50 protein-coding genes (1 of these 50 running past the window's edge) are annotated in these 57671 nt (G+C 67.2%); 20 read left to right on the forward strand and 30 right to left on the reverse strand.

Annotation, left to right across the window (positions count from 1 at the left end):
• The 5 genes from ABFP37_RS12755 to ABFP37_RS12775 form a co-directional block, all read right to left on the reverse strand.
• Window positions 1–200, reverse strand: partial view of a TetR/AcrR family transcriptional regulator gene (locus ABFP37_RS12755; RefSeq protein ID WP_078027557.1) — the 5' portion only. Its footprint begins 418 nt before the window's first position; only the first 200 of its 618 coding nucleotides appear in the window; the start codon lies at window positions 198–200; its stop codon lies beyond the left edge, outside the window.
• A 131-nt stretch (window positions 201–331) separates the two neighbouring features.
• The gene (gene paaK / locus ABFP37_RS12760) at window positions 332–1699 is read right to left on the reverse strand and encodes a phenylacetate--CoA ligase PaaK (protein ID WP_078027556.1); all 1368 of its coding nucleotides are present in this window, start codon (window positions 1697–1699) and stop codon (window positions 332–334) included.
• 9 nt (window positions 1700–1708) lie between these two features.
• On the reverse strand, window positions 1709–2197 hold the full coding sequence (locus ABFP37_RS12765; protein WP_347033787.1) for a hotdog fold thioesterase: 489 nt from the start codon (window positions 2195–2197) through the stop codon (window positions 1709–1711).
• 60 nt (window positions 2198–2257) lie between these two features.
• Window positions 2258–3244 (reverse strand): CPBP family intramembrane glutamic endopeptidase, encoded by a 987-nt coding sequence (locus ABFP37_RS12770; protein WP_347033788.1) that lies wholly within the window; start codon window positions 3242–3244, stop codon window positions 2258–2260.
• Window positions 3222–3932, reverse strand: a complete 711-nt coding sequence (locus tag ABFP37_RS12775) for a hypothetical protein (protein ID WP_347033789.1) — start codon at window positions 3930–3932, stop codon at window positions 3222–3224. Before ABFP37_RS12775 ends, ABFP37_RS12770 begins: the two co-directional genes overlap by 23 nt.
• Before the next feature lie 249 nt (window positions 3933–4181).
• Here ABFP37_RS12775 and pta point away from each other — a divergent pair, with 249 nt between their 5' ends.
• The 3 genes from pta to ABFP37_RS12790 all read left to right on the forward strand — a co-directional run bounded on the left by pta (window position 4182) and on the right by ABFP37_RS12790 (window position 8185).
• On the forward strand, window positions 4182–6347 hold the full coding sequence (gene pta, locus ABFP37_RS12780) for a phosphate acetyltransferase (RefSeq protein WP_347033790.1): 2166 nt from the start codon (window positions 4182–4184) through the stop codon (window positions 6345–6347).
• Window positions 6348–6355: 8 nt separating this feature from the next.
• Window positions 6356–7510, forward strand: coding sequence for an acetate kinase (locus ABFP37_RS12785; protein WP_347033791.1), 1155 nt, complete (start codon window positions 6356–6358; stop codon window positions 7508–7510).
• Window positions 7511–7624: 114 nt separating this feature from the next.
• Window positions 7625–8185 carry a GNAT family protein gene (locus tag ABFP37_RS12790; protein ID WP_078027550.1) on the forward strand — a complete coding sequence of 187 codons (561 nt, stop codon included), beginning with the start codon at window positions 7625–7627 and terminating at the stop codon, window positions 8183–8185.
• 15 nt (window positions 8186–8200) lie between these two features.
• Here ABFP37_RS12790 and ABFP37_RS12795 read toward each other — a convergent pair whose 3' ends face one another.
• The 3 genes from ABFP37_RS12795 to ABFP37_RS12805 are packed head-to-tail and all read right to left on the reverse strand — an operon-like array spanning window position 8201 to window position 11216.
• Complete coding sequence (locus ABFP37_RS12795; RefSeq protein WP_347033792.1) at window positions 8201–9736, reverse strand: EAL domain-containing protein; 1536 nt, start codon at window positions 9734–9736, stop codon at window positions 8201–8203.
• Window positions 9726–10160: a hypothetical protein gene (locus ABFP37_RS12800; RefSeq protein WP_139362725.1), complete on the reverse strand. Its 435-nt coding sequence runs from the start codon at window positions 10158–10160 to the stop codon at window positions 9726–9728. The genes ABFP37_RS12795 and ABFP37_RS12800 overlap by 11 nt, the downstream gene beginning before the upstream one ends.
• Complete coding sequence (locus ABFP37_RS12805; RefSeq protein WP_347033793.1) at window positions 10161–11216, reverse strand: hypothetical protein; 1056 nt, start codon at window positions 11214–11216, stop codon at window positions 10161–10163.
• A 200-nt stretch (window positions 11217–11416) separates the two neighbouring features.
• Here ABFP37_RS12805 and ABFP37_RS12810 point away from each other — a divergent pair, with 200 nt between their 5' ends.
• Window positions 11417–11569 (forward strand): hypothetical protein, encoded by a 153-nt coding sequence (locus ABFP37_RS12810; protein WP_185982182.1) that lies wholly within the window; start codon window positions 11417–11419, stop codon window positions 11567–11569.
• A gap of 120 nt (window positions 11570–11689) precedes the next feature.
• Here ABFP37_RS12810 and ABFP37_RS12815 read toward each other — a convergent pair whose 3' ends face one another.
• Window positions 11690–13327, reverse strand: a complete 1638-nt coding sequence (locus tag ABFP37_RS12815; protein WP_347033794.1) for an ATP-binding protein — start codon at window positions 13325–13327, stop codon at window positions 11690–11692.
• Window positions 13328–13427: 100 nt separating this feature from the next.
• On the opposite strand from ABFP37_RS12815, the gene ABFP37_RS12820 reads away from it, so the two are divergent.
• The gene (locus ABFP37_RS12820) at window positions 13428–13841 is read left to right on the forward strand and encodes a hypothetical protein (protein WP_347033795.1); all 414 of its coding nucleotides are present in this window, start codon (window positions 13428–13430) and stop codon (window positions 13839–13841) included.
• A gap of 26 nt (window positions 13842–13867) precedes the next feature.
• Here the strand turns inward: ABFP37_RS12820 and ABFP37_RS12825 are convergent, their stop codons facing one another.
• From ABFP37_RS12825 to ABFP37_RS12860, 8 genes are all read right to left on the reverse strand, one after another.
• On the reverse strand, window positions 13868–14674 hold the full coding sequence (locus ABFP37_RS12825) for a class I SAM-dependent methyltransferase (RefSeq protein ID WP_347033796.1): 807 nt from the start codon (window positions 14672–14674) through the stop codon (window positions 13868–13870).
• Between the two features lie 218 nt (window positions 14675–14892).
• A complete protein-coding gene (locus tag ABFP37_RS12830; protein ID WP_347033797.1) occupies window positions 14893–17460 on the reverse strand; it encodes a hypothetical protein in 2568 nt (855 codons plus the stop codon).
• A 6-nt stretch (window positions 17461–17466) separates the two neighbouring features.
• A complete protein-coding gene (locus ABFP37_RS12835; RefSeq protein ID WP_347033798.1) occupies window positions 17467–18186 on the reverse strand; it encodes a hypothetical protein in 720 nt (239 codons plus the stop codon).
• Window positions 18187–18370: 184 nt separating this feature from the next.
• Window positions 18371–20596 (reverse strand): S9 family peptidase, encoded by a 2226-nt coding sequence (locus ABFP37_RS12840; RefSeq protein ID WP_347033799.1) that lies wholly within the window; start codon window positions 20594–20596, stop codon window positions 18371–18373.
• 609 nt (window positions 20597–21205) lie between these two features.
• The gene (locus tag ABFP37_RS12845) at window positions 21206–21406 is read right to left on the reverse strand and encodes a hypothetical protein (RefSeq protein WP_347033800.1); all 201 of its coding nucleotides are present in this window, start codon (window positions 21404–21406) and stop codon (window positions 21206–21208) included.
• 324 nt (window positions 21407–21730) lie between these two features.
• Window positions 21731–23431, reverse strand: a complete 1701-nt coding sequence (gene ctaD, locus ABFP37_RS12850) for a cytochrome c oxidase subunit I (RefSeq protein ID WP_347033801.1) — start codon at window positions 23429–23431, stop codon at window positions 21731–21733.
• 184 nt (window positions 23432–23615) lie between these two features.
• The gene (locus ABFP37_RS12855; protein WP_347033802.1) at window positions 23616–24080 is read right to left on the reverse strand and encodes a DUF4383 domain-containing protein; all 465 of its coding nucleotides are present in this window, start codon (window positions 24078–24080) and stop codon (window positions 23616–23618) included.
• Between the two features lie 28 nt (window positions 24081–24108).
• A complete protein-coding gene (locus tag ABFP37_RS12860; RefSeq protein WP_347033803.1) occupies window positions 24109–24531 on the reverse strand; it encodes a hypothetical protein in 423 nt (140 codons plus the stop codon).
• A gap of 554 nt (window positions 24532–25085) precedes the next feature.
• Between ABFP37_RS12860 and ABFP37_RS12865 the strand changes: the two genes are divergently transcribed.
• Window positions 25086–26501, forward strand: a complete 1416-nt coding sequence (locus tag ABFP37_RS12865; protein ID WP_347033804.1) for an extracellular solute-binding protein — start codon at window positions 25086–25088, stop codon at window positions 26499–26501.
• Window positions 26502–26570: 69 nt separating this feature from the next.
• On the opposite strand, the gene ABFP37_RS12870 is transcribed toward ABFP37_RS12865, so the two are convergent.
• The 3 genes from ABFP37_RS12870 to ABFP37_RS12880 all read right to left on the reverse strand — a co-directional run bounded on the left by ABFP37_RS12870 (window position 26571) and on the right by ABFP37_RS12880 (window position 30306).
• Entirely contained in the window at window positions 26571–27554 is a 984-nt protein-coding gene (locus tag ABFP37_RS12870) for an ADP/ATP-dependent (S)-NAD(P)H-hydrate dehydratase (RefSeq protein WP_347033805.1), read from the reverse strand.
• The gene (locus ABFP37_RS12875; protein ID WP_347033806.1) at window positions 27538–28359 is read right to left on the reverse strand and encodes a histidine phosphatase family protein; all 822 of its coding nucleotides are present in this window, start codon (window positions 28357–28359) and stop codon (window positions 27538–27540) included. The genes ABFP37_RS12870 and ABFP37_RS12875 overlap by 17 nt, the downstream gene beginning before the upstream one ends.
• A gap of 1146 nt (window positions 28360–29505) precedes the next feature.
• A complete protein-coding gene (locus ABFP37_RS12880; RefSeq protein ID WP_347033807.1) occupies window positions 29506–30306 on the reverse strand; it encodes a glycoside hydrolase family 16 protein in 801 nt (266 codons plus the stop codon).
• A gap of 650 nt (window positions 30307–30956) precedes the next feature.
• On the opposite strand from ABFP37_RS12880, the gene ABFP37_RS12885 reads away from it, so the two are divergent.
• Window positions 30957–32246 carry a multicopper oxidase domain-containing protein gene (locus tag ABFP37_RS12885; protein ID WP_347033808.1) on the forward strand — a complete coding sequence of 430 codons (1290 nt, stop codon included), beginning with the start codon at window positions 30957–30959 and terminating at the stop codon, window positions 32244–32246.
• Window positions 32247–32525: 279 nt separating this feature from the next.
• On the opposite strand, the gene ABFP37_RS12890 is transcribed toward ABFP37_RS12885, so the two are convergent.
• From ABFP37_RS12890 to ABFP37_RS12905, 4 genes are all read right to left on the reverse strand, one after another.
• Window positions 32526–34031 (reverse strand): FAD-dependent monooxygenase, encoded by a 1506-nt coding sequence (locus ABFP37_RS12890; RefSeq protein WP_347033809.1) that lies wholly within the window; start codon window positions 34029–34031, stop codon window positions 32526–32528.
• 168 nt (window positions 34032–34199) lie between these two features.
• Window positions 34200–35207: a thioredoxin-disulfide reductase gene (gene trxB, locus ABFP37_RS12895; protein ID WP_347033810.1), complete on the reverse strand. Its 1008-nt coding sequence runs from the start codon at window positions 35205–35207 to the stop codon at window positions 34200–34202.
• 137 nt (window positions 35208–35344) lie between these two features.
• Window positions 35345–35695, reverse strand: a complete 351-nt coding sequence (locus tag ABFP37_RS12900) for a metalloregulator ArsR/SmtB family transcription factor (protein WP_347033811.1) — start codon at window positions 35693–35695, stop codon at window positions 35345–35347.
• Window positions 35696–35775: 80 nt separating this feature from the next.
• On the reverse strand, window positions 35776–36516 hold the full coding sequence (locus ABFP37_RS12905; RefSeq protein WP_347033812.1) for an MIP/aquaporin family protein: 741 nt from the start codon (window positions 36514–36516) through the stop codon (window positions 35776–35778).
• Window positions 36517–36562: 46 nt separating this feature from the next.
• Between ABFP37_RS12905 and ABFP37_RS12910 the strand changes: the two genes are divergently transcribed.
• The 4 genes from ABFP37_RS12910 (at window position 36563) to ABFP37_RS12925 (ending at window position 39745) form a co-directional block, all read left to right on the forward strand.
• Complete coding sequence (locus ABFP37_RS12910) at window positions 36563–37237, forward strand: helix-turn-helix domain-containing protein (RefSeq protein WP_347033813.1); 675 nt, start codon at window positions 36563–36565, stop codon at window positions 37235–37237.
• Between the two features lie 151 nt (window positions 37238–37388).
• A complete protein-coding gene (locus ABFP37_RS12915) occupies window positions 37389–37811 on the forward strand; it encodes an arsenate reductase ArsC (protein WP_347033814.1) in 423 nt (140 codons plus the stop codon).
• A gap of 20 nt (window positions 37812–37831) precedes the next feature.
• Window positions 37832–39220, forward strand: coding sequence for an FAD-dependent oxidoreductase (locus ABFP37_RS12920; protein ID WP_347033815.1), 1389 nt, complete (start codon window positions 37832–37834; stop codon window positions 39218–39220).
• A 90-nt stretch (window positions 39221–39310) separates the two neighbouring features.
• Entirely contained in the window at window positions 39311–39745 is a 435-nt protein-coding gene (locus ABFP37_RS12925) for a low molecular weight phosphatase family protein (protein WP_078028733.1), read from the forward strand.
• Between the two features lie 223 nt (window positions 39746–39968).
• Here ABFP37_RS12925 and ABFP37_RS12930 read toward each other — a convergent pair whose 3' ends face one another.
• From ABFP37_RS12930 to ABFP37_RS12940, 3 genes are all read right to left on the reverse strand, one after another.
• Window positions 39969–40601 (reverse strand): DUF305 domain-containing protein, encoded by a 633-nt coding sequence (locus ABFP37_RS12930; RefSeq protein ID WP_347033816.1) that lies wholly within the window; start codon window positions 40599–40601, stop codon window positions 39969–39971.
• Between the two features lie 137 nt (window positions 40602–40738).
• Window positions 40739–41227 carry a hypothetical protein gene (locus tag ABFP37_RS12935; RefSeq protein WP_347033817.1) on the reverse strand — a complete coding sequence of 163 codons (489 nt, stop codon included), beginning with the start codon at window positions 41225–41227 and terminating at the stop codon, window positions 40739–40741.
• Between the two features lie 93 nt (window positions 41228–41320).
• Window positions 41321–43429, reverse strand: a complete 2109-nt coding sequence (locus tag ABFP37_RS12940; RefSeq protein ID WP_347033818.1) for a copper-translocating P-type ATPase — start codon at window positions 43427–43429, stop codon at window positions 41321–41323.
• 269 nt (window positions 43430–43698) lie between these two features.
• Here ABFP37_RS12940 and ABFP37_RS12945 point away from each other — a divergent pair, with 269 nt between their 5' ends.
• Window positions 43699–44706 carry an alpha/beta hydrolase gene (locus ABFP37_RS12945; protein WP_347033819.1) on the forward strand — a complete coding sequence of 336 codons (1008 nt, stop codon included), beginning with the start codon at window positions 43699–43701 and terminating at the stop codon, window positions 44704–44706.
• 80 nt (window positions 44707–44786) lie between these two features.
• On the opposite strand, the gene ABFP37_RS12950 is transcribed toward ABFP37_RS12945, so the two are convergent.
• Window positions 44787–45872, reverse strand: coding sequence for an LCP family protein (locus ABFP37_RS12950; protein ID WP_347033820.1), 1086 nt, complete (start codon window positions 45870–45872; stop codon window positions 44787–44789).
• A 208-nt stretch (window positions 45873–46080) separates the two neighbouring features.
• Here ABFP37_RS12950 and ABFP37_RS12955 point away from each other — a divergent pair, with 208 nt between their 5' ends.
• Window positions 46081–46632 (forward strand): DinB family protein, encoded by a 552-nt coding sequence (locus ABFP37_RS12955; RefSeq protein WP_347033821.1) that lies wholly within the window; start codon window positions 46081–46083, stop codon window positions 46630–46632.
• A gap of 339 nt (window positions 46633–46971) precedes the next feature.
• Here the strand turns inward: ABFP37_RS12955 and ABFP37_RS12960 are convergent, their stop codons facing one another.
• Window positions 46972–47610, reverse strand: coding sequence for a hypothetical protein (locus tag ABFP37_RS12960; RefSeq protein ID WP_347033822.1), 639 nt, complete (start codon window positions 47608–47610; stop codon window positions 46972–46974).
• A 230-nt stretch (window positions 47611–47840) separates the two neighbouring features.
• Here ABFP37_RS12960 and ABFP37_RS12965 point away from each other — a divergent pair, with 230 nt between their 5' ends.
• Window positions 47841–49040 (forward strand): alkaline phosphatase family protein, encoded by a 1200-nt coding sequence (locus ABFP37_RS12965; protein ID WP_347033823.1) that lies wholly within the window; start codon window positions 47841–47843, stop codon window positions 49038–49040.
• A 29-nt stretch (window positions 49041–49069) separates the two neighbouring features.
• On the opposite strand, the gene ABFP37_RS12970 is transcribed toward ABFP37_RS12965, so the two are convergent.
• Window positions 49070–51676, reverse strand: a complete 2607-nt coding sequence (locus ABFP37_RS12970) for a DUF2156 domain-containing protein (protein ID WP_347033824.1) — start codon at window positions 51674–51676, stop codon at window positions 49070–49072.
• Between the two features lie 283 nt (window positions 51677–51959).
• On the opposite strand from ABFP37_RS12970, the gene ABFP37_RS12975 reads away from it, so the two are divergent.
• The 6 genes from ABFP37_RS12975 to ABFP37_RS13000 all read left to right on the forward strand — a co-directional run bounded on the left by ABFP37_RS12975 (window position 51960) and on the right by ABFP37_RS13000 (window position 57281).
• Window positions 51960–52574: a hypothetical protein gene (locus tag ABFP37_RS12975; RefSeq protein WP_347033825.1), complete on the forward strand. Its 615-nt coding sequence runs from the start codon at window positions 51960–51962 to the stop codon at window positions 52572–52574.
• Window positions 52575–52690: 116 nt separating this feature from the next.
• Window positions 52691–53446: a YcnI family protein gene (locus ABFP37_RS12980; RefSeq protein WP_078028725.1), complete on the forward strand. Its 756-nt coding sequence runs from the start codon at window positions 52691–52693 to the stop codon at window positions 53444–53446.
• Window positions 53447–53699: 253 nt separating this feature from the next.
• Window positions 53700–53951, forward strand: a complete 252-nt coding sequence (locus tag ABFP37_RS12985) for a hypothetical protein (RefSeq protein ID WP_347033826.1) — start codon at window positions 53700–53702, stop codon at window positions 53949–53951.
• An 88-nt stretch (window positions 53952–54039) separates the two neighbouring features.
• Entirely contained in the window at window positions 54040–54465 is a 426-nt protein-coding gene (locus tag ABFP37_RS12990) for an SRPBCC family protein (RefSeq protein ID WP_347033827.1), read from the forward strand.
• Window positions 54466–54597: 132 nt separating this feature from the next.
• Window positions 54598–55221: a dihydrofolate reductase family protein gene (locus ABFP37_RS12995; protein ID WP_078028723.1), complete on the forward strand. Its 624-nt coding sequence runs from the start codon at window positions 54598–54600 to the stop codon at window positions 55219–55221.
• Window positions 55222–55562: 341 nt separating this feature from the next.
• Complete coding sequence (locus ABFP37_RS13000; RefSeq protein ID WP_347033828.1) at window positions 55563–57281, forward strand: hypothetical protein; 1719 nt, start codon at window positions 55563–55565, stop codon at window positions 57279–57281.
• Window positions 57282–57671: the final 390 nt, after the last annotated feature.

The raw sequence follows: 57671 nt of genomic DNA on the forward strand, positions 1-57671 counted from the left end.
AGGAGGTCGCCCTTGGACGGCACGTGGTGGTATATCGCGGACTTCGAGATGCCCAGGTTCTCGGCGAGGATGCCCATGGATGTGGCATCGTAGCCGTGGCGGTTAAAGACGTCGACGGCGATCAGCAGCACGGATTGCTGGTCGTATCCGGGGCGGCCGCGCTTCGTTGGTGCTGCTGTATTGGCTGCTGTGCTGGGCATACCGGCTATTTTCTCATGAACGTTCGGTCAACGCGCGCAGGCACGTTCTGCCAGCCTGCGCGGGGACGTCCGGCGCGGACACGTCCGTGGCCGGCCGGGGCCAGCCACGGACGGCCGCGCGCGGCACGGACTTAGGCCTTCGGCCGCAGGTCGTAAATGCGGCGCAGCTTGCCGTTGGAACGCTCAAGCGAGCCCGGATCCACCACGTCCACCGTGCACGAAGAACCCACGTGGATCTTGATCTGCTCGCGCAGGGCGCGCGCCGCCGTCGAACTTGCCTCGGCGGTGACGTTGTCGCGGCGCTCGATCTTCACCGTCAGCTGGTCCATCCGCTGGCCTTCGGGGCGCGTGAGTTCGAGCTGGAAGTGTGGGCTGAGCTCGGGGATGCGCAGGGCGATTTCCTCGATCTGCGACGGGAACAGGTTCACGCCGCGGAGGATGATCATGTCGTCGCTGCGGCCGGTGATGCGGCCCATCCGGCGGTGGGCCGGACGCGCCGTGCCGGGGAGCAGGCGGGTGAGGTCCTTGGTGCGATACCGGATGATCGGCAGGGCTTCCTTGGTGAGCGAGGTGAACACGAGTTCGCCGTGCTCGCCGTCGCCCAGGACGTTCTCCTTGCCGGGAGCTGGGTTGAACGGATCGATGATTTCCGGCCGGAAGTGGTCCTCCCAGATGTGGCTGCCGTCCTGCGTCTCCACGCATTCGCCGGCCACGCCCGGGCCCATCACCTCGGACAGGCCGTAGATGTCGCAGGCCTTGATGTTCATGGTGACTTCAAGCTCGTGCCGCATTTCCTGGGTCCACGGTTCGGCGCCGAGCACGGCGTACTTCAGCGACGTGGACGTGGGGTCGATGCCCATGTGCGCCATGGCGTCGGCGATGGTGAGCAGGTAGGTGGGTGTGGCCAGGATGACGTCCGGCTCGAAGTCCTGGATGAGCTGGATCTGGCGTTCGGTCTGCCCGCCGGACATCGGAATGACAGTGCAGCCCAGGGCTTCGGCGCCGGCATGCGCGCCGAGTCCGCCGGTGAAGAGGCCGTAGCCGTAGGCGTTGTGGACCTTCATGCCGGGCCGGACACCCGAGGCGCGGAGGCAGCGGGCCACGAGTTTGGCCCAGTCCGCCAGGTCCTTCGTGGTGTAGCCGACGACGGTGGGCCGGCCCGTGGTGCCCGAGCTGGCGTGCACGCGGGCTATTTCGCTCTGCGGCACGGCGAACATTCCGAACGGGTACTCCTGGCGGAGATCGTCCTTGGTGGTGAAGGGGAAGTTGCCGAGGTCGGACAGTTCGCGGAGGTCCGTGGGGTGGATGCCGGCGTCGTCGAACTTGCGCTTGTACAGCGGCACGCGGTCGTAGGCGTAGGCCACGGTGTGCTGCAAGCGGCTGAGCTGGAGCGCTTCGATCTCGTCCCGGGACATGGTCTCTTCGGGGTCCAGCACGGCGTCGGTGGCGTGCGCGGCCGTGGCGGAAGCGGCGTTGGGTTCAGTGGCGTGGAGGGTCATGATGGGTTCCTACTTCTTGGGGATGGTGCGGCTGCGCCCGCGGAACTCGGCTATGAGCTCGCCCGGCAGTTGGGTGCCGGGGTCGGCGGCGAAGATTTGGATGTCGTACAGGCCGCTGCGGCCAGCGCTCGAGCGGCGGTCGGCGACGGCGGTAATCACCTGGCCCTGGAAGGCCGGCTTGAGGAAATTGATGTCGACGCCGGAGGCAACAGTGATGCTGTCCGTGCCGGTGCCGGTGCCGGTGCCGGTGCCGGTGCCGCTGCCGTTGCTGCCGGTGCCGGTGCCGGTGGTGCCTGGGCCCGGGGTGGCCGGGTTGCAGGCGAGGGCGAAGGCGGAGTCAGCGAAGGCGAAGATCATTCCGCCGTGGGCCATGCCGAAGCCGTTGAGCATCTCCTGCCGCAGGGTCATGCGGATGGTCGCGTGGCCGTCGCCGAGGGCAAGGACCTCGATCCCCATCCACTCCGAGGCATAGTCGTTCTCGAGGATGGGATGGGTCATACCGGGAATTGTCGTTTCAGCCACGCGTCATTGCCTCCAGCTTTATTTACCGAATGTTCATTAGGTAATCCCATCGGGGGCCTTCGTGTCAAGGGTGCGTGCCAGTCTGAAGGGTCCCGCGTAGGCAATGGCCACGAGCGCGGCCAGTACGTGGAGCAGGGCCAGGGTCCACCACAGCGTGAGGTAATGCGGGCCGGCCAGCGCCGGGAAAAGAAGGGCTCCGGAGGTGTTGAACGAGGCATGGAACAGCATGCAAAGTGGCACGCTTCCGGCCCCGGGCCAGGGATGCTCCCCGGTGACGGGATCCAGGGCGCTTCGCGTGGAACTCGTGCTGTTGTAGATCCAGGCCAGCAGCACGGATTGGGCGATCACCATGAGCAGGAACGGAACCGGCGGCCGCTGTCCGGTGGGGTCCGACACGAGCTCCGGCAGGTGCCACAGCGCCCACACGACGCCGAGGAGAAGGGAGGCGGCGAGCGCGGTGTGGTTCTGCTGGAGCAGGGGCAGGGCGTAGCCGCGCCAGCCGAGCTCCTCGAACAGGCCCACGATCACCAGGGTCGAGGCGAACGTGCCGATCAGCATGAACCAGCCTGGGTTCGGGCCCAGTCCCGGTGCGGGGGCGCCGCCGGCAACCGTGAGGGCGGCCGAAGCCAGGACCATCAGGCACGGCAACGCGAGTGTCACCACATACCAGCGGACAGGGACGCGCCAGCGGGAGAGCTGCCGCACCAGCCGGAGCAGGCCCTCCTTGCCGCCGGACAGGGATGCCACCACGAGCGCCGCCAGCGCGGGCCCGAAGGGGACCATGGGCGAGCTGTCCGGATTGAGCAGTGTCAGCGGCCACACCCACCACGAAATGGCAAAGGCCAGCCCGAAGAACAGCGAGAGCTTCTGCCGGGCCGTCCACGCGCGCGGGTTGCGCCACCTCCGCCAGAGCGACCAGTCAGGCGGGGCCCGCCGGGCGCGGCGCGCGGCGCGGCTGGGCCGCTGAGGTGGCTGGCGCGGCGGCACGCGGCCGTGGCCGTCAGCCGGCAGGTGGTGAGCCATGGCCGGTCTCCTCCGCAGGGCTCGTCCCGGCCGCCTCCGCGGGGTGCTGATGTGTTCGTTCGCGCAGGTCGGGGAGGGGTTGCTGGCCGGCGCGGCGGGGACTCCGGAGGATGCGCGCCGCCGCGACGCCGCCGAGCAGCACGATCACCGCGGCAATCTGCTGCCGGCCGCCGTCGAACACGTCCAGCTTTGCCTCCGCGGAGGCGTTGAAGGACCCGTGCAACAGCCCCACGATCAGCAGGCTGTGGCCCGTCCCCAGGTACGCCAGGCCCATGAGGGCGCCCGTGACCACGGTGTTCAGCAGATAACTGCCCAGCAGCGGAGCCCAGCCCTCGGCAGGCGGGTGGAAGGTTACGGTGGCCGCGGCAATAACCATGTTGAGTGCGGGAACGGCCAGCAGCGCCGCCACATACCAGCCCGGTGCCACTCGCCAGCGGAACGCCCGGCGAAAGAGCTCACGCACGGCGGGCCGTCCGCTCGCGGAGCCGGTGACAAGGACGGCCGTTCCCAGCAGGATCAGCAATTCGGCAAGGATCCCGGGCAGAATGTTCCCGATCAGCAGGATGGAACCTATCTGGGCGGCCCAGGAGAGCGTGATGGCAATGGCCACGAAGGCGGCCACGGGATGCCGTTTGATGAGGGACGCGGACGTGGCAGGCGAAGTTGCAGGGGACTCGGGAGAGTTCATCAGCAGTGCCGTCGGTCGGAATCGCCGGTTAGGGATGGGTCTCGAGGCGCTGGCCCGCCACGTGCCCGTGGAGCGCTGAGCCGCTGACGTGGGAATCAACACCATTGTCTGCTCCCGAAAGTCGGCGAACAAGTGAAAGTATGGAGAAGCGCGGCTCCGGTGCTTGGGCGGAACCGCCGAGGGGTATGTCTCTAAGGGACACATCGCCGCTGCACGCTCCGCGCAGGACTTCCAACCAGAGGACTGATCATGGCCAAAGGTATATATGTCAGTGCGACCACGCCGGGTTCGGGCAAGTCGCTCATAGCGCTGGGCCTCGCGGACACGCTCCACCGGCACGCGGACCGCATCGGCTTCTTCAAACCCGTAGTCCACGGGGACGACGCCGGGGCGGACCCCATGGTGGCGCTGATGAAATCCCGCTTCGACCTCGAGGACCAGCGCTGTCGCGGCGGCCTGACCTTCACGGAGGTCCGCGGCCTGCTCGCAGAGGGCAAGCGCGAGGACATCGACGCCCGCTGCGTGGAGATCTTCGCCGAGATGGGCCGGCACTGCGATGTGATCATCGTGGAAGGGACGGACCTTACGGGTCAGGAGGCCGCCGTCGAATTCGACCTCAACGCCCGCCTCGCCAACAACCTGGCCGCCCCCGTGGTGGCGGTGGTGGGCGCGAAGGGGCGCAGCGTCGCGGAGACGGCCGCCGCCGTCGACGTCGCACGGAAGGAGCTGGCGGCGGAGAAGTGCACGCTGCTGGCCATCATGGTGAACCGCGCCGATCCGCAGGACGCGGACGCGATCGCTGCAGCCGTGAAGCCCGGTGCCTCCGGCCGTCCGGTGTACATCTTCCCGGAGCTCGACGACATTGCCCGGCCCACCACGGGCGAGGTGGCCGCCGCCCTGGGCATCCGCCAGATTGCCGGCCGCGCGGACATGGAGCGCGACGTCCGGGACGTCAAAGTGGCAGCCATGAATGTGGGCAACTTCCTGAACGTGCTCGACGACGGCGCGCTGGTGATCGTGCCGGGGGACCGGGCGGACGTGATGGTGGCGTGCCTGGCGTCGTCGTTCTCCCCGGAGTTCCCCGTGCCGTCAGCGCTGATCCTCACCGGCGGCCTGGCCCCGGATGCCAACATCTACCCGCTGCTGGCATCCGCCCCGTTCCCGGTCTTCGACACGACCGACGACACCTACACCACGGCCCGCCGGGTTGCCGAGGTCCGCAGCGAGATTTGGAGCGGGCACCGCCGCAAGGTGGCCTCCGCGCTTGGCTTGTGGTCGCGGCGGGTGGACGAGGCTGAGATCCTGGAACGCCTGCACCTGCCCCGGGCCGAGCGCATGACCCCGCTGCGGTTCCTGCACGACCTCATCGAGCGGGCCCGGTCCCAGCGCCGCCACATCGTGCTTCCGGAGGGCACGGACGTCCGGATCCTTCGCGCCGCCGAGATCCTGTACCGCCGCGACGTCTGCGACCTCACGCTGCTGGGCCGCGAAACCGACGTCAGGGAGCTCGCCGCCAGCCGGGGCATCGACCTGTCCGGCATCAACATCGTGGATCCTGCCACCTCGGATCTGCGCCAAGGTTTCGCGGAGAAGTACGCGGAGCTGCGGGCGCACAAGGGAGTGGACCTGGCCCGGGCCCTGGAAGTCATGCTGGACGGCAGCTACTTCGGCACCATGATGGTCCAGCTTGGTGTGGTGGACGGCATGGTGTCCGGCGCCGCGCACACCACGGCCCACACCATCCGCCCGGCGCTGGAGTTCGTGAAGACCCGCGAGGGCGTGAAGATCGTATCGTCGGTGTTCTTCATGCTCATGCCGGACCGTGTGCTGGTCTACGGCGACTGCGCCGTGAACCCCGACCCCAACGAGGAACAGCTGGCGGACATCGCGCTCGCCTCGGCGGAAACCGCGGCCCAGTTCGGCGTGGAGTCCCGGGTGGCCATGCTGTCCTACTCCAGCGGCGGTTCCGGCTCGGGCGAGGCCGTGGAGAAGGTGCGGTTGGCCACGCAGCTGGTGAAGAACCGCCGGCCGGGGCTGCCCGTAGAGGGTCCCATCCAGTACGACGCCGCCGTGGACGCCTCCATCGCCGCGTCCAAGATGCCCGGCTCGTCCGTGGCCGGCCAGGCTACCGTGTTCATCTTCCCGGACCTGAACACCGGCAACAACACGTACAAGGCGGTGCAGCAGACCTCCGGGGCGGTGGCCGTCGGACCCATCCTGCAGGGGCTCCGCAAGCCGGTCAACGACCTGTCCCGCGGCTGCACGGTGGAGGACATCGTGAACACGGTGGCCATCACCGCCGTGCAGGCCCAGTCCGCGCAGCCGCCCTCCCCGGAACAGCAGACCGCCCCGCAGCAGGCCGCCGCGCCGGAACCCGCAGCAACAACCGTCCCGTCCGCAGAAGCCAAGGCTTAGGAGGCCCCATGCTCGTGCTCGTCATCAACTCCGGCTCGTCCTCGCTCAAGTACCAGGTGCGTGACGTCGCGGCCGGCAGCATCCTCACCGACGGGCTGATCGAGAGGATCGGCATGTCCAACGGCGGCCAGGGCGACGGCGAGGTGGTGGGCCCGGCGGACCATGCCGAAGCCCTCGAGCAGGTGGATGCCGCGATCCACGAGGTGCTGGGTGACCGGGAGCTGGATGCCGTGGGGCACCGCGTGGTCCACGGCGGCGAGCGGTTCGGCGAGCCCGTGCTGATCAACAACGAGATCACCCGCGCCATCGAGCGGCTCAATCCGCTGGCTCCGCTCCACAACCCCGCCAACGTGCTGGGCATCCGGGCCATCGCCAAGAAATGGCCGGACATGCCGCAGGTCGCCGTGTTCGACACCGCCTTCCACCGCACGCTGCCCGAGCACGCTTGGCGCTATGCCGTGCCGGATGAGCTCTACACCAACCACGGGATTCGCCGCTACGGCTTCCACGGCACCTCGCACGAATACGTCACGCACCGGGCCGCGGCGCTGCTGGATCTTCCTGCGGACGAGTTCGACGGCGTGATCGCCCATCTGGGGAACGGCGCCTCGGTCACGGCGATCCGGGGCGGCAAGTCCGTGGACACCTCCATGGGCTTTACGCCGCTGGAGGGCCTGGTCATGGGCACCCGCTCCGGCGATCTTGATCCGTCCATCCTCGTGTTCCTGGCCCGCGTCGGGTGGAACGCGGAGGACCTGGACACCATGCTGAACCGCGAATCCGGGCTCAAGGGCCTGGCCGGCAACAACGACATGCGCTCGGTGGTGGAGGCTTCCGAAGCCGGCGACGCCCGGGCGGCCACCGCGCTCGCCGTCGCGTCCTACCGGCTGGCCAAGTACATCGGCGGCTACCATGTGGCGGTGGGCGGAGCGAAGGCCCTGGTGTTCACGGCGGGGATCGGCGAGAACTCCCACCAGTTCCGTGCGCTGGTGGGGGAGCGGCTGCGTGCCCTGGGCATCGAGCTCGACGCCGGCCTGAATGCTGAGCGGTCCAAGGAACCCCGGGTGATTTCCTCCGCGTCGTCCGCCATCCCGGTGCTCGTGGTCCCCACGGACGAGGAACGTGCCATCGCAGAGGCGACGGCCGCCGTCGTCGGAGGTTAGCCTGTCCCAAACGCGTTCGGAACGGCACCGAATCGCCAAAAACGGCCGCCTGAAGGGCACGCCGGGCGGCCGTTTTTGGTGATCGGCGGACGGCCGGCGGCGTACCCTCGAACCATGCCCGACATCGCCCTGCCCATCCACACCGAGCGCCTGCGGCTGCGCCGGTTCGAGGCCTCGGACCTGGACGCGTTCCATGCCTACCAGTCGCTTCCGGAAACGGCGCGCTTCCTGCTGAGGGAGGCCAAGACCTACACGCAGTCCATGGAAACCGTGGGCAGGTACGCCAATTTCGCCTTCGAGAAGGAGGGCGACTGGATCTGCCTGGCCGTTGAAGCCACGGACAATCCCGGGCTGCTCGGCGAGGTGGTGCTCAAGTGGCTGCCGGGCGACGGGCAGGCCGAGATCGGCTGGATCATGGCGCCCGAGGCGCGCGGCAAGGGGTACGCCACCGAGGCTGCGCGGGCGTTGCTGGACCTCGGCTTCGGTCAACTGGGCTTCCACCGGATCGATGCCAAGCTGGATTCGCTCAACACCGGATCGGCCAGGATCTGCGAGCGGGTGGGCATGCGGCTGGAGGCCACGCTCGTGGAGAACTGGCGCTACAAGGGGGCGTGGTCCACGGAGCTGATCTACGCTTTGCTCGCCGAGGAGTGGCGGGCTGGCTTGGTTACCTGACGGGGCCGGCGCGGATCAGCCGGGCCAGACGTCCTGCCGGATCAGGCGCGCCGTGAATTCGGCTTCGGGCAGGGGCCGGCTGAAGTAATAGCCCTGCCCGCTGACACAGCCTGTGCTTCGGAGGTGTTCGGCCTGTTCCGCGGTCTCCACGCCTTCCCACACGGCCTCAAGCGAGCAGGCCCGGATGAGCTGGTGGATGGCCGCAATCAGGGCCGGCTGGGCGGGGTCGCTGCCCAGTGCAGTGAGCAGGGTGCGGTCCACCTTGACCCGGTCCACCGGGAGTCGCCTCAGGTAGCTGATGGAGGAATACCCGGTGCCGAAGTCGTCAATCTCCAGGCCCACCCCGAGCTTCCGCAGGCTCGCCAGTGTGTACCGGTCAAGCTCGTTGCCTTGGATGATGGCGCTCTCGGTCAGCTCCAGGACCAGCAGCGCGGGTTCCAGGTCCGCGGAGCTGAGGGCGTCGCGGACGTCCTCGATGAACTCGAGGCGCTGCAGGTCCGCGGCGGAGATATTGATCCGCATGGTGAAGTCGTGCTTCTTGGTCTCCGGGTCCGTCCGCCAACGCCGGAGCTGCTCCACGGAGGCCTTGAGGACCCACTTGCCCAGCTCGGAAATGAGGCCGGTTTCCTCGGCGATGGGGATGAATTCGTCCGGCATGATCAGCCCGCGGGTGGGATGCTGCCAGCGCACCAGGGCCTCGACGCCCTCGATCCTGCCGGTGGCCAGCTCAATGATCGGCTGGTAGAACAGCACCAGCTGTGATCCGGAAATGGCCTCGCGGAGTTCTCCCACCAGCTGGTTGCGGAGCTGCCGGGCGTGCAGCATGGCCGCTTCGAACACCCGCAGCTTGTTGCGGCCGTCAGCCTTGGAGGCGTACATGGCGATGTCGGCCTCCATGAGCAGTTCCTCGGAGGTCTCGCCGGGGTCCGCAATGCGCAGCCCCAGGCTGGCTCCGCAGCGGATGGTCTTGCCGTCCACATCGAGGGTTCCGTTGAGGGCATCCAGTATCCGGTTCCCCACCGCCGCGGCCTTGGCCGGCTTGGTGGCGGGGAGCAGGATGGCGAATTCGTCGCCGCCCAGCCGGGCCACCATGTCGGTGTCGCGCACGCAGGACTGGATCCGCCTTCCCACCGCGGCCAGCACCTGGTCGCCCATGGAATGGCCCAAGGAATCGTTGATGCTCTTGAAGGCGTCAAGGTCCAGCAGCAGCAGCGCCGGCGGCAGCCCGCCGTCGGCCGCTTCCGCCTGGGCGGCCTTCAGGGCGCTGACCAGCGCGGAACGGTTGAAAAGGCCCGTCAGGGTATCGGTGAGGGCCATTTGTTGCAGCTCCAGGTGCGCCGCGTTGAGCATTTGGGTGCGGGATTCAACCCGGTCCTCCAGTTCCTGGTAGATGATCTGGAGGTCTTCGGCGAGCAGGTTGGTGCCCATGATGACGGCGTCCAGCTCATCCCGGGCGTCGGAAATTTCGATGCGCGAATGGAGCTCCCCGGAGGCGAGCCGGACAATGCCGTCGAGTAGCCGCCCCAGCCGCGGATCGCCGTCAGTGAACATTGTCCAGGCGTCTCAACCAGTCAAGCGCTTCGGCGTCCGACGTGAAGTACTGCGCCGGGACCAGGCTGAACTCCCCGCCCAGGAGGAAATGCGCGAGCAGCCTGTCCACGGGGCTTTGGCCAACAAACGCCCAGGCGGACACCGAGGGAATGGCCGCGTAGGCGGCCCGCGCGGTGCGGCTCACGGACGCCACGCCGGTCAGTTCAAGTACGACGGCGACCCGGCGGCCTCCGGCCAGCTCACCGAGCTGCTCGCTCAACTGGGCGGCGCCGGTTGCGTCCAGGTCCGCGCCGCGTGGCAGCACGGCTTTCACGGCCAGGTCTGGCAGCACCGTAAGAGTCACGGCAGGTGCGGGCAGTCCTCCACCGGCCGGCGGCAGGGGCAGGTCCGGCGCAGGGCCTGGAGCCACTGTTGTCTCTGACACTTACCCCCCTTGGAGAAACTGCTGGTGGTTCTCGGCCGAGGCCAAGAACGTCCGCACCGTTGCGCTCCGCTCCGGCGCAGCCGCCGTATCGAACAGCGTAGCCGCCTCTTCCAATATCTGCATGGAATTGGTGCTGGACCCTTGTGCCATGAGGGCCTTGCCAAGGATGAAGGAGGCCTCGGCGGCGGTCTGCGTTGCGAGGACGGAGAACTTGCTGCGGAGCGGTTCCAGCAGGTTGATCGCCGAATCCATGTCGCCGGTGAGGTAGTACCAGTGGGCGCGGACCAGGGACATTTCCAGCATGTCGCGTTCGCTGCCGCCCACAACTTCCGTGGCCAGCTCGGCCCGCTCGATGCAGCGGAGGGTCGCGGCGTTGCCGAGCTGGGCGTGCAGGCGCATTTCCGCGGAGCCCCGGTTGAAGCGTGCCCAAAGGTCCACATCCTTGGACGGTGACAGCTGGCCTGCCGCGAGGTCGTGGTAGTGGCTGCCCTCGTTGACCCGGTCGCTCAGGAACGCAACGTTGCCCATCACCCAGTAGGCCTTGCCGGCGGTGTCCTCGTCCACATGGTCAGTGAGTAGTGATTCGAGGTCCAGGCACTCCCGCCATGCTTCCTCAAGCCTGCCGCTTTCAGCGAGGGCCGCGATGAGGGCCTGCTGGGCCTGGAGGTGCAGGTAGACGTTTTCGAAGTCGCCGGCCACGAGGCGGGCTGCGGCGGCCGCCGCCTGCACGGCCTCAGGCAGCCTTCCCACACCCTGCAGGGAAACCGCCAGCAGGATCTGGGCACGGGCTCCAAGGTCCGGCGCGGAGCCAGCCACCTCATGCTCGGTGAGTTGGCGGGCCAGATCGACGCATTCCTGAACGGATCCCTGGTCACGGAGGCATTCTGCCTGGAGCAGCACCATCTTCCACCAGCTCAGGTCATCGCCGACCTCCCTGGCCATGTCGGCGGCTTCCCCGGCCTGGGTAAAACCGGCACTGTAGTCCCGCCGCTTCCAGCTTTCGCGGGCAGCCAATTCTGCAATCACGAAGGGTGACAAGTCGCGCGGCATAGACATGCTCACAATTATCCATGCCGGGGCGCAGAACGCCGACGTTCCCCCGCGGAATGGCGCTTGTTACAGCCGATATCGCCCCTGCCGTGGGCCCCGGTGAAATTCTTCGGAAATGACAGCAATTGACTTGACTAAAACTTGAGATTAAGAACGTATACTGTCGCCGTAATGAGTAATTCACATCACAACGAAAGGAACAGCGGATGAAGAAAGTAGCCGCAACACTCCTCATGACCGGCATCCTGGCTGTTGCCGGATTCGCTGCTCCTGCGAACGCCGCTAAGGACAAGGACGTCACCTCGTCCTCCTCGACAGAAACGGTCAGCTACTCGCAGATCGGCTGGTGGCCTCACTAAAGTTCGTGGTCTCAAACGCGACAATTTGGACTGCCCTGGACCCATCGGTCCGGGGCAGTTTCCATATGTCGGCTCTTGGCGGGTGGTTGCTGTAGGCGCCGCTGAGTCCACGCTGCTGCGCTACGGTCCGGTCAGCGGCAGGTGGACGGAAACGGTGGTCCCCGAGCCCAGGGTGGAGGTCAGGTCCAGCGAGCCGCCGTGGCGTTGCACGATGTCGTGGGCGATCGCCAGCCCCAGCCCGCTGCCCGGCACGGCCGCCGAGGAGGCGTTGGAGGCCCGGTAGAACCGCGTGAAGACCTGGGAGATTTCCTGTTCGGGAATGCCCACGCCGGTGTCGGCGACGCTGACGACGGCGGACTGGCCCGCGGTCTCGGGCATGAAGCTGATACTGATGCCGCCGCCGTCGGGCGTGAATTTGATGGCGTTCGCCACGATGTTGGTGAAGACCTGCTCGAGCTGGGCTTCGTCGGCCTGGATCTTGACGTCCTCGTGGGAATCGGCGCCGGTGATGGTGACGTTCCGCGATTCGGCCAGCGGGCGCAGGGCCGCCACCACGATCCGCAGCACCTGGCCCAGCTCCACCTGCTTGAGGTTCAGGTTTCCGGAGCCGTCCTGCTGCGACACCGTGAGCATGTCCTCGATGAGGCGCCGGAGCCGGTCCGAGTTCCGCGAGATGACCTCCATCATGGACTCGATGCCCGGAGGCACGGGGCCGCCGGCGCCGTCACGGATCATGTCCAGATAGGCGGTAATGGACGTCAGCGGAGTCCGGAGCTCGTGGTTGACGGTGGCCAGGAAGTCAGTCTTGGCCTTGTCCAGTTCCCGCAGCTGCTGCAGCACCTGCACCTGGGCGCTGATCAGGTGGCCCTGGATGAGGCTGTGGGCGAGGTTTCCCGCCACGTGCTGGATCAGGGCGATCTCGGCCCGGGTCCATTCGCGCGGCGCGTCCAGCTGCGTGATCCAGATGATGCCCAGCGCGGAGTCGCCGTCGCCCACGGGAACCGCGATCGATGACCGGACGGAGGACAGCCCGCACCAGGTCTGCAGGCCGTCGGCCAGCGGAGATCCCTGATCGGTCTGGTGGTCCGAGACGGCCAGGACCTCGGCGTCTGCCCAGAGCGACGTCGCCAGTTCGCGGGCCGCGTCCTCATAGGAACCCAAAGTGTCGGGCAGCGGGGGCAGCCCGGGCTTGCACCACTGGGCGGTGATCCGGGGCACGCGGGTGTCCTGGAACGTGGTGAACCAGACTTGGTCCGTGCCCAGCGACTCCAAGAAGCCCCGGACGAGGTGCCCGGCCATCTGCTGGGGACTGTTGGTGCTGCGGATGGCGGCGGAAACGTTGCGGAGGCTCTCGCGCAGGAACTCCGCCTGGGCGCGGATCCGGCGGCGTTCCCGGGACCGGCCGATCAGTGTTTCGACGCGGTGGGCCAGTTCCTCCCCGTCGGCTCCGCGGGAGACGTAGTCGGCGATGCCCCACGGCTCGAGCCGCGCCAGGTCAAAGTCTCCGGCGAGGTCCACGATGAGGAGCACCGGTGTGCCCTCCCACGTGTACCCGTCGGCCAGTGCCGTATCCAAAAGCACGACGGCGGCGTGGTTGCGTTCCAGCTCGGCGGCGAGGGCTCCGGTGTCGGAAGCGGTGCGCACAGTGTAGCCCGCTCCGGTGAGGACGGAAGCGGTAGCATGCAGCCGTTCCGCCTCGGGTATGGCGACGATTGCGTCGCGCGGCGCGGAAAGATGTTCCGGCGAAGCCTGGACCACTGTGCCCCCTGTTGTGCGCGAGCCCTTGCGGCTACCGTGATTTTCGACTCACATTATCAGCACGTGGACCGCATTGGCCGCGAACGCGGAGGCCTGTAGCTTGATAGTTGTCTCAATAGCCACCGCGGAGGTCTTGATTGTGGATGCCGATGCCAGCGGCCGGAACGCCCTGTTTGAATTGGAGCTGGACCCCGAGGGGCTCCTGCGGCTGACCTGGGCCCGGGGAGCGAGCCTTACAGAGGAGGACGCCGAAGCCGCCATGGAGCGGGTCAATATCCTCTGCGGGGAGAGCCGCCATCCCATGCTCGTGGACATGGCAACCACCGCAGACGTGAGCCGTGCCGCGAGGGCAGTGTTCGGCAGGCCGTGCCAGGCATCGAGGATCGCGCTACTCGGTTCTTCACCCGTGGACCGAGTCATTGCCAACTTTTTCCTGGGCATCAACAAGGTGCCGTGTCCCACGAAATTCTTCACGTCGGAGCGCGAAGCCCTCCTCTGGTTGAGGGACCACTAAGCTCGGGGCGGTTTTTCCTCCACCGGTCAGCGGGCCTGGAGCACTGAGAAGTAGCCCGGGATTTGCTCGGACTGGTTAGGGGATGTCAGCGGGCGGGTTTCGATGACGGCACGCCCGTCCTCCACCACGTCCCAGCGCAGCTCCGGAAACGCCCGCCTGCGCTGAGCCGGCCCGAAGCGGCCGGGCATGGGCAGGCCGCGGATCGCCTTTTCCAGTGGAGCGGGGATGGAATGAAGCGTGGCCCCAAGATGGCTCACGTACTCGACGGCGTTGCCCCGGAAGTCCGTCTCGGCCAGGAACACCCGCCCGCGTTTGCCCACCAGGGGGAGGAGCTGCTCGGCGAGGGCAGCCTGCGCCGGGCGCTTGAGCACATGCAGGACACCACGGATGAAGATGTTCGCTTCTCCGGCCACCCCGGCGGCGGCAAGGGCATCGGCCACCGCGCGCCACGCCCCGGGAGCGGTCATGTCGGCCGCCAGGTATGACACCCGCTCCAGCCCGGCAGATTCGGAGTGCGCGCGGGCAACGGCGTTGGGGGAGACGTCCACGCCCAGTACATGCGGGAAGTGCGCGGCAAGCCGGCGGCTGAACGTGCCGTTGCCGCAGCCGACGTCGACAATCGGCAGGTCCGGGTTCAGCTGCCGCTTCAGCTGTTCCACGTAGCCCAGCATTTCGTGGTCGTCGCCGGTGTCCCACAGCACGTCGCCGCCCGCACCGGTGGCGCGGACGTTGCCCCAGAACTGGTCCCAGGCTTGCCGCGGATCCCTGGGCGCCGCAGAGGACAGCCTCACCAGTTTGGGGATCAGCAGGTATTTCTTCAGCGCCGAGAGCATCGTTCAAATATATGCCGTCATGCGCTGTGCCGGGCCCGATTCCGCGCGGAACACCGGGCTTTGGGTTGTTTTGGGGTCCCTGAGCCGCGGCATTACGCCGGGAGCTCCGCCGGTTCGCCAAAAATGGCCGCCTGGGAGACCCTTCAGGCGGCCATTTTTGGTGAATCGCGGCCGCGATGGGCTCGGCCGGGGCGTGGGTTGGTGGGCTCGTGCGTGGGCTAAGGTGCGGCTGCGGCCTGGCTGGGAGTGGCCGCCTCCGCGCCTGCCGCTGGATCGGACGCCGGATCCGTCGCGGGCGGCGTCGGATCCGTGGTGGCTGACGGGCTAGGAGCCGGCGCAGGAGCCGTGTTCCCGGGGACCGTGCCGGCGGGAGCAGTCGCGCCCGGGCCTGCCGGTACGTTCGACGGTGCAGGAGCCGGCGTCGCGCCCTGCGTCGGAGCGCCGGGTTCCGACCCACCGGAGCCAGGCCCGGGCGTAGACCCGGAGCCAGACCCGGGCGTAGCCGTCGAACCGGGTGTCGGGTCACTGCCGGGCGCGGCGGCCTTGGAAGCGCTGGGGTCGTTCCGGATGAGCTCCATGAGCTGCTCCTTGTAGGCGTTCAGCCGCCCCTGGATTTCGGAGAGGGGAACGTCCTGCAACCCGCGCCCGAACTCCGCAATTTCCTGCCACAGGCTGCTGAGCCGGGCCATCCCGTCCTCGCTGAGGGGTCCGTCCAGGGTCAGCACAAGCTGGCTGGCCAGGGCATAGGTCAGGCACCGCACGCAGTTGTAGTTCGCTGCTGCGGAGAGATTCTCGGGGACCACCACATCCGCCTGGCCCAAGATCAGCACCACCTGGAAACCGACAGCAACCGCCGCGCAGTCCGCGCAGTTCGCGAAGGCGTAGGCCTCGTTGCGCGTATCCACGGGCCCGCCGCCGGCCCACACCAGCGCGAAGGCGACGTCGTAGGTCACCGAGCCGTCGGTAGTGTTCACCGCGAGTGCCTGGTTGCCGTCCTCCTCCGGACCCGCGGGCCGGTCGAAAGGAAAGACCCACGACGGCGGAGGCGCGGCTTCGCGGGTGGTGTCCGCACCCTGATTCGGCTGGTCCCCCCGGGCCGGAGCCGGCGCTGTCCCTCCCCGCGGGACGAGGACCAGGCTGAGCTGCGGCCTGTCCCGGGTGGGCAGCGGCGCGCCGTCCGGCCACAGTGCAACTGTCTGGCCTGCCCGGCCTTCGCGCAGGGCTCCGTCTCCGCCGGACAGGGCGGGATAGATCGCGGAGGTGGCATCGAAGAGCGTGCCACGTTCGTAGGGCTGCACGGGGCGATAGTTGTCCCCCGCGGGCCACCAGGCCCAGGCCAGCCCGGCGGCAACCGCGGCGATGGCGGCCATGGCGGTTCCGCGCTGCAGCCGCTTCCCCTTGGTTTTCGCCCATAGCCACACGCCCAGTTGCCGCGCCAGGCGGAACAGCATGTAGGCAGTGCCCAGGATGGGAAGAGCGACGACGGCGATGGCCAGGACCCGTACCGCTGCGTCCGCGAAGTCTCCATTCGAGAAGCTGCCGGACAGCAGGGCCTGCTGGTGCTGGAGGCTTGCCCAGGCCGTGCCCAGCAGCCGCGGGAGCGAGATCACCATAAGCACCATGCTGATCAGGAGCAGCGGAACGGTCACCAGGACCCAGACGGTGATGACGGCGCGGGCCCAGGGTTTCAGGGCCTGCGCTTCGGGCTCGGGGCTGCGCCACCGCCACGGGAGCAGCCCCAGCAGTGTGGGTCTGATCCGTTGGAACAGGTCCGGCACGCCCGTGGCATCGGCCAGGATGTGGTACCCGTCGAAGCGGACCAGGGGGATGAGCTGGCGGACCATCTGCAGTATCTGCGTGAGCACAACCAGCAGCAGCGCATCGAAGCCGGTGGCCCACCAGATGCCCATGATGGCCACGGCAACGATTGCATTGAAGTACAGGCCGCCGACGTCGGTCCGCAGGCGGCCGCCCCTGCCCAGACGGTAGGAATCGGTGACATCCGTGTAGAACGCCGGCCAGACCAGGTAGAGGCCTGCGCCCATCGCGCCCGGACTCGCTCCTCCCCGGCGCGCGGCCGCGGCATGGCCAAATTCGTGGAAGCCTGCGGACAGGATCGTGACAGCGAAGATCAACAGCAGCAGCCACGGATTGGCGAAGGCAGCGTGCGTGGCCGACGCCAGCCCCTTGACCATCAGGACCCACCAGCAGGAGGCCAGGAACGCAGCGATGACGGCAGCCACGATGAGCGGATGGAAGAGCGCCGCGAACGGGGCCGTCAGCCTGCGCGTGCGCTCCGGATCCGTGACGGTGTAGCGGAATCGCATGCCCAGCAGGGGATCGGATTTCCGTACCTCGGGCTGGGAGCCGTCGGCGAGCTGCAGCAACCCGAGCGGCAAAAGTTGGCTCTCGATGAGCGTCCGGACGTTGTCGCCGCTGACGAGTCGGCCGAAACGCGAGCCGGCCAGGTCCGCGATTTCATCGATGCCCCGTATGCCGTCAACTGCCTCCAGGACGAGGAACAGCAGCCGGGTGAGCTGGATGGTCTGGCCGTCTGCACGGCGCACCAGGGACGGGGGCTCGCGGTAGCCGGAGCCCTTGGCTTCGCCGATCAGCTGGATGCCGTCGGCGCGGGAAGGCACCTCGCGCTGCCCGGTGGCGACGGCGGCCGGGGCGCCTGGCGCTGACGGTCCACCCGGGGCGGAAGCCGCCGTCGGGATGGCTGCAGGCGTGGGGGAAGCCGGCGGGCCGTCCATGCTGGACGGCCCGCCGGGCGCAGTGTTCATTCGGGACTACTGCTGGAGATCGGACTGCTGGTCGGCGGAGGCGGTGGCTTCGCCGTCGATGTTCTGCGTGATGATGGCGTCCTGCTGTGCCACCGCGACCGCGTCGCTGTCGATGGATCCGATGTTGGCGGCTACGGCGGCGTCGATCGGCGCGGCCACGTTGGCGTTGGCCGCCACGGCGCCGTTGATCGGGGCGGCGATGTCGGCGTCGGCGGTGAGGTCGACGTTGACGTTCAGGAGGTCACCGTCGAGGGCTGTGGAGGGGTCCACGGGCAGGGCTCCGACGTCCGGAACAGTGCCGCCCGGAATGGTTCCGCCGGGTACCTGGCCACCGTCCACCGCGCCGCCGTCCGTTGACGCGGGAGTCCCGCCGTCGACAGTTCCGCCGTCCGCCGTGCCGCTGCCCTGGGTGATGGTGCTGTCCTGGGTGGAATCGGCCGTGGCATCGGCGGTGATTCCCTGGTCGATGATGACGCCCTGGTCGGCAAGGGCCTGCGATTCCGAGCCGAAGGAGAGGATGTTGGCGGACGCCGCGGCGTCGATCGGGGCGGCAACGTTGGCATTTGCCGCAACGGCGAGGTCGATGGGCGCGGCGGCGCTGATACCCAGATCGAGGTCTGCGTTGAGGTCAAGTACGGAGGCGACTTCCTTGTCCGGCAGGGCCGTGCCCCCATGCGCCATCAGTTCGTCGTCGGAAAGCGGGGTCAATTCCTGTTCATTGCTCACGCCATGCTCCAGTTCCGGCACCGGATTCCCTGCCCCCAGCGGACAGGTGCACCGAAGATGCCCGTATGCGAGTCAATAGTAAGCATGATTACGATCTGTATGCGCCGTTTGCTCCGCAGATGCCCTTCTGAGCGCTCAAAAGGGCCGCGGAGCAACCGTTTCCATAGGCCAGCGCGGGCGGGCCCTACTTCAACCCGGCACCCGGCAGCAGTTCCGTGGCGCCGAGGGAATCGGCAATGAAGGCGTAGTCCCAGGCCCGTTCGTGCCACTGCACATACCGGCCGGAGGCCCCGCCGTGTCCGCCGTCCATCTCGATCTTCATGACGATCGGCTCGGTTCCCGTGGTCTTGGACCGCAGGACCTGCACCCACTTGGCCGGTTCGACGTATAGGACGCGGGTGTCATTGAAGGACGTCACCGCCGCGATCTTGGGGTAGGCCACCTCGCGGACGTTCTCGTAGGGCGTGTACGACTTCATGTACTGGTAGACCTCGGGGTCGGTGATGGGGTTGCCCCATTCTTCCCACTCCAGTGCGGACAGGGGGAGCTCCGGATCCAGGATGGTGTTCAGGGCGTCCACAAAGGGCACCTGCGCCAGGACGGCCGCGTACTTCTCCGGCGCGAGGTTGGCCACGGCGCCCATGAGCAGGCCGCCCGCGGATCCGCCGATGGCCGCGATCCGGTCCGGGGCCGCCCAGCCCGACGCGGCCAGCCAGTCAGTGGCCGCGATGAAGTCCGTGAAGGTGTTCTTCTTGGTGAGCTTCTTGCCGTCCTCGTACCAGTGCCGGCCCAGTTCGCCGCCGCCGCGGATGTGCGCAATGATGAACACGATCCCGCGGTCCAGCAGCGAGAGCCGGGCAACGCCGAAGCCCGGGTCCATGCTCAGCTCGTACGAGCCGTAACCGTAGACCAGCCCGGCCGCGGTGGAGTCCCGGGGAACGGACTTGTGGCGCAGCACCGAGAGCGGGACCTTGGTGCCGTCCGCGGCCTCGGCCCATTCGCGGGTTGCGACGTAATCGGTGGAGTCGTAGCCGCCCAGGACCGGGCTTTCCTTCCGGAGCAGCAGCTCGCCGGCCGGCTGCTCCGCGGTGGGGAGCACGAAGTCGTAGACGCGGGACGGCGTGAAGTAGGACGTGTAGCCCACCCGGATCACGGGGGCTTCGTAGTCCGATCCGCCCACGCCCGACGTGTACAGTTCCTCGTCGAACGCCGGTTCCACGGGCGGTTCCTGGGCGGGTGTGCCCAGCCCGGCCAGGGACATCACCTGGACCCGCTCGATGGTGTCCTTGCGGATCGAAACCACCAGGTGGGTGGACGTGACGCCGGCACCGTTGACGCGGACGTCATCGGAATGCTCGACGACGGTGGCCCAGTGCTGCTCCGCCAGCGGCTTGGCGAGCTCGGCCGGGTCAAGCAGCGAGACCATCGAGTTCACGGCGTTCCGGTTGTGCGTGATAACGATGCGCTCCTGGCCGTCGAGCAGGAAGGGCTCGGCCTCGTACAGGACCCGTTCGTCGCGGGAGATGACGGTGGTCAGGCTGCCCTCGGGATCGTCGAAGCGCAGCAGCCGCGTTTCGCTGTACTCCGAGCAGCCGATGCCCAGCACGAGGTGACGCCGGTCGGAGGAGAGCTCAAAGCCCAGCCACATGGCGACGTCGTCCTCCTGGTAGATCACCGCATCGTCGGTGACCGGCGTGCCCAGCACGTGCGACTTGACCTGGTACGGCCGCCAGGAGTCATCCACCACGGTGTAGAAGATCCGGGTGCCGTCGGGGGAGAAGGAGACCCCGTAGAAGACGTTCTCAATGACGTCCGGCTGCAGCTCGCCGGTGCGGAGGTCCTTGATGCGCAGGGTGAAGCGTTCGTCCCCGGAGTTGTCCACGGCGTACGCGTACAGGTTCCCGTCCACCGTCACGGCGGTGCCGCCCACCGAGAAGAACGGCATGCCTTCAGCTTCCACGTTGCCGTCCAGCAGGATTTCTTCGCCGGGGATTTCGACGCCGGCCTCCACTGCGGGGGGAGTCCAGTCGGCCACCGGGTTGCCGGTGTCCTGGGCGCGGACGCGGCAGTGAATTCCGTATTCCTTGCCCTCCGCCGAGCGGCTGAAATACCACCAGCCGTCCTTGCGGTGGGGAACGGACAAGTCCGTTTCCTGGGTGCGGCCCTTGATCTCCTGGAAGATGGCTTCGCGCAGGGGTCCCTGGTGCGCGGTGACGGCCTCCTGGTAGGCGTTCTCGGCCTTCAGGTGCGCCACGACCTCCTCGGATTCCTTGTCCCGGAGCCACTCGTAGTTGTCCACGAACGTGTCGCCGTGGTGGGTGCGCTCGGCGGGCACCTTCTTGGCAACGGGCGGGAGGGGGACGGCAGCGGCGGGGGTGGTTGCGGTGTGCTGCAGCGGAGTCTGGGTCATTCCCTCAATATATAGAGCCGCACTGACATTTGGGCGGCCGTTCGCTACCGGGGGAGAGACGCGAATGTGGCCAACCAACGTCCCGCCGGAGCCTGTCCCCGTTCCCGGCCCGGGCGTATCCTGAACTCGCGTCCGCAAACCGGAACCAATCCTGCAGCCGAGGGGGAGCCATGACCATTCCGCCAGTGCACGAACCCGACCCGTTCCCGCCGGAACCTGGCCCCGATCCCATTCCGCCGGATCCTTCGCGACCCGCGCCGCCAAGCCCTTTCCCCGCCCCTGAGCCGCCGGGCCCGCTGCCGGTGCCGGACCCGGGGCCGGCTCCGCTGCGCCCGGACCCGACCCGCAGCTAAGAACCCGTCCACCCGCAGTCCACAACGCGGGGGCACGTACCGCTGGATCCGCAGGATCTAGGCTCATCCGTGCCCCCGCGTTGCCGTGTTTGCGGCAATACCCAAGCCGCGCCGCGGGAAGCCGCAATCAGGAACGTGACGCAATATTCGGTCTTCGTCTGTTATCTGCGTCACATGCGGGTTAGGGTGGTTGTCGGTCGCAGCGTCGCGGCCGTGCATGAGGGGAGTAGTTTTCTTGAACCACAAGCTCAAGGTTTTAGTCCGGGTGGACCTCGATTGCGGCGAAGCTCAGGTCGCCGCCCAGGGACATGTAACCGCCCAAAGCATCCAGGCCCTTTACGTCGTCATGAAGCGCGCCAACCACCTCCGGCAGGGCCTCCAGCTCGTTGTGGACGTCTCCCACGCGCGCGTCGAGCCGTCCGCTCTTGAACAGCTCCGGGAATGCTCCGAAACGCACCACCTGCCGCGGTCCATCGACCCGTCGCAGTCCGAATGCAACGTCCGCGTTCTGGCACCGTCAGACGCCGGTGCTCGAACCATTGCGGGCAGGGTTCCGGCAGCCGCGGCTGCTTGATACGCCGGCTGTCGCTGTTTGCCCGGGCCGCCGTTACTCGGCGGCGGGCAACTCAGCCGGAAAGTCAGCCCTCCAGAACGAAACCTTTTCCAGGACGCAGGCCTTGCAGGAAGTAAGCCCTGGGGCCGTGTCCGGGATATTTATCGTGTGGCATGGTCTGCGCGCGGGAGTCTCAGCGTCGAGGCTTTATCGCGCCGGCCGCCGTCGTCATTTTTCCGGATTCGGGTTCTTCACGTCGCGTGAGCCGATGTCCGCCGCGCCGAGAACCTCGGCGGCCGGGGAGTGCGTCGTCTCGTGTTCGCGCACCCGCAGCTCCGGGTGGTGCAGGTCCAAGGCCGGGCGCTCCGAGCGGATGCGCGGCAGGGACGTGAAGTTGTGGCGTGGCGGCGGGCAGGACGTTGCCCACTCCAGCGACGCACCGAAGCCCCAGGGATCATCCACTTCAACCCGCTCGGCGCGGCGGGAGGTGATGAAGACGTTCCAGAAGAACGGGATCATGGACGCCCCCAGCAGGTACGAGCCGAAGCTGGAGAACTGGTTCATCCACGTGAAGTTGTCCTGCGGCATGTAGTCCGCGTAGCGGCGCGGCATGCCTTCAACGCCGAGCCAGTGCTGGATCAGGAACGTGCCGTGGAAGCCGAGGAACAGCATCCAGAAGTGGATTTTGCCGAGGCGCTCGTTGAGCATCTTGCCCGTCCACTTCGGCCACCAGAAGTAGAAGCCGGCGAACATCGCGAACACCACGGTGCCGAACACCACGTAGTGGAAGTGCGCCACCACGAAGTAGGAATCGGAGACGTGGAAGTCCAGCGGCGGGGAGGACAGGATGATGCCGGTCAGGCCGCCGAAGAGGAACGTGACCAGGAAGCCCAGGCTCCACAGCATGGGGGTCTCGAACGTCAGCGAGCCGCCCCACATGGTGCCGATCCAGTTGAAGAACTTCACGCCCGTGGGCACCGCGATGAGCATGGTCATGAATGCGAAGAACGGCAGCAGCACCGAGCCGGTGACGTACATGTGGTGCGCCCACACGGTCACGGACAGCGCGGCGATGGCGATCGTCGCGTAGACCAGGCCCTTGTACCCGAAGATCGGCTTGCGGCTGAAGACCGGGAAAATTTCCGAGACGATGCCGAAGAACGGCAGCGCGATGATGTAGACCTCGGGGTGGCCGAAGAACCAGAACAGGTGCTGCCAGAGCACGGCCCCGCCGTTCTCCGGATCGTAGATGTGGGCGCCGAAGCGGCGGTCGGCCCCGACGGCGAACAGGGCGGCGGCCAGCGGCGGGAAGGCCATGATGACCAGGACCGCCGTGACCAGCGTGTTCCAGCTGAAGATGGGCACGCGCCACATGGTCATGCCCGGGGCGCGCATGCAGATGATGGTGGTGATGAAGTTGACCGCGCCCAGGATGGTGCCGAAACCGGAGAGCGCCAGCCCAAAGACCCACAGGTCACCGCCCACACCCGGGGTGAAGGTGGTGTTGTGCAGCGGAGCGTAGGCGAACCAGCCGAACGATGCCGCGCCCTGCGGGGTGATGAAGCCGGACATCGCGATGGTCGACCCGAAGAGGAAGAGCCAGAAGGCCAGTGCATTCAGCCGCGGGAAGGCGACGTCGGGGGCACCGATCTGCAGGGGCATGATGACGTTGGCGAACCCGGCGAACAGCGGGGTGGCGAACATGAGTAGCATGACCGTGCCGTGCATGGTGAACAGCTGGTTGTACTGTTCCTTCGTCACCAGGATCTGCATGCCGGGTTCGAACAGTTCGGCGCGGATGAGCAGTGCCATCACGCCGCCGAGGAGGAAGAAGATAAACGAGGCGATCAGGTACATGTACCCGATGGTCTTGTGGTCGGTGGAGGTGATCCACTTGACCACCATGTTGCCTTTTTTGAGGGGCACCACGCGGGGAGCTGCAGTAGCAGTTAGTCCTGCTGGGTGCTGATATGCGGTCATCGTCTGCCACTCCCCGGCTTCGCGCTTCAACGCCCCTTGTCAGGGGCTGAGGTGCCGGCCGGACCGTGGGCGGTTCGCTGAACCGACGGCATCAGGATAGCCCCGGGCGGCACCCCGGCAAAAGGGCAAACGTTCAGTGCCCGGTCACTGGTCCGCGCACGGTGGAGCTTTGGCGGGACAGAAGCAGCGCCGCAGCGATCATGCCGACGCCCAACAGGAAATGGAGCCAGTTGTCCGCGGTGTTGACCGGGACAAAGTTGGCCGCCGTCTCGTGGCCGATCAGCAAGCCGTAAATCCACAGGACCAAGTAGACGATTCCGCCGTACAGGAGGAAGTTCTTTGCCTGCCCAGCAGTGCGGCCCATGAGGATGCCGGCCACGCCGAAGAGCATGTGGACGATGTTGTGCAGGATGGAAACCTGGAAGACGCCCAGAAGCATTGCTTCGGACAAATGCCCGGCCAAGCCCAGCGAACCGTAGTTGGTGGTTATTCCGGGGATGAAACCAAGGATGCCAACGAGCAGGAATACTGCCCCGACAGCCTGGGACGCCAGCTGCATGCGGGACCTTGCACCAGCCGTGTGATGGGTAGTAGCCATTTTGCCCTCTCCTTTGTTGTTGGCCGGATCAGTCCGGCACTTCCATCTGGAACCCGCAGCCGCAGCGCAGCAGCCGTGTGGGTAGATGGACATCGTGAATGGTGTGGTGCCGGGCCAGCTCATGGCCGTAGATGCTGCTGGTTCCGGAGCTCACGGAGACCATCGGGGTTGCGCAGTGGAAGTATTCACCGCCGAACTGCAGGACGCCGATCACCTGGCCGTGGCGGTTCAGGACGGCGGCGACGTCGTGGACGTTTGCCGGGTGGGCATAGAAGAAGTCGCATTCAACGCACGTGTAGGACACATCCACCAGGCCTTCTTGCGGCGGATGCAAGGCCTCAATGGATTCGACGATCAGATGTTCGTCCGTCCGGCATTCGGGGCACCATAAACGATCACCGGACGGGCGGTGCGCCCCGCCTGGGAGGTGCGCGTTGGAGATGGTCGACATCGACGGGCTCCTATTATTTGGGCGTCTTTGCCCCGACTTTTTGAGGTCAATCCCACGCTTAAAATAACCCCGGCCCGCCCGGCAAACAAGAGCCGCCGGCCCCTTGCTGAAGCCCGGAAATCCAGGGCCGGCGCCGGCCGCCGGGGCGCCGGCAATCCCGGAAAAAATGCTTGCGAACAGTTCATTCCGGTGCTATAAAAAATTTATACCAGCGGGCATAGATCAGCTGGTATGGAACGGGAGGTTCCGAACTTTCAAGTTGGCTGCCACATGGGGCGGTTAGCCCGGGAGCACGCCACCGCGCTTGATAGCGCATCGGCAGCAATGTCCGGAAGCCTCCCGCCAGGACGGCCCGCCGGCCATAGGGCCGGGGGCCGTCCCTATGCCCAGCCCTCTCGCCGATGTCACCCGCGTCTGCGGCTGATCGCGTCCTACTACTGACACTCTTCGCTAATTTGGATACGCTGGAGGCAGGTCTCCGGGCTGCAGAGAGGTCACAGATAGTCGACTTTGCTGCACCTGTTCTGCGGGCACGTCCAGGCAGGAGCAACCAAGTGAATGGGACGAGGCGCCGGGCCAAGGCCGGATTCGCTTCTGCAATTTCGCTGGTGGCAGCCTTGATGGTGGGTTGTACGCCAAACGAGGGGCGGCAGCCTAACCCCGGTGAGAATGAACCTCACGTCATCACCGTCTGGACCACGGAAACGCTTCCGGACCGCATGGCCAAGTCCCGTGCAATCGTCGAACGCTTCACCGCCGCCACGGGCGTGACCGTGGACCTTGTGGGAATACCCGCACACCGGTTCAAGCAGATGGTGGCCTCATCGGCGGCCTCGGGCGACCTCCCTGACGTGATCGGTTCCATTTCGCTGGGCCAGGTCCGGACCCTGGCCGCCAGCGGCCTGGTGAATGCCGATCTCAATGCCAGCGTCATCCTCGCCCTGGGCGAGCACACGTGGTCCCCGCGTGCGCTGGAACTGACCAGGGAAGGCGGCAAGCAGCTGTCCGTTCCCGATTCCTCCTGGCAGCACCTCCTGTACTACCGGAAGGACCTGTTCGCCCAGGCGGGGCTGGCGGCACCCAAGACGTACGCAGACATCATGGCGGCCGCAAAGAAGCTTGACACCCCCCAAATGGCGGGCTTCGTCGCAGCCAACAAACCCGGCCAGGCATTCACCCAGCAGTCCTTCGAGCACATCGCGCAGGGAAACGGCTGCGAAATGGTCAACGCCAAGAACGGCATCACATTCGAGAGTCCACAATGCGTGGCTGCGCTCGCGTTCTACCGCGACATACTGAAGAACTACTCCGGGCCCGGGCTCCAGGACATTGACACGGTCCGGACCGCGTACTTCTCCGGCAAGGCAGCGATGGCCGTCTGGCCCACGATGATGCTGGACGAATTGGCGGGACTCCGCACCGACGCCAAACCCAGTTGCCCGGAGTGCACGTCAGATCCCGGCTTCCTGGCCAGGAACACCGGAGTGGTGGCCGGCATCCTCGGTCCAAGTGGCAAGCAGCCGGCCCAGTTCGGCGAGATCACGTCCTGGACCATCACCAAAGACTCGGACGCGGATCCCGCCCGCCGGTTCGTGGAATACGTCATGAGCGACGGGTACGCTGACTGGCTCGCGATCGTCCCGGAGGAGCGCCTTCCGGTCCGTGCCGGCAGCCCCGGCAAGCCTGCTGAATTCACCGACGCGTGGAAGACCATGCCGGTGGGGATCGGCAAACAGGAACCGCTGGGCAAGTTCTACTCGCAGGACGTGCTTGCCGTGCTGCTGCAGGGTGCCGAAGAGGTCAGGCACTGGGGCATCATCCAGGGCCAAGGCGATCTTGCCGGCGCCGCGCTGACGGAACTGCCCATCGCCAAGGCAGTCGGCGACGTCACGACCGGCAGAGCCGAGCCCAAGGCGGCGGCGCAAAAGGCCGCAGCATCCCTGCGCTCGATTCTCGGCTCCGTGAAGTGATCGTTCCGTGAAGTGATCCGTGAGGCGATGGGCCTCGACCCGCCCGGTGCCGTGCCCTCCGGGAAACTCCTAGGTATTCAGTTCCATCATGAGCGGCGGCAGCTCATCGGCCAGTTCCCGTGCCAGGAAGCCGACGCTGCCCAACCTGCTCGCGAGCCGGTCCGCCGCGGCGGCATGAAGGTGGCTGCCCCAGCAGGCGGCCTGCGCGTCGGTGGTGCCCCGGGCCCGGAGCCCGGCGATGGTCCCGGCCAGGATGTCGCCGCTTCCTGACGTTCCGAGGCCGCCGTATCCGGTGGTGATCTCCCAGCGGTCCGCACCTTCGGGCGCATCCCCGCCCGGGGGACGCGCGATCACGCCCTGGCAGCTCACCACGGCACGGTACTTCTCCGCTATTTCGACGACGTCGGCGGCAAGGTTGTCGGTGTCCCGCCCCAGCAGGATCCCGGCTTCGTTGGGGTTCGGTGTGAGGATCAGGCGCCCCGCCCACGGTTCCAGCTCGTCCAGCAGCTGGGGGAGGCAGCCCAGCGCATAGGCGTCGAGGATCACCGTGGCATGGCCGCCCTTGCCGCCACCTGAGCCGCGTCCCGAGCGAGGCCCCGCGTCCCGCTCCGCTTCCCGCCGAAGGAGTTCGCGCAGCAGCGCCTCGGTCTCGTCGATGTCGTCCAGGCCAGGCCCGATCAGCACCGCGTCCGCCGACTCCAGGTCCTCAGCCACGGCCTTCAGCCCGGACGCACCCACCGACCCGCCGGCGGATTCGGGCAGCCCGACCACTCCGGCCTCGGGCAGCGTAACGGCCAGCTGCACCGCCACGGACTCCGCCACGGCCAGGGTGAGCCGGCCCGCTCCCGCCCGGAGCACCGCCGTTCCCGCCAGCAATGCCGCACCCGGAGTGCGCCTGGCCCCGCCGATCACCAGCACCGCGCCGCGGGAATACTTGTCCGCGCCAGCGGAGGGGAGCGGCCAACCGCGGAGCAGCGCCGGCGTGATCTGTGCCGGCGTGATCTGTGCCGGCGTGCTCTGGCCGGGCGAAGCGGACTCAGCGCGGGTGGACACTGGCATCCCCCGCGTGCTCGGTCACCTCGACGCCCTGCTGCGTGAGGTGCTCGGCCACGTTGAAGCTCTCCAGCGTCCACGGGCCCACGCCGTCCGGCCGCACGTACCGGGTGACGGACGCGTTGAGGACAGTGGTGCTCGCCGCGAGGTCCAGGAGTTCGTGCTCGGACATGCCTTCCAGGACGTAGCGGAACAGCAGCACCACGGCATCGTGGCAGACCAGCATCACGCGGTGGCCGCTGCCCAGCGCGTTCAGTTCGCCGAGCACGGACCGCAGCCGCAGCGCCACGTCCGCCCAGGATTCCCCGCCCGGCGGGCGGTAGTAGAACTTACCCAGCCACCGCCGTCGTTCTGCTTCTTCCGGCAGCCGGTTCTCCACGCCGAGGCGGGTCAGCATGTCCAGAATGCCCAGTTCGCGGTCGCGGAGCCGCTCGTCGGTGCGGACGGCAACGGGCCAGCTCGCCGTGCCGACGGCGATTTCGGCCGTCTGGTAGGCGCGCATGTAGGGCGAGGAAATCACGACGTCGGGACGCAGGTCTTCGGGGACGTCCGCCAGCGCCCGGCCCAGGGCCTGGACCTGTTCGCGCCCTGTGGAGGACAGCTCGACGTCGGCATCGCGGGCGGGGACATCGATCACGTCCGCTCGGGAATCCTGGGCGGCCGTGGCGGCCACATTGCCCTGGCTCTCGCCGTGCCGGACCAGGATGAGTTCCACCGCCCCCGCAGTCCAGCCGGCAGGCACGGTTCCGTCATTTACCGCCGTGCCGTTGATTGCCCTGCCGTTGACTGCTCCGTCATTGCCCACGATTTCCACTCCCCGTTGCCCTAGGCGTGCGAATGCTCCACGTTACTAGCGCCGTACCCGCCCGGCCAGCAAAATATGCCGGCGGACTGAAATGTGGGCCGGAAGAATGCACGGTGATTGACCGGCTTTGAGCAACCGGCCCGAAGGCCAAGGGGGCAATTTCGGGGCGGCCAGCCCCACCTTAGGCCACGCGCCTTGTACCAATGTGTGGATTTCTGGAGTCCAAGGTGATGCGGCTGATACCAACCAGAAATCGCCGGAGCCGGCGCCGGATCCCGCAACCGGCACCGGTGGTGTTTCGGCAGATGAATGCACAAACCGCCAGGATTTACAGAGGTCTCCGATGCAAGGGTCCGCCTCGTGCGGCGGGTCCAGAGGATACCCGTTGCCCCCTTGGGGCAACGGGCAACGGGTATGGACACCCCGGGTAGGGGTCGCTGCGGCCGCCTCGTGTAAGGCGAACCGCTCAGCTGCACTGACCAAGCCGAGTACGGCTCGGGGCCGGACGTTGATTTCATCCGGCGCGAGTCGGGCATCGGATTCTTCGACCGCGCTGAAGTCCGCTCCCTCTGCACAAATCCGGTGGTTGCCTCAGGGGTTTGCCGGGGCCGTTCTGGGGTCGCGGCTACCGGGCGAGGCGTAATTAGCAGGATGTCCACCGTGCGGAGCCGGCACATGCGACCGCGCCGGACTGGACGTCCAACGGGATGGGGGATCCGGTGGTCCGCTATTACCGGCCTCGTCCAAGCCTGGCTTCGGACCGGTCCTGACCGCCGAATTCCTAGGCGCCACCGGCGGAGACCCGATCGTCTTCGAAACCACGAACCGGTTCGCTGGCGTCGTCTGCTGCAGGACTTCTATCTCCGCGCTCTCGGTGGTGAAAAGCTGCGTCGCCTCACGTGGCTATGACGACCGCAAACGCGGCGATGGCAAGCCCACATTCAAGCGCTGCCGTCCCTGGCCCAGGGCCGAGTGAACGTCCTCCGGGCAGTGCTCCGTGACGGGCACTTACTACGGTCCGGTTCCGAGCACGGGAGCGCAGCTGGCTGCCTGAGCCGCTGCCCGGACAGCTTATTCAACTCATCTCCGCCCAACTAATCCACCGAACCTACCGGCCAAGACAAGACCCGGCTTTGCCACTCGGTGTCATTTGTATACGCGGACCCAGTCGACCTGCATCCAACTTGGCTTGGTGGGCTTTCCGGTCGGGAACCAGTCGAGTTGGAGGGTTTGGTGCATTCCGACCGGCGGCAGGTGTGCCCGGTTGGTGTCCGTGAACCATAGGGCGCCGTCAATGTATCCGGTGATACTGGTCGAGGTCCACTGCACGGCGTAGTTGTGCCATTGGGTGGTGTCGATTTTCCGTTCAGCCCGGGTCTGATAGCTCTGCAGTCCGGCACACGCGTAGTGCAGGGCGAACTTGATCAGGGTGGTGTCGGTGAGGGATTCGCCGTAATCGACCTCCGCACAGTTTGGGGAGCTGTTGCCGTTGGGCCACAGGAGCAGCACGGGGTGGTATTTCGGGTCCCGCACGCTGGTTCTCATCCGGGTTTCCCATCGGCCGTATTTTTGCTGGGCGAACTTTGCCGCCATCCCGCCCGTCGCGCCGTAGGCGTTCCCGCTGACGGTGGCCACGCCGTTGGCCACATTCCACGCCTTCGGGCTGCGAATACCTTTGCCCGCGTGGCCGGCGCCGTCGTAAACCTTCCATTTCCGGGGATTGGGTGCCCCGGTGTAGGAAAACTCGTCACCTGCCTTCACCGGGCCCCATCCCCGGAGGACTGCGGCCTGGACGTTGTTGGGGGCCGCGGTCACGGCCAGTTCCCTGTGCAGTGCCGGCACTTGCACCTGCACGGGCGCGGACAGGGGTCCGTTGAAGCTTCCTGAGGCGAGGGTCAACACGGCTGCGGCAATGGCAGCCGCGGGCAGCGTTCGCATCAACAGCATGAGGTCTCCTCTGCCCTACATATTCCTCCGCCGTCGGGCTGTTGTAACCGGAGTGCATGGACCGTTTGGGTGGCCGGATCCGGCGATACCTGAAGGAATGCTACCGGGTCCGGCCGTCCCGCCCCGCAAGGGGACGGTGCGCGGGCCGTCCGCTTCGGGGATGGGGTCACTCTGGCAGGGCTGCCTTGAGGAAACCAAGGACCCATCCGAGACAGGTTGCCTCAGGCCACCAATTTGGGGGGTCCGCCAGGTGGTTTCCTAAGAGCATGCTTCTGCTTCTTTCACCGCGCCGAGATGAACGGCGTTTAGGCAACATAGATGTCGTGACGGGTTAGAAGACAACGCTTGGCGCGGTCGGGAAGGCCTGGCGTGCAACGGTCACCTAATCGAGCGTTTACAGGACAGAGGAGGAATCCGTGCCCGTCGGATACCTGCCCGGTGAGAAGAAGACATCCGTGCCGATGCAGGCTGTCGGGGAACTTGCCTTGGAAGAACCTGCGGGTCTTCCAGCAGGCGCCCCACCCGGGTGGTGACCGCCCCGCCCGTCTGAGCTCCCCAAGGAATTCACAACTGGGCGGCCTTAGCGTGCTCCCATTCGGGCGAGGCCAAATCCGGCCAGCCAAAATTCAACGTTCAAGGGGAGGAACGCCATGGGTAACCATGAGTTTGTTTTGAAGGGGCGCGCGGGCTTCTTGTCCGTCTCGCCCTGGTGGGGTCTCATGATCATCGTGCTGGCGATTCTGGCCGTGCTGGCGCCAGGGTTCTACGGCTCCGGGACAGCGGCCGTGAAAGCCAATGCCGCCAGCAACTACGTGCCGCGGACCCGCACGTACTACATCGCGGCCAACGAGGTGGAGTGGAACTACGCGCCCACCGGCAAGAACCAGATCACGGGTGAGCCCTTCGACGAGGCCGCGCAGGTCTTCACGAAGCAGGGGCCGCAGCGGATCGGAAGCACCTACATCAAGTCGCTGTACCAGGAGTACATCGACTCGTCGTTCAAGACCCTCAAGCCGCGTACCGCGGCCGAGGAGCACCTGGGTTTCCAGGGGCCGGTGATCCGCGGCGTCGTCGGGGACACCATCAAGGTGGTCTTCAAGAACAACCTGGACCGGCCGGCGTCGGTCCATGTCCATGGCGTGTTCTACGACAAGAGCAGCGAAGGCGCGCCGTACAACGACGGCACTGGCGGGGCCGCGAAAGGCGACGACGGCGTGGCACCCGGCAGCACCTACACCTACAGCTACGAGGTGCCCGAGCGCGCCGGACCCGGACCCATGGACGGCAGTTCCGTGATGTGGATGTACCACTCCCACACCGACGAGGTGGCGGACGACTACTCCGGCCTGGTGGGCCCCATGGTGATCACCAAGGCCAGCGCCGCCCGCGACGACGGAACCCCGAGCGACGTGGACCGCGAGTTCTTCCTCCAGTTCAAGGTCAGCAACGAGAACGCCAGCCCCTACCTGCAGCGCAACATCGACAAGTTCGCCGGCAAGCCTCCTACGGTCAAGGCCGACGACGAGGCCTTCGGCGAGAGCAACCTGATGCACTCCATCAACGGCTACGTCTACGGCAACCAGCCGCTGGAGTCGATGACCATGCGCAAAGGCGAACACGTGCGCTGGTACCTGATGGGCATGGGCACCGAGGTCGACCTGCACACGCCGCACTGGCACGGCAACACCGTGACGGCGCTGGGGATGCGCACCGACGTCGTCAACCTCCTGCCCGCCAGCATGGTGGTGGCGGATATGGTGCCGGACGACGTGGGAACCTGGCTCTTCCACTGCCACGTCAACGACCACATCAGCGCCGGCATGCTCACCCGCTACCGCGTGCTGAACGCCGACGGTTCGGAACCCAGCGCCACCGGAATCCAAAACAGCACAGCCGCCGCCCAGGGCAGCACGGTCCAGGCCTCGCACGCGGGTCACTAGCCCCGTCGATGTCACACCAGTCGCCGCCTGTCCGCGCAGCCTATCCTGGGCGCGGACAGGCGCACGCCCCGCTTCGCTGGTCCGGCCGTTACCCCTACGTGTAAACGTCGAGGACGGGCTCATTCACCGCCGGCACAACGGAGCCGGTATCGGATCCGCACCGATGCCTGCCGTCCTCCGGGCCGGGGGTTCTGCCTCCGTCGGGGGAACTCTCCTCGTCATTGGTGGCTCCGCGCCGCGTCTGCATTCTTCCATCGCGGGGTAACTGAAGCCGGTGCCCTACGCCGCGGCAGGCGGTCCGAACCAGGTGGTCACCGCGTCGGCGAGCCCTGCCTCGGCCCGGTCTCCCACCCAGGCCACGTATCCGTCGGGCCGGACCAGCACGGCTGTGGGGGCAGCGACCTCCCCGAGTGCCGGAAGCTCCCACGTACCGGTGTATTGCGCGTCCACCAACTGGACCCTGTCGGGCCGCGGAGCGGGGCCGAAGCCGCCCGGCTCACCGAAGTTCAGCAGGACCGGCCGTGCATCGTGCAGCAGGGTGAAGACCCGTCGCGGACCGCCGGCAGTGACGACGTCTAGATCGGGCATGCGGCGTCCCAGCAGCGGGTGCCCCTCGCCGAGATCGTAGTGGATGTCCAGGCCGGACTGCATCGCGGCGAACCGTTTGCGCGGCTCGTCCATGCCGAGCAGCTCGGAGACGGTCTCGGCCGCGGCCTTGGCACGGTCATCCGGACGCCCAAGCGCGACCTGCGCCATGGTGTTGCGCAGCACGCGGGCAGCAACTGGGTGGCGCTCCGCATGGTAGGTATCCAGGAGGCTCTCCGGTGATGTTTCCTTGATGACCTGGGCGAGCTTCCATCCCAGATTCACGGCGTCCTGCACGCCGGTGTTGAGGCCCTGTCCGCCCACCGGGTAGTGTACGTGCGCGGCGTCGCCTGCCAGGAAGACACGCCTGTCGCGGTAGGCGGCAGCCTGCCGCGACATATCGGTGAACCTGGAGATCCAGATGGGGCTGTGGATCCCGTAATCGGTGCCGTATACGGCGACGAGCGCTTCGCTGAGGTCGCGCAGGGTGGGTTCGCGTGTGGCCCCGACGTGCTCTTCGGTCACCATGACCCCAAGCGGACCCCCGTCCTTGTATATGACCTCGCCGTTGCGGATCTCGTACTCCAACCTGCCGAACGAATGGACGCCAAAAGCGTTGCGATGCATGCCCAATTCCGGCTCCTCGGCGGCCTCTACCTGGGCGATCAGGCTGCTCGTCGTCGGATCCCAGCCGGGAAAATCGATGCCGGCCGCTTTGCGGACCAGGCTGCGGCCGCCGTCGCATCCGACGAGATATTGCGCCCGCAGCGACCTGCCGTCGGACAGCTCGACGTCGACGCCGGCGCGGTCCTGCGCGAAACTGGTCACATCATGGCCGTAGTGGATCGGAACCGCCAGCTCGCGGACCCAGCCGGCGAGGATGCGCTCGATGTGGTTCTGCCACAGCCCCAGCCCGTACGGGTGGCGGGTAGGAAAGTCGCTGATGTCCAGGCGGGTGGAGGCGAACCCCGCGACCTGGGCCACCTGTCCCTCCGAGAGGAACCGATCGGCAATCCCCCGCTGATCGAGGACCTCGATGGTGCGCGAGTGCAGGCCCCCTGCGCGGGAGCCGGCGAGGTCCTGGCTGGTCCGCCGCTCGACAATGACGGCAGCGACGCCCGCCAGCGCCAGCTCGGCCGCCAGCATCAGCCCTGTCGGGCCACCTCCGGCGATCACCACCGCATGCTCGGTCACACTCATTCTGCTGTTCCCCTTCCCTAGCTTCTGGCCTCCGGCGAGTATGCGCCACGACCCGGGGCTTGCCGCAAGCCCCCGTGCGGGGCATAGATTGGAAATGGAAGGGATTTCAAGCATGACGACGGCGGTCCCGCACCCCGCGCTTTCGAGGTTGGTTGGGGGGCGAGGGGCTTAGGCGTGGGTGGGTTCCTCCACCAGGGCCGTGGCGATGCTGTCGGCGTCGTCCAGCGCGGCGAGGTACCGTTCGGCGTCCAGGGCCGCGGCGCAGCCGGTGCCCGCGGCGGTGATGGCCTGGCGGTAGCGGTGGTCCACGGCGTCGCCGCACGCGAACACCCCGGACAGGTTGGTGCACGTGGTGGGTGAATCAACCTTGATGTAGCCCTCGGCGTCCAGCTCCACCTGCCCCACCACCAGCTCGGTGCGCGGCACGTGCCCGATGGCCACGAAGATGCCGGTGGCCGGCTGATGGCGGGTGTCGCCGGTGCGGGTGTCCTTGAGCGTGACGCCGGTGACCTTGCCGTTGCCGTGGATCTCGGAGACGGCCGAGTTCCACGCGAAACTGATCTTGGGGTTGTCCTTGGCGCGCTGGGCCATGATCCGGGAGGCGCGGAGCTCGCCCTTGCGGACGACGACGGTCACGGACTTCCCGAAGCGGGTCAGGAAGGTGGCCTCCTCCATCGCGGAATCGCCGCCGCCCACCACGATGATGTCCTGGTCGCGGAAGAAGAAACCGTCGCAGGTGGCGCACCAGGAGACGCCGTGGCCGCTGAACTTCTTCTCCTCGGTCAGGCCGAGTTCCTTGTACGCGGAGCCGGTGGCGAGGATGACGGCCGGGGCCTGGTGCACGTCGCCGCCGCCGGTGACCACGCGCTTAAGGTGCCCGGCCAGCGTCACCTCCGTGACGTCGTCGAACACCACCTTGGCGCCGAAACGTTCCGCCTGCTGCTGCAGGCCGTCCATGAGCTCGGGCCCCTGGATGCCCTCCGGGAAGCCGGGGAAGTTTTCGACGTCGGTGGTGTTCATCAGGGCGCCGCCGGCGGTAACGGACCCGGCCAGCACCAGCGGTTCCAGGCCGGCGCGGGCGGCGTAAATTGCGGCGGTGTAGCCGGCAGGGCCGGACCCGATGATGATCAGCTGCTCGGTGGTGATGTTCTCCGGCTTGGCGTTCTTGGAACTCACGGGTGGCTCCGTTTCCTCAGACTCGTTGGGCATGGCAATTTGTGGGCTGGCATTTACTGAGAGCCGCATAAACAAGTGCAACAAGCGCGGGGTTTTCAATCAAGGTTTGCACGTGACCAGGGTGCGTTCCGGCCCAGTCACAGGGTGGCCAGGAGTGCGGCCGTCTGTTCCAGGGCGCCGGGGACCAGGGAGTAATAGGCCCACGTGCCACGCTTTTCGCGGTGCAGCAGACCTGCATCGACCAGGATCTTCAGGTGGTGGGAGACGGTGGGCTGGCCCAGGTCCAGGGGTTCGGTCAGGTCGCACACGCAGGATTCACCGGAGGCCTCGGCCTTGACGATGGAAAGCAGCCGCAGCCGGTTCGGATCGGCCAGCGCCTTGAAGACCACGGCTTTCTGCTTCGCCTCCTCAGCGCCGAGGCCAGGCATTCCCGCCGGAGCGCAGCACGCTTCATCCGTGGCCGGCTCAAGTACAGGCAACGATTTCATGTACCCATTATGCCCCAACATTGACAATCATCAATGTATGAGCGGCGCACGTCTCGTCCCGCCCCGGGTGCGGCCGAACGCTATGGCCTGGCCGTTTCGGAACTGCGCGGCAGAACGGCGTCGTCCGCCGTGCGGCCGGCGAAGGGGAACAGAATGTTGAGGAGGCCAAGGCCTGCTGCCGCGCCGATCAGCTGGGCGATCACGAAGCCGGGAACGGACGCCGGGGCGATGCCGGCAAAGGTGTCGCTGAAAATGCGGCCGACTGTCACGGCCGGGTTCGCGAACGAGGTCGAGGACGTGAACCAGTACGCGGCTCCGATGTAAGCGCCCACTGCCGGAGCTGCGAGGACGCCCCGCTTGGTGGCCGCCAGGGCAAAGATCAGCAGGATGAGCCCGGCCGTCGCGATGACCTCCCCCAGCAGATGCCCCGTGGTTGCGCGCTCCTTCGCGGAGATGGAGGTTCCCACCTCAAACATGGCGTTCGCGACCACACTGCCGCCGATTGCACCCACGGTCTGCGCAACGATGTACGTGCCAAGCTCCGGCAGGGTCAGTCCGGAGCCGCTGCGCAGGCCCAGGATCCAGTCGGCGAGGGACACCACGGGATTGAAGTGGGCGCCGCTCACCGGTCCGAGCACCAGGATCAGGACCGTCAGACCCAGCACCGTCGCCGTGCTGTTCTGGAGCAGCTGCAGGCCAACGTCATTGGGGGAAAGCTGCTGGGCGGCGATCCCGGAGCCGACGACGATCATCACGAGCAGGCTGGTGCCGAGCAGTTCGGCGACTGCGCGGCGCCACAGCGGCGGTTGTTGAGAAGTCATACCAACAGCTTGACGCAAAGATATTTACTCAGTCAAAATTGAATCAATGAATACTGACCCAGTTGAAATCTTCCGGGTGCGGGTCGCCAAGCATGCAGCCCTCGCGGATCCTGCGCGACTGCGAATCGTGGACCTGCTGACCCTGGGAGACTTTTCCCCCACGGAGTTGCAGGCCGAACTCGGGATGCCGTCAAACCTGCTGTCCCACCACCTGCGCACCCTGGAAGGCGCGGGCCTGACCACCCGCCACCGTTCTGAAGCGGATAAGCGCCGCAGCTACATCCGGCTCGCCGCAGGAGCGTTGGAAGGACTGGCTCCCGGCCGCGAACACGGAGCCCGCCGCATCCTCTTCGTCTGCACCCGGAACAGCGCCCGGTCCCAGCTGGCCACCGCACTCTGGAACCAGGTCAGCGAAATCCCCTCGACCTCGGCGGGTACGCACCCCGCGGACCGCATCGCCCCAGGCGCCATTGATGTGGCCCGCCGCCATGGCGTCGCTCTTGCGGACCTTCCCCCGCGCCGGCTGGATGGGGTGGCGCATGATGAAGACTTCGTCGTGACCGTGTGCGACAACGCCCACGAGGAAATCCCCAACCTGGGAGGGGTCCACTGGTCCGTTCCGGATCCGCTCCGGCTGAACACCGAGGACGCCTTCGAGGGCGCCTTTACTGACATCGCCCGCCGCATCAGCGACCTTGCACCCCGCCTGCACGCCGCCTAAAACCCGGAAACCCGCAATATTGACAAGTGTCGATCTTTGTCCGATACTGCATGCATCGACAATCATCAATGTCCAGTCAGTAAAAGTTGTGCGGGAACGATGACCTCATCAAAGCCGATCCACACCTAACTGAGTCCAGGAGAAACCCCCCGTGAGCACCGAAACCGCCAAGAAGCCCTCCGTCCTGTTCGTCTGCGTCCACAACGCCGGCCGCTCACAGATGGCCGCCGCCTTCCTGACCACGCTGGCCAAGGGTGAAATCGAAGTCCGCTCCGCCGGCTCCCGGCCCGCCGACAGGGTCAACCTGGCCGCCGTCGAGGCCATGGCCGAGCTCGGCATCGACATGTCCTCCGAGATCCCGAAGGTCCTCACCACCGAGGCTGTCAAGGAATCGGACGTGGTCATCACCATGGGCTGCGGCGATGAGTGCCCGTACTTCCCCGGCAAGCGCTACGAGGACTGGGTCCTGGAAGATCCGGCCGGCCAGGGCGTGGACGCTGTCCGCCCGATCCGCGACGAGATCAAGACCCGCATCGAGGGCCTGATCGCTTCCCTAACCCCCGCCGCCAAATAACCCCGCCCGGACACCACACCATGGATTCAGCGAAGAACCTTCCCGTCGCCGTCATCGGAGCCGGCCCCGTGGGTCTCGCCGCCGCGGCGCACCTGATCGAACGCGGCCTGGAACCGTTGATCTTCGAAGCAGGCCCGACGGCGGGCGCGGCCATCGAGCAGTGGCGCCACATCCGGCTGTTCTCACCATGGCGGTTCAACACCGACGCCGCCGCCGTCCGCCTGCTCGAAGCCTCCGGCTGGGAATCGCCCCGGCCCACGGCCCTGCCCTATGGCGGGGAACTCATCGACGACTATCTGACCCCGCTGGCCGCGCTGCCGGAGATTGCTTCCCGGCTGCAGACCGCCGCCCGCGTCGTCGCAGTGACCCGGCTGGGGCTGGATAAGACCCATGTCCGCAACCGCGACGCCATACCCTTCGTCGTCCGGGTCGAGCACGAAGGCGGCGAAACCCGCGACCACACCGTGGCCGGGGTCATTGACGCCTCCGGCACCTGGTCCATCCGCAACCCGTTGGGTACCTCAGGGCTGCCGGCCATCGGCGAAGACACGGCCGTTGACCGGATCTCCGCACCGCTGCCCGACGTCACCGGCCGCGACCGCACAGCCTTCGCCGGGCGCCGAATCCTGGTCGTCGGCGCCGGCCACTCTGCCGCCCACACCCTCATCAGCCTCGCCGACCTGGCCAAGGAAGAACCGGACACCCGGATTCTTTTGGCGGTCCGCGGTGCCTCCGCCGAGAAGGTCTACGGCGGCGGCGGCACCGACGGGCTTCCCGCCCGCGGCCAGCTCGGTGCCCGCCTGCGCCGTCTCGTCGAGGCAGGCACCATCGAACTGCACACCGGCTTCGGCATCAGCTCGCTGAAATCCCTCGACTCGCAGGTGACCGTCGAATCCGTGGACGGCCGCATCCTGGAGGCCGACATCGTGGTGCCCTGCACCGGCTTCCGGCCCGATCTGGACATCCTGCGTGAACTCCGCCTCAACCTTGACCCTGCTGTCGAGGCTCCGGTGGAGCTTGGGCCGCTGATTGACCCTGAATTCCACTCCTGCGGCACCGTCCCTCCGCACGGTGCGAAGGTCCTGGCCCACCCGGACAAGGACTTCTACATCGTGGGCATGAAGTCCTATGGCCGTGCCCCGACGTTCCTGCTGGCCACCGGCTACGAACAGGTCCGTTCCGTCGTCGCCGCCCTGGCGGGAGACCGTGAAGCCGCGGACACCGTCCACCTCGAACTCCCCGAAACCGGCGTCTGCTCCACCGACGCCGGCACCAGCTGCGACGTCCCCGCCACCGCCGGGACTGCGACGTCCGCGGCCTCCACGGAGAGCGGCTGCTGCGGCACACCCGAACCGGTGCTCGTCGGTTTCCCCACAGGACTGACCCACGGCCGCTCCGGCATCAACTAGGAATCCAGCCTATAAACCCCATCGGTGGAGTGCTGCCAAGTCCCCGGTTGACCCACTAACAGCCGACCCACTCACAAAGGAAACACACTCATGACCCAGGAAACACCCGACGCCCAGAAGACACCGACCGTGCTTTTCGTCTGCAGCAAGAACGGCGGCAAGTCCCAGCTCGCCGCCGGCCTCATGAACCAGCTCGCGGGCGGGGCCGTCACGGTCTATTCCGCGGGCACCAAACCGGGCAAGTCCCTCAATCCCCAGGCCGTGGAGTCCCTGACCGAGCTCGGCATCGACATCACCGGCGAACACCCCAAGCCCGTGACCGGCGAGATCCTGGACGCCGTGGACGCCGTCATCATCCTGGGCACCGAAGCGAAGCTCGAACCTCACGACGGCACCCGCTTCGAGGTCTGGGAAACGGACGAACCGTCGGAACGCGGCATCGAAGGCATGGAACGCATGCGTCTGGTCCGGGACGACATCAGTGCCCGAGTCCATAAGCTCTACGCGGAGCTCACCGGGAACTAGGCATGCCCGCCCCGCGGTATCCGCCCGTCAGGAGCCTGGACGCGTCACGCATGTCAGGAGGCGTCGGAGGGCCGGAAGGTGGCGCAGGCCATCACGGCTGCGAACCGGGATGGGGTTTTGGATGAGAGACGCATGAAAGCTCCGCGGGATCGAAGGACGGAAATGGGTGTAGCAGGCACCGCCCCGCCGCAAGGGGCGGCGGGGCGGTGCCCGAACGTGCTGGCTAGAGGGCGGCCAGCAGTTTCTGCATTTCCTGGATTTCGGCTTCCTGCGCGCTGACGATGTCCTTGCTGAGTCTCACCGCGTCCGTGTTCTTGCCGGCGGTGTTCTCGGTTTTGGCCATCATGATCGCGCCTTCGTGGTGGGCGATCATCTGCTTCAGGAAGAGCCGGGCTGCTTCCGTGCCCTGGGCGGCGTCGAGCATCTTCATGTCTCCATCGCCCATCATCCCGTTCATCCCGTTCATGCTGTGGCCGGAGGGCCCCGTCATGGGTTCGTTCCAGCCTTTCAGCCAGCCGGTCATCATGTCGATTTCGGGTCCCTGGGCCGCCTTGATCTTGGTGGCAAGTGTGGTCGCTTCGGCCGGAATGTCCTGCTTCTTGAGCATCGTCTCGCTCATCTGAACGGCCTGGGCGTGGTGCGGGATCATCATCTGGACGAACGTGACGTCCGCGGCGTTGTGTTCCGCGGCCGAAGCGGGGGCAGTGGTGGAGGGCGCGCTGGAGGAGGAGCTGCCTTGGTCCGTGCCGGGCGTGGACGTGCCGGAGGATCCGGCTCCGGAGCCGCTGGCGCAGCCGGCCAGGGCCAGTGCTGCGGCGATGGCAGTGGCGGAAAGGGGGAAAAGTTTCTTGTTCATGGGAAATCAGGTCCTTCAAAGATCAGTCGGCGCATGGCGCCGCACGGGAGTGTATCAGCGGATGCGGTCAGGCAGCCCAACAGGCGCCTCAGTAAGGGGGGTGCGCCGGAAGTGGTTGTTCCCGGCGGACGGCTCTTTTACGTCCTGCTGATGGACAGCTCACCCGGTGAAGGACTGCCGGGAAGGTAGGAATAGGACCGGGGCACCGCCCCGGGTGCTGTGGCGTTGGAAACGGTGCCGAACACCGCGGTGCCCGGCAGCGGGGCGGACAGCGACCCGGTCTTCCCCAGCGGGGTGCAGGACACCGTCATCGTTGGCATGCCCGCGCAGCTATCGGAGCACGAGCAATGCTCCGCGATGACGCCGGGAGCATTGTGCCCGTCCGACGAAAGACGGGCCGGGGACGCCTCAGCGACCTCGTCCTCCGGATGGCCATGGGCCGCTGCGGATTCTGCATGCTCCATTGCGGCGTCCGCGGCGGCGGTGAGGGCGGCCGGGGCGTGAATGCTGTGAGTGCCCGTGAGGACGTGCATGCCCAGGATCCCGGCGAGGACGGCCAGGAGGCCTGCCAGAAGGCCAGCGCGGTGGAGGGCCGCCGACACGGCGTTCCGGTGGGATGCGGTCATGAGGTTCCTCCTTCCGTTCGGGCTGCGATGTCTAGGCTACCGGGCGTGAACCGGTGGTGTTCCGGTATTCCCGGTCGTTTGGCGCCTTCCGGGTCAACGAACCTCGGCGGGGTTCAGTTTCACCCGGCGCAGCAGTTGGGCGTTCAGGGCCACCACAATGGTGGAGGCGGACATCAGGACCGCGCCGGCGGCCGGGGAGAGCACGACGCCGGCGAAGGCGAGCACCCCGGCGGCCAGCGGGACGGAGATGATGTTGTAGCCGGTGGCCCACACGAGGTTCTGCCACATCTTCCGGTAGCTGGCCCGGGACAGATCGACCATCGACAGGACCGCACGGGGATCGTTGCCTGCCAGGACCACACCGGCTGACTCCATTGCGACGTCGGTACCGGCGCCGATGGCGATGCCCACTTCGGCCCTTGCCAGGGCCGGGGAGTCATTCACGCCGTCACCAACCATGGCCACCTTCAGACCCCGGGCCTGAAGCTCGGCCACCTTTTTGTCCTTGTCGGCCGGAAGGACCTCGGCGAAGACCTCATCGATGTTCAGTTCCCCCGCCACGGCCGCGGCGACCTGGCGGGCGTCACCGGTGATCATCGCGACCTTGATGCCCCGGCGCTGAAGGGCGGCGACGGCCTGCCTGGACTCCTCACGCACCGCGTCCTCGAGGCTGACGGCGCCGAGGATCCGGGTCCCGTCCACGATGTGCAGCACGGCCGCGCCGCGCTCCATCCAACCCCGGCTGGTGGCTGCCAGGGCTTCAGGTTCTGCCAGGCCGATTTCCTTGAGGAGGGCGGGGCCGCCGATCTGGATGATGCGGCCGTCGATCGCGGCGCGCGCGCCCCGGCCGGTCATGGAGCTGAAGCCCGATGCTCGGGGGATGGCGAGGCCATGCAGGCGCGCTGCACGGACGATGGCCCGCGCCACGGGGTGCTCGCTGTCCGCTTCCACGGCGGCGGCCAGGGCGAGCAGTTCGTCCTGGCTCACGCCCTCGGCCGTGGCGACATCCTTGAGTTCGGGTTCGCCTTTGGTCAGGGTGCCTGTCTTGTCGAACAGTACGACGCCGACGGTGCGCATGCGCTCCAGTGCCATCCGGTTCTTGATCAGCACCCCGGTGCGGGCGGCCTGCTCGGTGGAGATCGCGATCACGAGCGGGATGGCCAGGCCCAAGGCGTGCGGGCAGGCGATCACCAGCACCGTCACGGTGCGCGTCACCGCCTCGGGAACATTCCCCAGCAGGGTCCAGACGATAAAGGTGATGACCCCGGCGCCCGCGGCGAAATAGAACAGGAAGGCCGCGGCCCGGTCGGCCAGGGCCTGCGCCCTGGAGGAGGACGCCTGGGCCTCCGCGACGAGGCGCTGGATGCCGGCCAGGGCGGTGTCGTCCCCGACGGCGGTGACGCGGACTCTGACGGTGTTGTCGGTGGCTACCGTTCCGGCAACGACGGCGTCGCCGGCGGACCGGAGCACGGTCTTGGATTCGCCGGTGATCATGGATTCGTCGAACTCGGCCTGCCCATCGATGACGGTGCCGTCTGCCGGCATCCGTGCCCCGGAACGGACCAGGACCACGTCCCCGGCGCGGAGGTCGGAGAGGCTCACGGTCTCGGTTCCGATATCGGTGATGCGTTCCGCCTCGTCCGGCAGCAGGGCCGCGAGAGCGTCGAGGGCTCCCTGGGCGGAGCCGAGGGCGCGCATCTCGATCCAGTGGCCCAGCAGCATGATGGCTATCAGCAGGGCCAGTTCCCACCAGAAATCCAGGTCGAAGCCGCCGATTCCCAGGCTGGTGACCCAGGAGGCGACGAAGGCGACGCTGATCGCCATGCCGATCAGCAGCATCATGCCCGGTTGCCGGGACTTCAGTTCCTTCAGGCCGCCCTTGAGGAACGGCATGCCTCCGTAGAAGAAGATGATGGTTCCCAGGACCGGGGGGATCCAGGCCGACCCGGGGAAGTCGGGCGGCATATAGCCAAGCAGATGCGCGAACATCGGGCTGAAGTAGACCACAGGCACCGACAGCGCCAGGGTCAGCCAGAACCGGTCCTTGAACATGGCCGTGCTGTGCCCGGCGTGCTGGCCGTGGGTGTGGACGACGTGGTCATCGTCGGGGCCGTGTCCTTCATGGTGGCCGCCATGGGCGGGAGCAGTGGCGATAGCCGAGGCAGCCACGGGGAGTTCTTTACGGGATTCGGTTTCGCGCATGTCAGTTCCATTCATTCGAAACGGTTCGATAAGCGCTGGGGTTGAACGGCTGTGACGGCGGTGCAGCAGCACCGGCCTGGACATACCACTTCACTGACAACACCAGAAATATACCCCTGGGGGGTATGTAAGTCAAGGACCGGCGAAAGCGGGGAGGGCTAGGCTTGGACCAGATCGCCGCCGGGCCAACGTCAAGAAGCCGGCTTCAACAACCGCAGCCTGGGCCGGCAGGGCACGCGTAGACAGTTTCGGGCATCGAAAGGCTCATCATGCGCCTGTTTTCACGCCGGACTTCCGGACAGCCTTCGGATCCCGCTGGGGGCGCCCGCAAGTCGCGCCGCAGGCTGCGGGCCGCCGGCATCGCGGCGCTGATCGCGCTGGGACTGGTGCTGGTCTCGACGGCGACGAACCTGATCCTTGAGCGGTCAGAGAAATCCAGCATCAGCCCCTATGGCGAACGCATCGCAATCAGCGGCGGCGGGATCAACGTGTACCGGAACGGACATGCCGGCCAGCCGATCGTCCTCCTCAGCGGACTGGGAACACCGGCGCCCGGCCTGGACTTCGCCCCGCTGATCCGCGAGCTCGCAGGCTTCGACATCACGGTGGTTGAAGGATTCGGCTACGGATACAGCGACATGAGCGCCGGCCCGCGGACCAACCAGAACATCAGCACGGAACTCCATGAAGTGCTGACCCGGCTCCACATCAAACAGCCATATGTACTGGCAGGACACTCCATCGCCGGCTTCTACACCCTGGACTATGCCAACCGCTATCCCGAGGAAGTGGCCGCAGTGATCGGAATCGATGCCACCATACCGAAACCGGGGAGCGAGCCGGTCGAGGACCCGCAGCCGGGCATCAACTGGGAACGGGCACTCTCCGTCACCGGACTGGTCCGTGACGTCACCGCAATCGCGCCCGGCCTGGCGGCGCCGGACGGTGACGCCTACACCGCCGACGAGCTCGAACGCATGCGCCTGATGTTGAGCTGGAACTTCGGCAACGACGCCGTGGCCGACGAAACGTCCCGAATTGCCAACAACGCGGTGGCGCTGAGGGGTGTCCACTATCCCGATGGGCTGCCCGTCCTGGCTTTCATCGCCGACGAGAAAACAGACTCGACACCAACCAAGACCGCTGCAGCCCAGGCCCTGCTGAATAACGTCAAACACCACGAAATCGTCACGCTCGAGGGCGGACACTATCTGCACTGGACCCAGTCCAAGCGCATGGCGGAAATCATCACCGCGTTCCTCGGCAAACAGGGTTAACCAACAACGCTCTTGCGCCAGCGTCGGCAGCCGCCGCCGTCGAAAGTCTGACGCCGAAACTCAGCAGCTGCCGTCGGACGTCAGCCGGGCCTGTTCTGCGCCACGTACGCCCCCACATTGTCCCGGCCCAGCGCCGCCCCGACGGCGGAGAAGGCGCCGTAGTCCGGCAGGACGATGGACTGCCCGTCGGTGCTGAAGCCGAACCCGGCGGTGGGCATGTTGAAGAACACGGCGTCCTGCAGGCGGACGTTCCGCAGGCTGTAGGCGAGGCTGGCGAGCGTGGCCGCGTTCAGGCCCTTGTCCACCTGCATGTACCGGGATGCCGTGCTGACCACCTTGTACAGGGTCACGGGGTTGGACAGGGTCTTGGCGGAGAGGAGCTTGGCCAGTGTGGCGCGGATGAAGGTCTGCTGGTCCCTGATCCGCTGGAAGTCGCCGTCGGCAAACGCATGGCGCTCGCGGACGAATTCGAGCGCCCGCTGGCCCTGCAGTCTGTTCACGCCGGCGGGAAAGTGCTGGTGCGTATCGAATGTTGCGGTGAACGCTTCCTTGACGTTGACGTCCACCCCGCCGAGCGCCTCGGTGATGCCCCTGAAGCCCTCGAAGTCCATCATCATGACGTGCTGGATCTTCTGGCCAAACAGCGATTCCACGGTCTTCACGGCCAGGGGCACGCCGCCGAGCGTCAGCGCCGAGTTGATTTTCGCTTCGCCGTAGCCGGGGATGGGCACCCAGGTGTCGCGCATGATCGAGATGCCGTACAGGTGCCTGCCGTCCCGCGCGAGGTGGACCAGTATCATGGCATCCGCGCGCTGGTCGGGCAGGCCATTGGCGGCCGGGGGATCGCCGCGGCGGTGGTCGCTGCCCAGCACCAGGATGTTCATGGGCAGTGTGGGCGCGGCCGGCGGCTTCAGCGGCGTGGCGGTGGGGGACGGTTTCGCGGCGGGCGTCAGCGTGGGCGTGGCGGTTGCGGACGGGCTCTCGGTCTCGAGCGTGGCCGTTTCGGTATTCCAGATCCTCGCCAGGTTGAAGATGAAGCCGGCGGCCACCAGCGGGATCACGATCAGTGCCGCCAGCAGCACCTTGAAGGCCGTCCGCTTGCGCTTCGCGGGTCCTCCGGAGGGGGCTGCGCCGCCCGTCTTCTCCGGGTCAGGCCGGGGTTCCATGAACGGACCGTACCACCAAAGTTCTCCGGAAAGAACGACGGCGGCGGGCAGGTTTTTCGTGTTGGCCGGAAGGCATGTCCCACGCATCGCTGCGCCGGTATCAGCTGCCGGGCAAGGCTGCCTCAACTTCAGTCAGGCCGACATAATGAAGCCAGACGGTCGGCGTATTCCACGTCGCGGGCCGTGGCTGACGGCGGGAGGACATTGGGTGAATCCGACGAAGGAACAAATCCTGGCGGGGTACAGCCGTGCCCGCCGGGAACTGGACGCCTGGTTGGAAGGCGCTACGGCCGAGGACCTCCGGCGCAGGAGCAACGGCACGAAGTGGACCAATGAAGAACTGATTTTCCACATGGTGTTCGGATACATGGTGTTCGGATACATGGTGGTCCGTGCGCTCCTTCCCCTGGTCCGCACTGTCAGCAGGCTGCCCGTGCCCGTCGGCAAAGTGTTCGCTGCGGTGCTGAATGCCGGAACCCGTCCCTTCGATGCCGTGAACTATTGGGGGTCCCGCGCGGCCTCGTTGGTCTACAACAGGAGGCGGATGGGCCGGAAACTCGGGAAGACCATCGCTTGGCTGTCACGACATCTCGAACGCGAGACCCCGGGCACCCTGTCCAGGTCGATGCCGTTCCCTGACAGGTGGGACCCATTCTTCGCACCACGAATGACGCTGAACGATGTCTACGCCTACCCCACCCTCCACTTCGACTTCCATGTCAGGCAGCTGAGCCTTTCCCCGCGCGAAACGGGACCGTGAGCCTGATGCCGGGGTAGGGGCAATCTGGCCCTCTCCTGGCAGTTCTCCGCCAAAGCAGGTCGGTGACCAGGTTCAGCAGCCGCTCGGCGTTGCGGTGGACTATGGCCAGGTACTGGGTGACGTCGGCGGGAAGGTAGGGGTGTTAGTCCTGGGCCAGGCCGAGGTAGCCCAGGATGGAGGTCAGCGGAGTCCTCAGCTCATGCGAGACGCTGGCCGCGAAGTGGTCCTTGGCTGCGACCGGAACACTGCCTGAATCTTATATTGGCCGGCTCAGGGAGGGGACTGCACCGTTGAGATGGGGCGGGAAAGGCCAGAGATCGACGACGGCGGGGGCCGGCGTTAGGAGGGGACGTTCAGCCGGGCGAAGCGCAGGATGGAGATGATGGACGGGGCCAGTTCGTCCTCCATCTGGCGGTAGTACTCGGGGCTGCGGCGGTAGGGGTCGACGACGTCGTTGTCCGCGGCTTCCGGTGCAAGCGCCAGGTGCCTCACGGAGGCGGCCCGTGCCGGGAGCTTGCGCCACAGCTTGGTGTTGGCGGAGATTTTTTCGCCATTCAGCAGGGCCGCCCCGGCGGCTTCGCCTCCGCCGGCGTGGCCTTCCCGCTCCTCGAGGACATCCAGCATCCGGGCGAACTCGCGGATGGTGAAGGTCCGCTTCAGGAGCGAGGCGTCCAGCTGGAGCACATCACCGCGGTGTCCGGAGGTCATGGTGAGCACCAGGTCCACCTTGCGCAGGATCTTGCCGGTGAGCTGGCGGGCCGCGAAGCCGTCCGCGGTGCCGCCGAAGGTATGGATGATGTCAGCGGACAGCGGCTGGACAGGATCGCCCACCATGGCCCGGGTTCCGGCGCTGCGGACCTCGAAGCCGCCGGGCAGCACCTGGTCCAGCCCGGCCTGCAGCAGCCGTTCCGCCACGGGGGAGCGGCAGATGTTGCCCGTGCAGACGGTCAGTATTCGTACTGGTGATGGCGATTCCACGTGTTGGCTCTTTCCGGCGGCAGAGGCGGACAGGTCTGTCCGCATACTTCAACTTAACACGCACAGGCCCGGTGCCTCCGGGGGAATCGCCTGCGGCCCGGAACCCGATCAGGCAAGCGCCTTTCCCATGGAACTCTCAGGTTCAGTTCATCTGGCTGACGGGGACGCGGTGGCACGATGGGACCTTGGATGGACGGGCGCTTCGGCTCGGCTTCAGGAGGCAGGATCTGATGAACGCTGGCCACAGCCGCATACGGAACGGAGGCAGCGGGAACCTGCGCCGCGCCTCCACCATGCTGGGGTGCCTTGCGCTGGTGGCGGCGCTCGCCGCCTGCCAGCCCGGCCCCGGTCCCGGACCGTCTCCCTCCCAGTCCACCACTCCTCCGCAGTCCGGATCGCCTTCGCCGTCCGAGTCGCCATCGGGGTCAGCGTCGACTTCCCAGGCCGGGTCCAATTCCCCGTCCGCGGCGGCAAAGCCAGGGCATGTGTTTGTGATCAACCTCGAAAACAAGTCGTACCGGGACGTCTGGGGCCAAGAGTCTGAAGCCCCCTACCTGTCCCGGACCCTGCGCCCGCAGGGCGAGCTCCTGACGCAGTACTTCGCGATCGGCCACTCATCGCTGACCAACTACATCGCCCAGCTGTCCGGGCAGGGGCCCAACCCTGTCACCAGCGACGACTGCCCCACATATGAGCCCTTTAGCGTCACCGGAACGGCATCCCAGGGCCAGCTGCAGGGCAGCGGCTGCGTCTACCCCGACTCCGTACCCACGCTGGCCGGCCAGCTCAGTGCCGCGGGGAAGACGTGGAAGGGCTACATGGAGGACATGGGGACACCGTGCCGCCATCCGGAACCTGGCGCCCGAGACACGAACCAGAAGGCGCGCGCGGACGACCAATACGCCACCAGGCACAACCCGTTCGTCTACTTCACCGGGATCACGTCCTCACCCGAGTGCCAGAGCAACGTGGTGGACTTCAGCAACCTCGCCACCGACCTCCAGTCGGCCTCCACCACGCCGAACCTGTCCTACATCAGTCCCAACCTGTGCAACGACGGCCACGACAGCCCCTGCGCGGACGGCCGCCAGGGCGGCCTTGCCACCTCGGACGAGTGGCTCCGGCAGCACGTCCCGGAGATCCTGTCCTCCGCCGCCTTCAAGCAGGACGGGCTCCTGGTCATCACCTTTGACGAGGCCAGGGGGAAGGAGACCGCCGATTCGTCGCTGCCCGGCGGCGCCGGCGGCGGCCGGGTCGGAGCGCTCCTGCTGTCACCGCTGGTCAAGGCCGGGTCAGCCAGTGACCGGCCCTACAACCACTACAGCCTGCTGGCCAGCATCGAGGACGCCTTTAACCTTCCCTATCTCGGCTATGCCGCGGCCCCTGACCTCAACCGCTTCGGGTCCGACGTCTACAACGCCGGCTCCTGAGAAGTGCCGACGCTGACACGTCGGTCAGATCACGGGTGCGCCCGGGGACGGGCCAGCAGGCCGCGCGCCAAGGTGAGGCCCTGGCCCAGTTTGACGGTGGGGAGGTAGGCCCGGGTGATGGCGTTGGCAATGGCCGGTAGCGCGGCAGCATCCGGGAAGAGCATGTACATGGGCGTGTAGTCGGGCTTGAATTTGGCCTTGAAGGCCAGCAGCGACCGGAAGCCGTAGACGGGTTCCAGCATGGCGCCCAGCCTGTCGAGCAGCCGGTCAAGGCCGCCGTCGGTGTCTTTCACGGGGTGGGACGCCAGCGGATCCCGGGGCGGGCGGGCCAGCGGCGCCCCGGAGAGGCTGATGAACTCGCAGCCTTCGTCCTTGAGGCTCAGTGCCGCGGAGGCGATGAGGAAGTCGATGGCAGCCCGGAACCCGTTACTGCGCCGCCGCATGAAGTCCAGGGTCCAGCCGACGATGCGGCCGTTGCGGTAAACGGGCAGCCAGGACGCCACCGCGTGGACTGTGTGGTTGCCGTCCACGGCGAGCAGGCAGCGGACCTCGGGGTCGTCCAGCTCGTCCAGGCTGCCCAGGGTGAAACCCATCTCCGGCACCTTCTTGTCCGCCACCCATTCCTCGGACAGGGCCTGGATCTGCGCCTGCACGGAGCGGGGAGCAGCCGCGTAGGTGGTCCACTCCGCGCGGATGCCGGACTTGGTGGCATTGTTCAGCGCGGTGCGGACGTCCTGGAACTTCTTGCCCCGGAAGGACAGGGAGTGCAGGGGCAGGACGGTCTCGTGGGCCACCTGAACGGATCCCCAGCCCAGGGAGGAGGCGTGGTTGCGGAGGTCCTGCGGCACGAAGTAGAAACACGGTGTCCACCCCTTGAGCCGGCAGTGGTCGGCGAACTCCCCGAAGGCGGACTCCCTGTCTGATCGCGGCCCCACTGGGACGCCGAGGGCCAGCGCCACCCCGGCGATGACCCGGTACGCCACGAAGCTCCCGCCGGAGGAAAACCAGTAGCTGTTCCCGGCCCAGGTTGTCATCCAGGACAGCGAGCTGCCCTCGTGCGCCTTGAGGATGGCCCGGGCCCGGTCCTCGTCGGAGCTGTGCCGGCCATGGGCCGGCCGCAGGAAGGTCCGGAGCAGCAGGGTGCCGGTGACGGCCCAGAAGACGACGCCGATGCCCTCGTACAGGAGCACGGCTGCGGTGCTTTCGGGAAAGAAGGCGGGGGACAGATCCACCAGGAAGCCCAGCGGAAGAAACCGGTCCGGCACGTCGGCGATCAGTTGGGGCAGTCCCGGCGCGGGCGTGAAGCCGCCGGCGAGCGCCAGCCCCGCGCCCACATACGCAGCGCCAAGCAGAACCCAGGCAACCACCACGCGGCTGGCCAGCCGCAGGTAGGTTCCGGGCGGGGCATGGACAGGGAACAGCGTCCGCCCCAGCAACAGGACCGCCGTCAGGAAAACCGGCAGGAGCATGGGCAGCACCAGGCTGAGCGGATGGGAATAGGCGGACAGGTCGATCCCGCCCACCCCTTCGCGGCCCGCGGTGTCTGCAGCCGGGTGGGGAACCGCAGGCTGCAGGACTCCGGCAATGGTGATGACGGCCAGCACGGACAGTGCCACCTGCATCAGCAGCACCGCAGCCCACGCGAACCGGCGGCCGCGGCGGAGGCCGTCCGCGAGCAGGAGCAGCAGAAACGACGGAAGGATGGCCATGAAGAGCCCGCCGGCGCCGGCCCGCTGCTGCAGCTGGGCCGCCGCGCAGTCCCTGGCCTCCGCCGGGTGGGAGCAGAACGCCTGCAGGGTCTGCGGGTCAACGGGCTGGATATTCGTGAACAAGTACCGCAGAACGGACAGCGGACCCACCGCGTGCGGCGCCAGCCCCGCCACCACCGGACCCACAGCCGCCACCACCACGAGCAGTGCCACCAGGACGCGGCCCTCGTGCCGGGACACGGCGGGGCGGCCGAACCGCGGCGCCCGGCCCAGCAGCAACGGGCCCAGGAGCGTGCCGGCAACGGCGGCCCCGAGCCGGACCAGGTCTTCGAAACCGCCCGCGTAGAAGGCGAACAGCATCAGCACGGCAAGGATGACCACGCGGATGCGGCGCCGCCACAGGGTGGGGGTGGCGGCGGTGGCGGCCATGGCGGCCCCGCAGGCCAGCGCGCTGGGCCCCACGAAGTAATGCCCGCTCATGTCCCGGGTCCAGCTGCCCATCAGTGATCCGGCCACCGCCAGGAAGCCGAGCGTGGCGGCGATGCCCAGAACGTGTGCGCCCACTGCCGCCGCGGCGAAGCGCAGGCTTCCCAGCTTCCGCTCCAGGGGTATGCCGGCGAGCAGCACCAAAGCCGTGCCCAGCACATACCCCGGCAAGGCCCGCTCCCAGAACCCGGATAAGAGCACTGCCCACCAGTCTCCGGACAGGGAATGCACGGTGGCCTCCACGTGCGGTCGCAATGCTTCGGGCGGGCCGGACGCGAGGCTGGAGGACAGAGCGCCGGCGGTCCAGAACACGGCAACGAACCACAGGGTGGCGGGGGCGCCGCGGAGAAGGCCGGACCAACCGCGAAGGGTCCGGGGATCCAGCCGGGAATCCGGCCGGGGGCCCGGGGGAAGGGAGGGCCCGGGGTGCGGCAGCGGCATCGGGACTCCTTTCGCGGGCGGACGGAGCTGGCCGCCTTAGATTCTCCCACAGGCGCGTGCAGCGGGCGCGTTTCGGCCAGCTGGTGAGCGCCGGACGGTGGTGGCGCATGGGCGCCGGCCTGTGAGGACGCCGGCGGGATGGAACCCGCGCCGAGCCTGCCGGGCCCACCAATCCGGGGTGGCAACCGGGACGAATGGCCATCGCTGTTCAAGGTTTCTCCACGCTGGTTTGCCTAGCCTCGGAGTTGTTACACCGGTCTGGGCCCTATGGGAGGAGGCGCAGATGGATCCCCGTGCTTCGTTCCGGCTGTTCCGCACCGGACTCATCGGATCAGTCGTGCTCGGTCTGGCAGCCGGCGGCCACCTGGCCGGAGGGGGCCAGCTCCCGGCGCTGTCCGTTTTGGCGGCCCTGTGCGCCGTGACCATGGTCCCGGTGGCCGCGCTGACCCGCTTCCGCCTGTCTTTGCCGGTTCTGACCGGGCTCATTGGCGCTGTGCAGCTGTGGCTTCACTGGACGTTCGGCATGCTCTCGGTGGGACCGCCGGCGGCGGTCCATCAGGTGATGCCGGCAGGCCACGCCGGGCACGCCGCAACAACGTTGGTCCACGAGACCTTGACCGCGGCTGTGCCGGCCCACACTGCTGCCCCGGATGCGCTCATGATCGCCGCGCACGCCGTGGCTACCGTCGCCACGGCGCTGCTGTTGGCCCGGGGCGAGCGGGCCCTCGGATTCCTGGCCGGCTGGCTGCGCCCGCTCCTGGGGCAGCCCGAACCTGCCGCCATTGTTCCGGCGAGAGTTCCCGGCCCCTCCGCAGGGCCGGCCATCCTTCGCCCGGCCGGCGCCGCGTTGCGGCTGCCCTCCCGGCGGGGACCTCCCGCGGCCGCGCCCGCCGCCTAGAGCCGGTCCCTTTCACTCACGGACAGGGCCGACGGCGGCGCTTCGCCCGCTGTCCCGGGCCGCCGCACCGGCCGCCCGTTCCCGATCCGTTTCATTTTGTGAAAGGCACTCCCGCCATGAATACCTCCGTTCGCCGTACCCTCAAGACCGCCGCCGCCACCACGATTGCAGCCGGTTTCCTGGCCGCCGGCGCAGCCGCAGCGTCCGCCCACGTCAACGTCGCCCCGGATGATCCGGCCGCAGGCGGCTTCACGCACCTGACCTTCAACGTGCCCAACGAATCACCCACCGCCAAGACCAACAAGCTCGAGGTGACGCTGCCCACCGACACCCCGTTCACCTCGGTGTCCGTCAAGCCGGTTGAAGGCTGGAAGGCGCAAGTCATCACCACCAATCTGCCCAAGCCGATCACCGTCGGCGGAGCCACCATCACCAAGGCGCCCAGCAGCGTTGTATGGACCGCAGATGCCGCGCACCAGATCGGGCCCAACGAATACCAGGCGTTCTCCCTCTCCGTCGGTGTCCTGCCTGACGAGGGAACCACTGTGACCCTGCCCGCGGCGCAGACCTACACCGATGGCACCGTGGTGAAGTGGAACGAGAAGGCCGCCGAGGGCCAGGCAGAGCCCGAGCACCCGGCCCCTTCCTTCGTGACCACGGCCAAGGACGCCGAACCTGCGGCCGCTCCGGCCTCGACGGAGGCGACGACGGCCCCCGCGACGACGCCGGCAGCGGCGCCAGCAGGCAGCACCGCCGCCGCGTCCTCCAACGGCGGCGACACCGCCGGCTGGTTCGGGCTCGCCGCCGGACTGATCGGCCTCGCCGCCGGCGTGACCGCCCTGGCGCGCACCCGCCCGGCCCGGGGCAAGTAGCCTCCGCGCCTCCAGCCTGAGCACCTCGCGCCACCATGGCGGGCGCGTTCGCGGAAGTCATGGGAGCGAACAGGAACGAACAGGGCTCCGGACAGCAACCACTGTCCGGAGCCCTGTCCACGGGGGCCGCAGGGGCCAGCTACACACCCAGGAATCGCCTCCATTCATGAAGAAGTCACCAGGGCGTCACGTCGATGCAACCAACGGAGCCCACACTGGTCCCAGTAGTCAGGGAAAGGAGCCGTCATGGACCTTGAAGGCAGGCATATCCGTTCCTGCGCAGAACTTTCCCCCGGGGGACCGAATTGAAGCCTGGCGCGGTGACCGTCCGCTGCACCGGGGCCGTGTCCTGGCAGTCGTCCCGGAGCTGGACATGTTCTGGATTCTTGATGCCCGCACAGGCACCCGGCAACTGCTGGACCTCGATCAGCTGCGTGTCCTGCGGTGCCCGCTCCGGCTCTTGCCGTCTCCACCGGACCGGGATCCCGGACCGGCCGCAGCCTGACGTGCACCCACGTACCGCCAGGCGAACAGTGCGTGAACTTCCGCCGGGACACGACCACCGGCAGCACGCTCCCCCTACCATTGCCCGCATGCACTCCCTTGAATCCGAAGCGTTGATCAACGCGCGCCCCTCCACGGTCTGGGAGGTCCTCACCGACGCCGGCAACCTGACAGTCTGGGAATCCGGCATCACAGCCGTCGACGGCGAGCTGCGCAACGGCGGACGGGTCCGGTTCCACACCACGGGCACGGGGCGCCGGAGTATCCGGGTGCGGGTCCAGCAGCTGCCCGGCCGGGTCATGGTCTGGACCGCCCGCCTGCCGCTAGGAGTTTCGACGACCGCCCGCACGTTCACGCTCGCACCCGCGGACGGCATGACCAGCTTCCACGTAAAAGACGAGCACCGCGGGCTCCTGCACCTGCTGGGCGGCCACACACTGCGCTTCGCCGACCAGTCCCTGGCGGACTTTGTCAGCGCGGTCAAGAAGCGCGCCGAGCTGCTCGACCGGCTCTAGGGCTTGTCTCCCAACCTTCGGCGCAGTGGCTCGTGCGTGAGCCGTTGATACCCGTTGCTTCCCAGGGGGATCGTGTGTCAGCCTCGAAGTGATCCCGCCGGGCGACGACGGGTAGCAGACAAGGAGCACGGCGTGGGACTCATCCATATCGACCTGTTCACCACGCTCGACGGCGTCGCGCAGGCGCCCGGCGGGCCGGAGGAGGACGCTGAGGGCGGCTTCGCGTTTGGTGGCTGGCAGGCGCCTCTCATCGACGAGGTGGTCGGCGAGCAGATCGACGCAGGAATGGTGGGGATGGACGCGCTGATGCTTGGGCGCCGGACGTACGACATTTTTGCCTCGTACTGGCCGCATGCGGAGGGGAGCATCGCGCGGCTGTTCAACCGCCTTCCCAAGTACGTGGCCTCGCGCCAGGCGCCCACCCTCGACTGGGCCAACTCCACGCTGCTCGGTCCTGATGTCGCCGCCGCCGTGCGCGACCTGCGCGAAAGGCACGAGGACATCCACGTCATCGGCAGCCTCGACTTCGTGCAGACCCTGTTCGCCGAGAAGCTCTTCGACCGGCTCACGCTCTGGGTGTATCCGATCCTCCTCGGCGGCGGAAAGAAGGTCTTCGCCAACGGGGTGGTTCCGACGAACCTCACACTCATCGAGCCGGTGGTCGCCTCACCGAAAGGTGCGGTGCTGCAGCGCTACGCGCTCGCCGACGGCACGCCCGGCGTCGGCGATATGTCCGCCGTCGATCAGGAGGGCTAGCGCAGCCAGGGCGGGTCGCCTTTGACGATTGGGCCAGGTCCGCCCGGGCCAAGGCCGGCCACAGTTGAGCCCGGCCACTTGTGAACACCTTGGGGGAGCTCAGTTTGGGGTGGTCACCACCTGCGGGGCGCCCGCCGGAAGTCTGCAGGGTTTTTCCAAGGGGCACTCCCGATAGTTGGCAGCAGCAACCATTTGGAAGCCTTTGCGGCCCCGGCAAAGACACATAAGCCTCGCACGCTTAACGCAAGTCACCCACCCACCTGAGCGCAGAGATTCTGGAGTTAACTCCCTCTGCTTCCCAGTCCTGCATACGGATACCGGCATCTCCGAGAGGAACAGCCATGAGGAACCTTCCAGTTAGTCCACGAACAGTAAGTCCACGAACCCTTCGTAAGATCACCATCCTTGCCGCCGCCGCAGCGCTGATCGCGGCCGGCGGAACGGGTTCCGCCCTGGCCAAGGGCGGCACGGCCAAACCGCCGAAGGGAATCGTTTCCCCCTGGGTGGTGCCCACCCTGGCCACACCGGCCTCCGCAGCATCAGCCCGCGGCTTCGACGACACCGGCTTTGCCAGCAACGCCACCGTCAACTCCGACAACACCTCGTGTCCCGGCGTGACGGATCCGGAGTACTACGGCGGCACTGTCACCATCAACGGCATCCTCATCACCATTCCGTGCAACCTGGTGGTCCAGATGCCGGCCAACACGCTGACCTGGGCGGACTTCGTCCATGGAACCGGCGGCACGGCCCCGCTCGGCGTCGACGGCCTGGAACTGCGGGCCGTCGGCAACATCGTGGGATCACGCCACATAGCCGGCCTGGCTTTTGTCTCCCAGCAGTCGGCCAATACAGGCCGCGGTGAAATCACCGGGATCGACTACGCCAACGGCGCCCTGAAGGTGGCTGACGCCGCGGGCGGAACCGTGACCGTCCAGCTGAACGACCCCAAGATCGCCGGCCTGCACGACAGCACCGGCGCCGATACCGGCCGGTTCAGCAACGGCCAGTCGCCTGATTACCGCTTCAGCGTTGACCAGGACAACCCCACCATCCACGCCGCCACGGGCTACCCCATGTGCATCCCGCGCACGGATCCGTCCGTCAAGGATGACCCCCTGTGCCCGCAGAAGAACCGCCCGCTGGCACCGTCGGCCACCACGGTCACCGTACCTGCCTGCCGCAACTTCAGCGTGGCCGGTGTTGTGCCGCCGGCCAGCGGAGAGCTCAGCGCCCCGGCGGCCGGCCAGAAGTACTGCTCGCAGTATGTGATGCCGGTGCCGGGAATCAGCGCCACCGCCCCGGACGCCAACCAGCAGGCGCCCTTCGAAATCGGTGACGTGGTGGACTACTCCGGAACGCTCATTCACGGGTCGCCGGACTACATCTCGGCCCACACGGTTGAGGCCAACCTCGGCATCTACACCCAGCCCGGCACGCAGCCCAGCTACCTGGCGATCGGCGAGTTCGGCGTGGGCACCGCGGACCCCCTTGCGACGGCACCCAACGGCGTGGCGCAGGAGACCCAGGACAGGATCTTCCTCGAATCCGAAACCACGGACGTCAAGACCCCGGTGGATATCTACTACGAGGACCGCAATGCCGACGGTTCGGTCTTCAACCGGTGGATCACGCCGTTTGAAATGACGGGCGAGAACGCGGCCCCGCTTACCGGGCCGACGGGCGGCATCACCACGCAAAACACCGGCCCCCAGCCACAGCGGGCCCGGCTCCGCGCCACGAAGGCCCCCACCGGCCTCCTCAGCCAGCCGGACCGTACCGTCCGCGTGGGAGTCCGCAGCCTGTGCATGCCCACGCCGGTCAACACCACGGCAACCACCATCAACCAGGCCGCTCTGGACAGCTGCTTCAAGAACGCCCCCACCAAGGCCAACGGACTCCAGCCCGGGCAGTACATCGCTCCGGTCTTCGAGTACATCTTCCCGGAGAACGTGAAGCCCGGAGACGTGATTGTGCCAAACGACCTGTACCACCTGCCGTTCCTGGTCAACGGTGAAGGCGCTAACAACGCCGGCGCCCTGGTGCCTTCTCCGTGGTAACACGGGAGGCCGACGGCGGCAGCGCGGCCTAAATGAACGCGCACCCCAGCCTGTGGCGGGGACTCGCTTCGGCGGTCCTCGCCACAGGCGTGCTCGCCGGCTGCAGCCCTGCACTTTCGGGGCCAACGGGCCAGCCGGCACCAGTAACAGGGAACGCGCCGGCAGGAAATACGCCGGCACGAAGTACGACGGCGGCGGGTCCGACGGCGGCCACCTTACCCGGCGCTTCGGCCGGGGCAGCCGCTGCCGCGCCCGCGCTGCCCCCTTCGGAGCCAAACGCCGGCGGGGGTAACCGCGCCGGCGGAAGGAACCGCGGCGGAAGAGCGGACGGTGCCGCCGGTCCGGACCGCTCCGCCCCAGCGCTGCCCGCGGACTGGCCGGCGGAGGTCC

Origin of the sequence: Burkholderia sp. RS01, from assembly GCF_039748055.1 — a bacterium.
Taxonomy (GTDB): domain Bacteria; phylum Actinomycetota; class Actinomycetes; order Actinomycetales; family Micrococcaceae; genus Arthrobacter.

Excerpts from the sequence above, each read along its gene's own strand:
- paaK (WP_078027556.1), bottom strand. The coding sequence starts at position 1,699 with ATGACCCTCCACGCCACTGAACCCAACGCCGCTTCCGCCACGGCCGCG.
- ABFP37_RS12765 (WP_347033787.1), bottom strand. The coding sequence starts at position 2,197 with ATGACCCATCCCATCCTCGAGAACGACTATGCCTCGGAGTGGATGGGG.
- ABFP37_RS12770 (WP_347033788.1), bottom strand. The coding sequence starts at position 3,244 with ATGGCTCACCACCTGCCGGCTGACGGCCACGGCCGCGTGCCGCCGCGC.
- ABFP37_RS12775 (WP_347033789.1), bottom strand. The coding sequence starts at position 3,932 with ATGAACTCTCCCGAGTCCCCTGCAACTTCGCCTGCCACGTCCGCGTCC.
- pta (WP_347033790.1), top strand. The coding sequence starts at position 4,182 with ATGGCCAAAGGTATATATGTCAGTGCGACCACGCCGGGTTCGGGCAAG.
- ABFP37_RS12785 (WP_347033791.1), top strand. The coding sequence starts at position 6,356 with ATGCTCGTGCTCGTCATCAACTCCGGCTCGTCCTCGCTCAAGTACCAG.
- ABFP37_RS12790 (WP_078027550.1), top strand. The coding sequence starts at position 7,625 with ATGCCCGACATCGCCCTGCCCATCCACACCGAGCGCCTGCGGCTGCGC.
- ABFP37_RS12795 (WP_347033792.1), bottom strand. The coding sequence starts at position 9,736 with ATGTTCACTGACGGCGATCCGCGGCTGGGGCGGCTACTCGACGGCATT.
- ABFP37_RS12805 (WP_347033793.1), bottom strand. The coding sequence starts at position 11,216 with ATGTCTATGCCGCGCGACTTGTCACCCTTCGTGATTGCAGAATTGGCT.
- ABFP37_RS12810 (WP_185982182.1), top strand. The coding sequence starts at position 11,417 with ATGAAGAAAGTAGCCGCAACACTCCTCATGACCGGCATCCTGGCTGTT.
- ABFP37_RS12825 (WP_347033796.1), bottom strand. The coding sequence starts at position 14,674 with ATGCTCTCGGCGCTGAAGAAATACCTGCTGATCCCCAAACTGGTGAGG.
- ABFP37_RS12830 (WP_347033797.1), bottom strand. The coding sequence starts at position 17,460 with ATGAACACTGCGCCCGGCGGGCCGTCCAGCATGGACGGCCCGCCGGCT.
- ABFP37_RS12840 (WP_347033799.1), bottom strand. The coding sequence starts at position 20,596 with ATGACCCAGACTCCGCTGCAGCACACCGCAACCACCCCCGCCGCTGCC.
- ABFP37_RS12855 (WP_347033802.1), bottom strand. The coding sequence starts at position 24,080 with ATGGCTACTACCCATCACACGGCTGGTGCAAGGTCCCGCATGCAGCTG.
- ABFP37_RS12860 (WP_347033803.1), bottom strand. The coding sequence starts at position 24,531 with ATGTCGACCATCTCCAACGCGCACCTCCCAGGCGGGGCGCACCGCCCG.
- ABFP37_RS12880 (WP_347033807.1), bottom strand. The coding sequence starts at position 30,306 with ATGCTGTTGATGCGAACGCTGCCCGCGGCTGCCATTGCCGCAGCCGTG.
- ABFP37_RS12885 (WP_347033808.1), top strand. The coding sequence starts at position 30,957 with ATGGGTAACCATGAGTTTGTTTTGAAGGGGCGCGCGGGCTTCTTGTCC.
- ABFP37_RS12890 (WP_347033809.1), bottom strand. The coding sequence starts at position 34,031 with ATGAGTGTGACCGAGCATGCGGTGGTGATCGCCGGAGGTGGCCCGACA.
- ABFP37_RS12900 (WP_347033811.1), bottom strand. The coding sequence starts at position 35,695 with ATGAAATCGTTGCCTGTACTTGAGCCGGCCACGGATGAAGCGTGCTGC.
- ABFP37_RS12905 (WP_347033812.1), bottom strand. The coding sequence starts at position 36,516 with ATGACTTCTCAACAACCGCCGCTGTGGCGCCGCGCAGTCGCCGAACTG.
- ABFP37_RS12910 (WP_347033813.1), top strand. The coding sequence starts at position 36,563 with ATGAATACTGACCCAGTTGAAATCTTCCGGGTGCGGGTCGCCAAGCAT.
- ABFP37_RS12920 (WP_347033815.1), top strand. The coding sequence starts at position 37,832 with ATGGATTCAGCGAAGAACCTTCCCGTCGCCGTCATCGGAGCCGGCCCC.
- ABFP37_RS12925 (WP_078028733.1), top strand. The coding sequence starts at position 39,311 with ATGACCCAGGAAACACCCGACGCCCAGAAGACACCGACCGTGCTTTTC.
- ABFP37_RS12930 (WP_347033816.1), bottom strand. The coding sequence starts at position 40,601 with ATGAACAAGAAACTTTTCCCCCTTTCCGCCACTGCCATCGCCGCAGCA.
- ABFP37_RS12935 (WP_347033817.1), bottom strand. The coding sequence starts at position 41,227 with ATGACCGCATCCCACCGGAACGCCGTGTCGGCGGCCCTCCACCGCGCT.
- ABFP37_RS12940 (WP_347033818.1), bottom strand. The coding sequence starts at position 43,429 with ATGCGCGAAACCGAATCCCGTAAAGAACTCCCCGTGGCTGCCTCGGCT.
- ABFP37_RS12945 (WP_347033819.1), top strand. The coding sequence starts at position 43,699 with ATGCGCCTGTTTTCACGCCGGACTTCCGGACAGCCTTCGGATCCCGCT.
- ABFP37_RS12950 (WP_347033820.1), bottom strand. The coding sequence starts at position 45,872 with ATGGAACCCCGGCCTGACCCGGAGAAGACGGGCGGCGCAGCCCCCTCC.
- ABFP37_RS12965 (WP_347033823.1), top strand. The coding sequence starts at position 47,841 with ATGAACGCTGGCCACAGCCGCATACGGAACGGAGGCAGCGGGAACCTG.
- ABFP37_RS12970 (WP_347033824.1), bottom strand. The coding sequence starts at position 51,676 with ATGCCGCTGCCGCACCCCGGGCCCTCCCTTCCCCCGGGCCCCCGGCCG.
- ABFP37_RS12975 (WP_347033825.1), top strand. The coding sequence starts at position 51,960 with ATGGATCCCCGTGCTTCGTTCCGGCTGTTCCGCACCGGACTCATCGGA.
- ABFP37_RS12980 (WP_078028725.1), top strand. The coding sequence starts at position 52,691 with ATGAATACCTCCGTTCGCCGTACCCTCAAGACCGCCGCCGCCACCACG.
- ABFP37_RS12990 (WP_347033827.1), top strand. The coding sequence starts at position 54,040 with ATGCACTCCCTTGAATCCGAAGCGTTGATCAACGCGCGCCCCTCCACG.
- ABFP37_RS13000 (WP_347033828.1), top strand. The coding sequence starts at position 55,563 with ATGAGGAACCTTCCAGTTAGTCCACGAACAGTAAGTCCACGAACCCTT.